We start from the raw sequence: 56,370 nt of genomic DNA on the forward strand, positions 1-56,370 counted from the left end.
TTCCGTCATCATCTTGCCGAGCATCGTCCCGAGGCCGATGCCGATGGCGATCGTGCCCAGCGTGCCTCCAAGACCGCCCGTCACCGACTTGATCAGCGCCTGGCCGTCCATGCCTGCCAGGAAGCCGAGCAGCAGCGCGGAGAGCAGCAGCGTGACAAAGGGGTTCCATTTGAACTTGGCGATCATGACGACCAAAAATACGATCGCGATCAATGCCCAAATAAGCAGCGTCGCGTTATGTCCGAAACCGAATACATTATCCAAGATCCAAAACCCCCGTTGACCGATTTGACGGATTCTTTTGCTAAAGATGGTATACCCCGCGTACACGTATACTAGTCGACAAGTTTGGACAAAAAGAAGAAGGCTTGCATCGGACGCTGCCCGCTCGCCCGCCAGCCTTGGGGAAGTTATTCGATCGATCAGGACCAGGCGCTTCGATCAATCAGGACCAGGCGCTTCGATCAATCAGGACCAAGCGCTTCGGAGCGTATCGCGCGAGTCGGCGAAATAGTCGCGGACGACCTTCGCAATCCGCGCTTCGTCCCCCGACGCGAGCGCGTCCGCGATCGCCTCATGCTTGGCGACGACACGCTCGAGCCGGTCCGCGCCGCCCGCGAAAACGTCCTCCGTCGTTAGCAGCATGACGGCGAGCACCACATGGCGAATGCTGTCCCACAAGCGCGCGATTCGGGCATGCCCGGCCGCCGCGATCAGACTGTCGTGGAACTGGAAGTCGAGCCAGGCGAACTCGGCGATGTTCGCATATTTGGCCGCCAAGCGCATGCTGTCGATGCGGTGGCGCAGCGCGGCGATCAGTTCCGCGGGACACGACGAAGCGAGGCGCTGCTGCGCGAAGCTCTCGATCAGATATCGAACGTCGTACAGCTCGCCGATATCCTCGGCCGAGAGGCCCAGAACGACCGCGCCCATCCGTTCGAGACGGATCAGGCCTTCGTTGGACAGCGCTTTCAGCGCTTCCCTGACGGGCGACCGGCTCGTGCCGAAGTCCGCCGCGATTTTATTTTCCGAGACGGTATCGCCCTGCTTCAAGGTCCCTTCAACGATTCGCAGCCTCAGCTCGCCTGCGATCGCTTCGCCCCGGGACTGTCCCTTCAGCCAGGCGGCAGGATATTGTCGCATCGATGTCCAACCCTTTCTCTGCGCTTCCAATGCACGTTGACTTGTCGACAAGTCGACCTGTTAATCTTAACTTGCACGATTGTTCCTGTAAATAGTCCCCTAAATAGTCCCCTAAACCGCGCCTGCCTCAGAGCACTCTTGAAAGCTTGCGGTATTCCCGCGGAGAGATGCCTTCTCCGGCTGTAAAGACGCGGCTGAAGTAATGCAGGTCCGGGTAGCCGATCTTCGCCCCGACGGTCTCGACCGACCAGTCCGTCTCCCTCAGCAGCCTGCGGGCCTCGCGAAGACGGATCGACTGGATCATGCGCCCCGGCGGCATGCCCGCCACCTGCTTGAACAGCCTGGACGCGTAGTCCTCGCTGACCTTGAGCTCACGCGCGATCCGCTCGGCGCTCCAGGAATCGCCCGGCTCTTTTTCCATCGCTTCGACCATCTTGCGGATTCGCTCGCGATGCACGGAATCGCCGCCGTCGGCGCCATCGTCTCCCGATCGCAGCAGCATCGCGAGTATGCCCAGCATGAGCGACTTGCAGGCGAGCTCGTAGCCGCTCCGGCGCATCGTGAACTCGCCGACGAGCCGATCCATCGATTGAAAGCACTCGGGGCCACACTTGTATACCGCTCGCGAGGAGAGCGCGTCCAGATCCGGCGTTACCGGTTCCTCTGCGAATTTATCCAAGTCCGGTTCGGCGTCCAGGTCCGTCGACACCATGTCTTGCTCCGTGGCGATCCGCAGCTTCCCGTCGAAGTCGAAGTGGATCCCGAGCAGCGTCGCGCCGTTCGCCGAGACGATCGCATTGCGATGCGGCACGCCGGACGGAAAAAAGACGGCCTCCCCTTCTCCGATCGTGTAGCGCGTGCCGCGCATGTCAGTCGCCAGCTTCCCCTTGCACACGCAGATGACCTCAAAATCGTAAATATACCGCTCGACAAGCGTGCCCGGCGGGAGCTTCTGATACTGCGCGTAGTGGACGGTGGGCGACCAATCCTTGGCCGGCAGCGCGCGGCGCAGCGGGAAACGGGAAAAATCCATCCTCAGGCACTCCCTTCGTCCTCCCATTTTAGCATAAGCCGCACTTTTATAACGGAATCGTGCAACTTTTAACTAACTTCTCTAAATGATCGAGCACACGCCTTCCTTATAATGAAGACAAATAAAACGCTTGCCCAAGGAGGACTATCCCGATGAAAAAAGGCATTAACATCTGGTCGTTCGGCGACGGCGTCTCGATCAAGGACGCGATCGCGACGGCCAAGGACGCAGGCTTCGACGGCATCGAGCTGTCGCTTAACGAGACCGGCGAGCTCGGCCTGGAAGCGACGGACAGCGAGCTGGCGAGCATCAAGCAGCAGCTGGCGGACACGGGGCTTGAGCTGGCCGGCCTGGCGACAGGGCTGTACTGGTCCTACGCGATGACGAGCGAGATCGAAGCGAACCGCCTGAAGGCGATCGACGTATGCAAAAAGCAAATCGAAACCGCAGCCAAGCTCGGCGCGGACGCGATCCTGGTCATTCCGGGCGCCGTCGGCGTGGACTTCATCCCGGGCAGCGAAGTCGTTCCTTACGACGTCGCCTACGACCGCGCGCTCGAGGCCATCTCGAAGCTCGCTCCGGAAGCCGAAGCCGCAGGCGTATCCATCGGCATCGAGAACGTGTGGAACAAGTTCCTCCTCTCGCCGCTCGAGATGCGCGGATTCATCGACGCCGTCGGCTCCAAGTACGTCGGTTCTTATTTCGACGTCGGCAATACGGTTTACAGCGGCTATCCCGAGCACTGGATCCGAATTCTGGGCGATCGCATCAAAAAGGTTCACTTCAAAGATTACCGCAGACAAGCGGGCGGCTTGCACGGCTTCGTCGATCTGCTGGCCGGCGACGTCGACTATCCGGCGGTCGTCGCGGCGCTGCAGGAGATTGGCTACGACGGCTACGTGACGGCGGAAATGATCCCGCAATATACGCACCACACCAAGCAAATCATCTACAATACATCCGGCGCCATGGACGCCATTCTCGGAAGGAAGGGCTAATTGCATGCTTAAAATCGGACTTATCGGCTTCGGCTTCATGGGAAGAATGCACTTCGACAACTACGCGCGCCTGGCTGCGGAAGGCCTGCCGGTCAAGGTCGTCGCGATCTGCGACGTCGCGATCGAAACGCTGAAAAACGCGAAGGCCGGCGGCAATATGGCGACCGCGCAGGAGACGTACGATCTGTCGGGCTATGCCCTGTACGACTCGATCGACAAGATGCTCGCGAGCGAAGAGCTCGATATGATCGATATCACGCTACCGACGACGCTGCACGCGGATCTGACCTGCGAGCTGCTCGAGAAGGGCTATCACGTTTTTTGCGAAAAGCCGATGGCGCGCAGCTCCGCAGAGGCGCGGCGCATGGTCGAGACGGCCGAGCGCACGGGCCGCAAGCTGCAAATCGGCCAATGCCTGCGCTTCTGGCCTGTATACGAGTACCTCAAAGCTTGCGTGGAAGACAAGCGCTACGGCGACGTGACCGGCGGATACTTCTACAGAGGCTCCCACGCGCCGGCCGGCTGGTTCCTTAAGGGCGAGCTGAGCGGCGGCGCGCTGCTCGACATGCACATTCACGACACGGACATCGTGAATTGGCTGTTCGGCAAACCCGAGCGCGTGTCCACGATCGGCCGCAACGTCATTCCCGGCAGCGGCTTCGACGCCGCCTCCACGCACTACGTTTATCCGGACGGCAAAGTGCTGAACGCCCAGGTCGACTGGACGCTCGAAGGCGACTTCGGCTTCGAGATGGGCTTCCGCGTCAACTTCGCGGGCGCCAACCTCATCCTCGGCAAGGACGGCCTCACCGTCAACCCGAACGACGCGCCGGGCTTCAAGCCGGAGCTGCCCGATCACGACGGCTACTACGGCGAGCTGCGCAGCTTCGCGAACGCAATCCTGAAGGACGAAGCGATCAAGGTCTGCGCGCCGGAGAGCACGCTTGCCTCGCTCGAGATCGTCGAAGCCGAGCAACTGTCCGCCGAGCGCGGCGGCGAGTGGGTCAAGCTGTAAGGACACATGTGCCGCGTGTAGCATAAGGTGAGCAATAAGCAAAAAATAGGCAAGTAGCATGAGGCCGCACAGCGATGTGCGGTCTTTTCGCGCGCTGCCGAGAAAGCGGCGGATTGCCTGGGTTGCTGCAAGCGAGATTACGACGCTTCAGCCTTGTTGCTTGCGCATTGGCGCGTAGATGACGGACCGAGGAGTCGCTATTTTTGTTCATATGCCTGTTTAGGACGCGCCGGCGGACTCAGGAGCCTTTATTGCGGAGTTCCAAGCCTTCTTTAGCCTTGAATCGGGTAAATAACGACTCTCCAGTCCGCAACGACTCCAATTTGACCGATTTTCGCGAAATAACGTCCCCTGAGTCCGGTGACTGAGGCCGGTGCTCGCTGCCGATATCCACTGACATTACCCGTTGCCAGTACCAGTTGCCAGGCGCCCTCTACCGGTATCCGCTTCCGTTGCCAGTGCTGCCGCCTCCTGCGGCAACGCGTTTTTAATTAAAGCCGTCCTTCCAGCCAATCGACGATCTCCTGCGCGGCCGCTTCAGGCGTCTGGCTGCCGGCGTCCACGCGAAAGTGATGCCGCTCGTAGATCGCCTGGCGCGACTCGTAGAGCGCTTGGATCTCCTCGTCCGTTTTGTTCTGCAGGATCGGCCGGCTGTCGCGGATGAGCGGCAGTCTCGTCTTCCATTGCTCCCAGGGGATGTCCATCAAGATGACGGCCGCGTTCGCCATGCACAGCTCGCGGGTGTCTTCCTTCAGAAAAGCGCCGCCTCCGAGCGACAGAACGGCGTCTTGCTTCTGAAGGCACAGCTCTCCGATATAATCTTTTTCCATCCGGCGAAACGCCTCTTCCCCGAACGTCCTGAAAATCTCGGTAACCGGCATCCCCCGCTCCGTCGATATGAGTTCGTCGACGTCGATGAATTCGCGGGACAGCTTGGCCGCAAGAACTTTGCCGATCGTCGTCTTGCCCGCGCCCATGAACCCGATGAGCACGATATTGCGTTCTCGGTAAGGCACGACTCCGTTTGCTTGCATAAAGATGATCACTCTTTTCCGTTATCGTTTATCTCCCAATTATAGCGATATGCCGGCGGCCCGCAAACGAAAAATGGAATACTTAAAAACCGTGTTGCATATATACTGTTTATATAATACACTGTATACACAATAAACAGTTAATGAAACGAGAGGAGCTTCCATCATGAAATTCGCGATCGAAGTCAAAGGTTTGCGGAAAAGCTTCGGCGACCAGCAGGTGCTGCGCGGCGTCGACATCGCCGTTCCCGAAGGACAGATTTACGCGCTGCTCGGCCCGAACGGCGCGGGCAAGACGACGCACATCATTATTCTGACGACGCTCGTGGCGGCGGATGGCGGCAGCGCCCGGATCGCAGGCTACGACGTCGCCGCCGAGAGCGGCAAGGTCAAGCAATCGATCAGCCTGACGGGACAGTTCGCCGCCGTCGACGAGATGCTGACTGCAGAGGAGAATCTGCAGATGATGTGCAGACTCTCGGGCATGAAGAGCGCCGAAGCCAAGAGGCGGACGGCCGAGCTGCTCCGGCAGTTCGACCTGACCGACGCGGCGCGCAAGCGGGTGAAAACTTATTCGGGCGGCATGCGCAGACGGGTCGACCTGGCGATCAGCCTCGTGGCCAGTCGCCCCGTGCTCTTCCTCGACGAGCCGACGACCGGGCTCGATACGGTCAGCCGGCGCGCGCTTTGGGACATCATCGAGCGGCTGAAGGCGTCAGGCATGACGATTTTCCTGACGACGCAGTATTTGGAGGAAGCGGACCAGCTCGCGGATCGGATCGGCGTCATCAACGGCGGGCGCCTCGTCGCCGAGGGCACGCCAACCGAATTAAAAGCCCGCATCGGCGGCGAAGTCATCGAGCTGACGAACGAGCGGGAGCAGTGGAGCCGCACGTTAGCGACGACCGGTTCCGCGCAGGATATCGGACGAATCCTGAACGGGCTCGCCGCCTCGCTGCCGCCCGATACCCAAGTAACCATACGCAGGCCCAGCATGGACGATGTATTTATCGCGCTCACCCATCAACCTTCGGAGGTGTCCGTATCGTGAATAAGTCTCTATCCCCGCTCGCCCCGCCCTCTTATGCCGCCACCAATGCCGTCTTCATCCGCCGCAGCCTGACGCTCAGCCTTCGCAACACCGAATCGCTGATGATGTCGATCATTTTGCCGGTGATGCTCATGCTGCTGTTCACCTACGTGTGCGGCGGCGCGATCGCGCCGGGAGGCGACTACGCCAACTACGTCGTGCCGGGCATTATCCTGCTGTGCGCGGGGTACGGAGCCGCGACGACGGCGGTCGACGTGTCCACCGACATGGCGAACGGCATCATCGACCGCATCCGCACGATGCCGATCCGCAGCCTCTTCGTCGTCACGGGACATGTCGCCGCGAGCCTCGCGCGCAACCTCGTCGCGTCCGGCGTCGTCATCGCCGTAGCGCTGCTCGTCGGCTTCCGGCCGAACGGCTCCTTCGTCGAATGGCTCGCCGCGCTCGGCGTCATCGTTCTGTTCATCCTTACGCTCACTTGGCTCTACGCCGCTATCGGCCTCGTCGCCGGCAGCCCTTCGGCCGCGAGCGGCTACGGCTTTATCCTGCTGTTCCTCCCCTACCTGTCCAGCGCGTTTGTGCCGATCGACACGATGCCGCACTGGCTGCGCGGCGTCGCGAGCCATCAGCCGATCACGCCGCTCATTGAGACAATCCGCGGGCTGCTCCTCGGCACGCCGATCGGAGACCACGCCTGGATCGGCGCCGCTTGGTGCGCGGGCCTCATTGCGATCGCGCTCGTCTGGTGCGGCTTCGCCTTCAAGAAGCGCGCAGGACGGAGATAATCGATCGTCTAACAACGCAAAGAGCATGACCGAGGTCCAAGCGACCCTGGTCATGCTCTTCTTTATTTATAAAGCATCCCTTCGCTACGTTCTCGCCCGGGACACATGCAGCTCGATGCCGTCGAGAATGCGCTCCAGTCCGAAGTCGAAGTCGTCCTGGGCTTCTCCTTTGTTGCCGTCATCCTCCGTGTAGACGCCTGCCGCTACGATCGGATATAAGGCGGGGTACGACTCGGGCGTAACCAGCTGCCTTAACGCCTCGCCGTACATCAGACCGGAAAAGCTGTCCGGATTCGCGCCCGCCTCGATCGCCCGGTCCATGTCCCGCATGATGACGCCGTAAAATCGGGAATAGCCGCTGATCAGCAGCACAGTGGACATTTTCTCGTATTCGCTGAGCGGCAGATCCCGTAAAATGCGCAGCGGCCAGTCCACCATCTTCAGGTTGTTCGGCGTGATCGGCACGCCCATGATCGGAATATCCGTGAACCACGGATGCGCGCGCATGAGCCGGATGCAGGCTTCCACGTATTCCCTGAGCTGCTCCCGCCACCCCTTCCCTTCGCTTTCCTCGGGAATTGGGATGTCGCAAACGGCCTCGGTCATGAGCATCAGAAGGTCGTCCTTGCTCTTGATATATCGGTACAAAGACATCGTCGTAAAACCGAGCGAGCTCGCCACCCGGCTCATCGACACCGCCGACAGCCCTTCCCGATCCGCGATGCCGACGGCCGCCTCCACGATCTTGCCGACGCTCAGCTCTCCCTTCGGGCCTCTCGTCGACGGCTTCACGAGTCCCCAGGCAAGCTGCGCACCGTGCGGCAAGCTGTTCAAGCTACCTTCGTCCCTCGTATCGTCGCCGCTCATCCTGTACGCCCCTTTTCCGAAAAAAATAATTGTATATGGTGCATACAGTATAGCATACGCCTGAGAGCGTAGCACGCGCGCAACCTCACGGACGGCTCCATCGTCGAATTTGTATGACCTTTCTTATTTATCCATCGGAAGGTAAAAAAACAGTGTAGTTTGCCCAAATTTTATAGGATTATGCTACAATGTACTTTCAATATCGGTATGGCCGAATGAAGAGGTGACCAACTGCAATGATGAATTCTTCCCCTCTGACGGACACGAGAGCGCAAGTCGGCAGCACGGAAAGAACCCCGAGGAGAGCGGCGAGAAGATCCGTCGTGCCGTTCGTTTGTTTATGGCTGCTGCTGATCGGCGCAGGCGTCGCCGGCACCGTCTGGTACACGGGACAGCAGCGGGAGCAAGTATCTGCGCAGCTGCAGCAGCAAACCGCCAGCCAGATCGCGGCGATGCAGCAGGATTACAGCGCCAGACTGGACAAGCTTGAGAGCGACTACGCCGCACAGATGGCGCAGCTGTCTTCGAAGGTCGAAGCGCTGAACGAGCTGCTCACCTTCACGCAGGACAACGCCAGCGACAAGACCGACAACAGCAACAAGCTGTATACGCAGATCAGCGAGCTGAAAAAACAGCTGGACCAGCTGAAAAAAGAACTGGACGTGCTCAAATGAGAACGGGCGTCCAGCAATTGAACCGAACCGTGCTGCTCGCCTGCGCGCCGTTTCTCGGCATGCTGATCTGGCTGTTGGCGGCAGGCGTCAATCCCGAGGCGCCGGACATCGGCCCGCCGCCGCAGACGCCGGAGCCGAAGCTCGCCGGCTACACGGAGCCTCAGATCGAATCGCTGGACCGGGCCGGCGCCATCGCCAAGGACATCTCGGCCTCCGTCAAGCGGGTATCCGAGTTGTATACGAAGACGAATAAGAGCATGAGTGCGATGATGTCCACCGCCAAGGCGCAGGTGCGGCGTCCGGCGGCCATCTACGACAGGCGCATCTCGATCAAGCTCGGTTACCCGCGCGACTCGGTGCAGTCGGACAATCTGACGGCACAGCTTTACACGATCCGCGCTCAGCACTTCAGCGGCTACGCGCTCAAGGTCAAGCTGAAGAGCGACAAAGCGATGTCGATGGCGCTCGCCGGCGGCAAGCCGGGCAGCTCGGAGACGCCGCTCGCCGCCGTCAAGCGGACCGGAGCGATCGCGGGCGTCAATGCCGGCGGCTTCGCGGACCAGGGCGGCAAGCGGTACCCGCTCAGCACGACCGTCGTCGGCGGAGAGTACGTCGGCGGCTTCGAGCCGAGCTTCAACGATCTGTTTTTCGTCGGCCTGAACGAGGAACTGAAGCTGATCGGCGGCAAATACAACAGCAAGTCCCAGCTCGACAAGGAAAAGCCGAAGTTCGGCGCCTCCTTCGTACCCGTACTCCGTAAAAACGGCGTCAATCTGCCGATTCCGGCCAAATGGCGGACAAGCCCGCTGCGCGCGCCGCGCACGGTCATCGCGAACTACAAGGACAATCAAATTCTGATGATGGTCATCGACGGACGGGGCGAGGACGGCAGCTCCGGCGCCACGCTCGAGGAGCTCCAGATTTTGCTCTCCCGCTTCGGAACGATCGACGGCTACAACCTGGACGGCGGCGGCTCATCCACCCTCGTGTTCAAAGGCAGAGTCGTCAACAGCCCGTCGGACGGGCAGCTTCGGCGCCTGGCGACGAATTTTCTTTTCTTCAAATAATAAGAGGCCGCGCAGGCCTCTTTATTTGCGTCACCCGTTTGGCGCGGCAACTCTTGATCAGGCGGTCGTCGTCCTGAAGTAGCGGTATACCTTCGCCAGCTTCTCCTTCTGCTTGCCCCGCGGACTTTCCATGCTGCCGAATTCGAAAAACTTCACCTTGCCGAAGCCGACGTACCGCAGCAGCGCCTTGTGCATGAGCGTCTTGTGCACATTGTAGAGCCAGAGCGGCATATACACCGCAGGCCCCTTCATCGTCGACACGCACACCGCAGTCTTGCCCTTCAGCAGACCTTCCGGCAGCAGCTTGCCGTTGTCCCGATAGGCGAACCCCGAAGCGAACATGCGGTCGATAAAACCGAGCAGCATCGCAGGCGGCCGCCCCCACCAGATCGGATAGACAAATGCCACCTTGTCGGCCCGCTTGATCAGCTCCCGATAGCGCGCGAGCTCGGGATCGGCATGCATGTCCCTTCTCCTTTTTTCCTCGTTGAACACGAGCACCGGGTCGAATCCCTCCGCATACAGATCGAGCACCTCGACCTCCTCGAACGCAGCGTTCTCTTCGCTCCCGCGTACGATCTCCTGTAAAAACGCATAGTTCAAGCTTCGATGATTCGGATGCGCATAAATGACGAGCAGCTTCATGGCAGGGCCCCCTATAATTATCATATGATAACTACAGAGTAACGCGCCGTCATTTAGTTGTCAAATGATCATTTTTATTTGATAACGATTTTGATATCGTTAAACGTACGAGGCGAGGTGATCGTATGGACAAGCAGGCTCTGTTTTTAAAATTTATCGATTTTGTAACGGCCGTCCATCAGACGACGCATGCGTTCACGAAAGGCGCGAAGCTCGAAGACGTGACGCCCGTTCAATATAAAATGCTGGAATACGTCGCGGTCAGTCAGCCCGTCACGCTCAGCAGCGTCGCCGACTGTACCCATATGTCCTTGCCGAATACGAGCCGCGAGCTCAAGAAGCTGATACAAAAGGGACTGTGCGAAAAGGTGGCGGACGCGGACGACAGGAGAAGGCAGCTCATTCGCCTCTCCGATAAGGGGCAGCAGCTGATGAACGGCATTTTCGGCCATATGCTGTCGCAGCTCGAAGGGCGCATCGGGACTTTGTCCGGAGAAAAGCTGAAGGAGATCGAGCAAGCGCTCGACCTCCTTCACGATCGGGTATTCCGTACGTAAACGTCATCTTCGAAGCGCGGGCGAAAGACTGCCTGCGCTTTTTGGCATGCGCTAGCTCTGCGGTTTGTTGTATCCGCGCTCCCCGTAGGGCTGCAGCTTTTCGATCCACAGCTCGGCGAGCGCGTCCACCTCTTCCTGATACTTTTTCAGCTCGGCGCGATCCGTAACTGTCTCCTCCTTCGGCTTGATTCGGTCCAGCTCCGAAAACTCAAACGCCTTGCCTCCGTAACGATCCCAATCGGCCTTCAGCTCGGGCAATGTGTTGTTGTTCATCTGCTTCATAAATTCAAAGCGGTTGCGGGCGCCGTCCAGATCCATCGAGGAACGCACCAGCACCTTCCCGTTTTCCGTGTTTCGAATCTGATATACGCCCATCGCCCGGAAGGACTGCGTATAGGCTTCCGCCAGCTGCTTTTTGCGTTGCTTATCCATGCTCAGTACCCCATCTCCTTCAAAATACGCGACAGCGTCGCGAGCCGCTCGCCGATCAGCTCGCCGTCCGCCTCGAGCGCGGCGCCGAACAGCTTGATGTCCTCGCCGATGCGCTCATTGTCCGTGCAGACCGCCACCGTCATCGCGTCCCCCTGCAGCCCGATCCGGTCGATCACCGGTTCGGCCGGATCGTACAGCGCCTCGTAACGATAGGCTTCGCGGAAATGACCGATGCCCCGCGCGACCAATATCGCAAGGTCAAGCACGCGGTGAAGCGGCAGCTCCTCCGATTGACGAGACCACTTCTCTCCCGTGTACCGCCATACCTTCGCCGAGATGTCGACCTTGCCGCGATCGTTCCATTGCGCCAGGCCGAGCGAAAGCCCCTTGGCGTCCGTATGCCCGGCGTAGCGCCCGTCCACGTTTTCGTAATTGTCGGATATGATGACAGGCTTGTGCTTCAGCGATGTCGGAATTTTCATGAAGATGTCCTCCAATTGGCGAATAGTTAAGTCGCTTAGTAATTTACTAAATTACTAATTCAGTGCTTCTACTATATCGAACGAATCCAGATCGGTCAATCCCGATGCACGCACATACGGCAGAGCGCGGCGTGCCTCGCGTCAGATCAGCGACAGTCAGCCGGACAAAAATAGTTGTCAAAAGGACGTTAATTCTCTTCGAATGGCCAGCGTCAGAAGAATAATGGTTAAAAGGCAGTTAATTCCTTGCAAAATCCGCAAAAGTACCGTTAACGCTCGAATTAAATGCCTTTTAACAACTATTTCTTATTAGCAGCTCAACACCGCCAGAATTAGTTGCTCTTCAGCAACTATCTCACTTTGTATCCCCAATCCCGCACGCGAAAAAGCATCGGCACGCGCGTCTCCGTCCCCGACGCTTTTACCGATGCTTATTGAATTCCAGGCAAAATACGCGAATCTCGATAAGCCGCCATCCTCGCTCAATGCCATTTATACTCCGGCTTCCAGTTCAGCGTCTGTTTGGCAAGCGCGTTGGCGAACAGCGGCGCCGTCCCGCTCAAGTCAGCGCGAATGTCCGTCACCTCCGGATAATGCTCGGCGATCAAGGCCGGCGTATCCCGCTCGCTCAGGACTTCGTCTCCCGTAATATTGAGCGCGACCGAACCGCCCTCGAGCCGCGCCGTCAATGCAGCCGCGCAGGCGCTCGCCGCGTCCCGAATGTCGATATAGCTCCATAAAATTTTGCGGAGCCGTTCGGGATGCCGCGCCTCTTCGGCCAAGCTCTCGTATTCCCCCGGCGCCGCAATCAGAGAGAAGCGCAGGTTCGCGATCTCAAGTCCGCTTCTGCGCGCGAACATATCGGATGCCAGCTCGCTCACGGTCTTGGATAGCCCGTACCCTTCCTGCGGGAGCTGCGGATGCGCTTCGTCCACGGGCAAGTATACCGGCGAAAAAGGCTTGGACGCCCAAGCGAATCCATAGCAGGACGTGCTCGATCCCATCACGACCCGCCGAATGCCGAGCAGGTCCGCGGCCTCCAGCACGTTGAAGCTCCCGAGGACGTTGTTCGCGAAAATCGTATGATGCGGATATCCGACAGGCGCGGGAATCGCCGCCAGGTGAACGACCGCATCCGCACCCTTCAGCCCGCCTGCCACTTGTCCGAGGTCGTTCATGTCCACATGGATCTGCTTGCAGGGAAGCCCTTCGGCGATACGGTGGTCGAGCGACACGACTTGGTAGCCTTGCCGGCGCAGCTCATCGATAACGTATCTGCCCAACTTGCCGCTGCCTCCGGTAACGGCGATCGTGCGCATGTCCATTCGCTCCTCTCTCATGGCCGAACGATCGTGCCGTCGGCTTTGCGGTCCAGCGGGTACGGCGAATGATAGCTGCGGCGCGACCAGCGCTCGCCCGTGAGCGCGGCGGCCAGCGTCTCGTCAATGTCGATGCCGAGTCCCGGCTTGGCCGACGGGTACAGATATCCGCCCGCACGCTCGATGTGTCCGGGAAATGCGGCCAGCTCCTCCGGCCGGAAGTGATTGACTTCTTGAATGCCGAAATTCCAGATCGTCATATCCAGGTGCACGGCGGCCGCCTGGTTGACGGGATCGTTCTCCCCGCCCTCCTGCCAGGCGGTGCGTACGCCGAACGCTTCGGCCAGCGCCGCGATCTTGCGGCAGGCGGTGATGCCGCCCGCCTTGGAGACGCGAACGCGGATGAAGTCGATGAGACGCTCCGAGATGAGCGGCACCCACTCCTGCGGATTCGTGAACAGCTCGCCTACGGCCTGCGGCGTCGCGCACTGCTGCCGGAGCTGCCGATACCAGCCGATCTGATCCGGCGGCAGGACGTCCTCCAGGAAAAACAGACCGTAGGGCTCGAGCCGCCTCGCCAGACGAACTGCGTGAATCGGCGACAAATGCTCGTGTACATCGTGCGTAAACTGGACATTGTCGCCGAATGCCACTCTAAGGGATTCGAACATGGCAGGAATCGCGTTTACGTATAAGTGCTCGTCGAATACGTGGCCGCGAGCATCGGCGCCCCGGGGAACGTTGGCGCGGTCCGCGCCGATGAAGCCGCCTCCGCCGTAGCCGCCCATTTGCACGCGCAGCACCGTATAGCCTTCCTCGATGAAACGGGCGACATCCTCCCGAAGCTCCGCGGCGTCCCTGCCTCCCGCGTGACCGTAGCAGGCGACGGCGGATCTCGCTGCCCCGCCGAGCAGCTGGTATACGGGCAATCCGGCTTCCTTGCCTTTAACATCCCAAAGCGCCATGTCGATGCCGCCGATCGCAGTGTTCAGCAGCGCGCCGCTGCGCCAATAGCCGCTATGGTGCATGAGCTGCCACAGATCCTCGATGTTGGCCGGATCCCGGCCGATCAAGAGCGGCCCCAGCAGCTGCTCGACGATCTGCACGACCGCTTCCGGATTATAGAGATCGGTCGCCGATCCCAAGCCGTACAAGCCATCCTGGTCCGTCGTCACCTTCACGATCGTCCATGTCCCGTTTTGCCTCGTCCGTATGCATTTGACGCCGGTGATTTTCGCCATTTGCGCGCTCGCCTCCTTACGCTAGCCTCATTCTACTTCACCTGTACGCCGCGCTTAATGAGACGATGACAAACTTAAGTCGGCGATCTTATCCGATTCGAGGCGATCGCAGCGCGTGGGAGCTACGTTGTGCGGACGGTCCCGCGTATGGTAGCACCTTAACGGTGCGATTGCGTGGGCGTGACATTGTGAGGCCAGCTTCGTGCACGGAAGCACCATATTAGTGCGATTGGAGCGCGAGCGTGACGTCGTGCGGCCAGCTTCGTGCATGGAAGCACCATAATGGGGCGATTGAAATGAAGGCGCGACGTCGTGCGGCCAGCTTCGCACATAGAAGCACCATAATGGTGCGATTGCCGCGTTAGCGTGAGGGCGAGTGGCCGGTCCCGTGCATGAAAGCACCATAATGGTGCAATCGCAGCTTCGCACGACATCGTGTAGCCTGGCCTCCGTCTTGGGATATCTCAAAACGCCTGCCTTGCCCAAAGCGTGTACAAGAAAGTTGACATAAACCAGAAATGCAAACGGGACGAAGCAAAATTTCCCTCTGCTTCATCCCGCTTGACGATTTAAGCTCTCTGCCTTCATCGTAATTGCCGTGCCGCACCCTACCCGATCGCGAGCCTCGCCTGCGCCTCCAGCAGCAGCAATTGCTCCCGCACCAGGACGACATCTCCGATCACGATCAACGCGGGGTTGCCGATCCGCATCGCCTCTGCGAGCCTGTGAATATGCGCAAGCTCCCCCGTCACGACGCGCTGCCGGTCGGTCGTTCCCCGTTCGATGAGGGCGACCGGCGTCGACGGCGGCTTGCCGTGGCGGAGCAGCTCTGCACGTATCTCCTCCAGCCGTCCGATGCCCATATACACGACGAGCGTATCGACGCCGTGCGCCAGCAGATCCCAACGAATCGGCGCGGCATCCTCGCGGCAGCGATTGCCCGTAACGACGGCGAACGAGGCGGCCAGGTCCCGATGCGTGAGCGGGATTCGGCTCGACGCCGCGGCGCCGAGCGCCGACGTGACGCCTGGCACGATCTCGCAAGGTATGCCGCGTTCCGCGAGCGCGAGCGCTTCCTCGCCGCCCCTGCCGAAGACGAGCGGATCGCCGCCCTTGAGCCGAACGACCGTCCGGCCGCCAAGCGCATGCTCGATCAGAAGCGCTTCGATCTGGCGCTGCGTCATCGCGTGCCGCCCGGGGCTTTTGCCGCAGTAGAGCAGCACGGCGTCGGGCTTGGCGTAGGTCAGCAGCTCCTCGTTGACCAAGCGGTCGTACAAGACGACGTCGGCTTCCCGAATGCAGCGGACCGCCTTCATCGTGATGAGCTCCGGGTCGCCCGGACCGGCGCCGACTAGGTAGACCTTCGCCTTCCGCGTTACCTCCGGCTTAACGAAATTCATGCGCTCATCTCCCCTGCCGCAAATTTGGTCTAAATCGTAATAAAGATCGCGCCGGCTGCGTCTACTTCCGTCTCGTACGACGTCACGCACCCATCGTCCGGTTCGTACACTTTTCCCGTCTTCAGGTCGATCTTCCAATCGTGCAGCGGACAGTGGATCGCGGTGCCGCACACCATGCCCTCCGACAGCTTGCCGCCTTTGTGCGGGCAGCGGTTCTCGACGGCGCGGATCTGTCCGTCGGACAATTTGAAGATGGCGATCTCAAGCTCTTTGTGACGGTATGTGCGCGCCCCTTTGGCATCGATATCCGCTACGTGAGCGACCAGCATTTTTGTCATGATCTCCGCCTCCAGTCCTTAGTTGAGCGGCGCGGGTACCGCGAGCGCTTCGAAGTTTTTGCGCAGCTCTTTGTCCTCGATGATCTCTTTCCAAGGATCTTTGATGTAGCTGAGCGAAGTCTTGATTCGTCCGTGAAGCGCTTTGCGTTCCTCCGGATCCTCCAGGACGGCCTTGATGGCTTCCACGCCGACGCGCTCCACCCATACGGAAGTCCGCTCGCCCCAAGTGGCGTTTTCTCTATAATATTGAAGGAACGCGCCGCCCCACTCGACGACCTCGTCCTCCGTCTTCACGACGCACAGCAGGTCGGTGGCCCGAACGTGGACGCCACCGTTGCCGCCGACGTGGAGCTCCCAGCCGCCGTCGATCGCGACGATGCCGTAATCCTTGATCGTCGCCTCGGCGCAGTTGCGGGGGCAGCCGGATACCGCGAATTTGACCTTGGCCGGCGCGTTCATCCGCTCGAACTCCTTCTCGAGCCGAATGCCCATTCCGATCGCGTCCTGCGTACCGAACCGGCAAAACGTATTGCCCACGCAAGTTTTAACCGTACGCAGCATTTTCCCGTAAGCGTGGCCCGACGGCATGTCGAGGTCCTCCCACATGCCCGGCAGGTCTTCCTTCTTGACGCCAAAAAGGTCGAGACGCTGTCCGCCCGTGAACTTGACCAGCGGAACATCGTACTTTTCCGCGACTTCCGCGATTTTCTTCAGCTCCGAAGGCGTGGTGACGCCGCCGTAAATCCGGGGCACGACCGAATAGGTGCCCTCTTTCTGAATGTTGGCATGATAGCGCTCGTGGGTGAAACGGGACACCCTCTCGTCCGGGCAGCGCTCGGCCCACAGCATGCCCATATAGTAATTGAGAGACGGCCGGCATTTCGTGCAGCCCTCCGGTTGCTTCCATTCGAGTGCGAGCATCGCTTCCTTGATCGTGGCCGGCTCCAGACGCTTCAGCTCGGCGACGATCTCGTCGCGGTCCAGCGACGTGCAGCCGCAGATGCCTTCTTTGACGGCTTCGCCCGCGCGCTCTCCCGCATAGAGTCCGAGCAAGCCTTCGACGAGCGGCTTGCAGCCGCCGCAGGAGCCGGTCGCCTTGTTACAGGCTTTGATCTCGCCGACCGTGGCGCAGCCCTTTGTCTCGATGGCTTCCTTGATCGCGCCCTTGGAGACGCCGTTGCAGCCGCAGACGATCTCGTCGTCGGCCATGCTTTCAAGCCGGCTTGCGGGAGAAGCGGCCTGGCCGCCGGGCGCGAAGCCGAGCAGCAGCTCCTTTTCCTTGCCCTTGATCGATTCGCCCTTTTTCATGATCGAGAACAGTGACGCGCCGTCGGACGTGTCGCCGAACAGCACGGCGCCGACGAGACGATCGTTCTCGATGACGATCTTTTTGTAGACGCCTTCCAATTCATCCTGATAGCGGAGCGCGCGCGTGCCCGGCGTCTCCTCGTACTGGCCTGCCGAGAATACGTCGACGCCCGACACCTTGAGCTTGGTGGAGGTCATCGATCCTTCGTAGCCTGCCGTGTCAACGCCGGCGAGCCGCTTCGCCAGCACCGCGCCCTGATCGTACAGCGGCGCGACAAGTCCGTAAGCGATCCCTCTGTGCTCCGCGCATTCCCCGACGGCAAATACGTTCGGCACGCTCGTCTCCATGTAGTCGTTGACGACGATGCCGCGATTGACCGCGAGCCCGGCGGACTTGGCCAGCGACACGTTCGGCTTGATGCCGACGGCCATGACGATCAGATCCGCCTCGACCTCGCTGCCGTCCGTGAACCGAAGTCCCTTCGCGCGCTTTTTACCGTAGATCAGCTCGGACTGCTTGCGAAGCAGGAACTTCATTCCTTGCGCTTCCAGTTCCTTTTGCAGCATTTTGGATGCCGGTTCGTCCAGCTGGCGGTTCATCAGGTTCGGGCTGATATGGACGACCGATACGTCCATGCCGAGGTTCAGCAAGCCGCGGGCCGCTTCGAGGCCGAGCAGGCCGCCGCCGATGACGACCGCGTTTTTGTACGATCGCGACGCTTCGAACATCGTCTCACAGTCCGCGATGTCGCGGAATCCGATGACGCCTTCTTTGTCGGCGCCCGGCAGCGGCAGCATGAACGGCCGCGAGCCCGTTGCCAGGATGAGCGTGTCGTAAGCGGCTTCGATGCCTTGATCCGAATAGACTTTGCGCGCCTCCGTATCGATACGGGTTACCGTGTGTCCCGCGTGCAGCGCGATACGGTTTTCCGAATACCAATCCCAGTCGTTAATGACGATATCCTTAAGCTCGGTGCCGCCGGCCAGAACGGAAGACAGCATGATGCGATTATAGTTCGGATAGGGCTCGGCGCCGAAAATCGTAATCTCGTACAACTCCGGGGCCAGCTTCAGCAGATGCTCCAACGCCCGCACGCCCGCCATCCCGTTGCCGATCATCACCAGTTTCTTTTTGTCCGCCATGTTCGCGTCTCCCCCGTTTCGGATATCTTGTTAGAAACTCAAAAAGCCTGCCTCGCAGCATGGGAAACGAAAATCTCCCATGTTACGAAAGCAGGCTCCATTGCCGCTTCATCCGAATACGCCGTTGTATTCGCGATCGATTAACCCGAATATATTACGAAATGACGATCATGTCAATATATATAACATGAAATAATGAATCATCTTTTCTCTCGACACTCCGCTTTCTTTTGTGTTATAAAAAGTAACGAAGAAAATGTGTCGCCTTCCATCGGGAATGGCGAACCGTCAGGAGAGGGGGGCGTCGATGCGTTCATTGCTCGTTGTTCACAACCATCAGACAGCCGCCGAACGGCTCGAATCCGCGGCTTCCAAGTCGCTGCTGCCCGAGTCCGTCATGCGCGCGGCCGGTTATTCCGTTGCGACGGCGCGGGGGGAAGAACAGGCGCGACAGCGAATCGCCGAAGCCGACGCCTTGATCCTCGATCTGCCCATTCCGGAAATTGAAGCTTGGAGCCGAAGCGTCCTCGACTGGAAAGTCGTGCCGATCCTGTGGTGGTGCAGCGAAGCGACCGCGACGCTGTCCGTCGAAGCCTGCGAGGATGGCGTGATGGCCGACGGCGTGCTCAGCGCATCCATGCAGCCGACGGACATTCACTGGACGCTGCAGTTCGGGGCTAAGCAGTGCTTCGAGCGTCAGCAGTGGCATCTCGAACGCCGGCAACTGCTCGCCAAGATCGAAGAGCGCAAGTGGATCGACATGGCCAAGGGTATCTTGTGCGAAGTGAAGAACATCACGGAGACCGAGGCCTACGACATCCTGCGCAAGCAGGCGATGAACGAACGCAAGCGGCTCGTCGACGTCGCGACCTCCATCGTTAATGTCTACAATCTGCTGCAAGAGCAAAAACAAGGGAGGACGAAGCGATGATCCAGCTGCTCAAGGAGGTCGCCCGCGGCAAGCGCGGCGCCCGCGATCTGACCTACGACGAAGCCGTTCTGGCGGCGGAAGCCATCCTGACGCAGGAAGCGACGCCGGCGCAGACCGGCGCCTTTTTTATCGCGGAGCGCATTAAAATGGAGAGCGTCGACGAGCTCGAGGCGTTCGTCCGAATCGCGCGCAAGTACGCCCGACGCGCAGAGGGACTCGGTATCGGACTCGATTGCGCAGGGCCGTACGACGGCCGCAAAACGTCGTTTTACGCGACGTTTCCGACCGCCTTCCTGCTCGCAGCGGCCGGTGTGCCGACCGCATTGCATGGGACGGCCTCCCTTCCGCCCAAATGGGGCATCACGCTGCAGGATATCGTCTCGTGCGTCGGCATCGGAGCCGCAGACTTGACGCCCGAGCGGACGCTGCTCGCTTTCGAGCGGTCCGGCGTATTTTTCGCGTCTACCGAAGCGTGGTGCCCGCCGCTCGGACGGCTGCGCCAGATCCGCGAGGAGCTCGGCATGCGTACGGTGCTGAACAGCGCGGAAAAGCTGCTGGATCTCGGCTCTTCGCCGCGGATCGTGTTCGGCGTGTACCATAACACCGTGTTCGACCGGCTCGCCAGACTGTTCATCAAGCTCGGCTACGAGCAAGCGCTCATCGTGCAGGGCGCGGAGGGCTCCGAGGACCTGCACATCAACCGCCCGACCAGAGCCTATCTGGTGGAAAACGGCGAGTTCCGCCTGCAAATCTTCGATCCCGAGACGTACGGCATCGAGGCCCAGCCACCGGAGCGGACATGGACGCCGGCGGATCAGCTAGCCGTGGCGGAGGCGGTGCTTCGCGGAGAAGCCGATCTGGCGTACACGAACCAGACGCTGTTCAACGGCGCGGTTCGGCTGCACCTGGCGGGCAAGGCCGAGTCGGTCGAGCAAGGACTGTACGCCTGCAAGGCGCTGCTCGACGGCGGCGAAGCGCACGCGGCTTATGAGAGCTGGCGGACGGCTCTGCTCGAGCCGATGAGCTCGGCGCCCGAGGCGACGGCTTCGCGCTGAGCGGCGCGGGGCAAAAAGAGACGCTCCTCTTTCCGGCATGTGCCGGGGAGGGAGCGTCTCTTTTTGTTTTTTGCGGCAGGCACCAGTTGCCCTGCGCGGGTGGGTCAGGGCTGATCGCCTCCTCTACGAGAGGCGATGGGCTTCGCGCGTGCACGATCGGGCGCATCGCCTGCTCTTCGAGAGGCGATGGGCTTTGCGCGTGCCCGATCGGGCGCATCGCATGCTCTACGAGAGGCGATGGGCTCGGCGCCTGCCCGATCGGGCGCATCGCCTGCTCTACGAGAGGCGATGGGCTTTGCGCGTGCCCGATCGGGCGCATCGCCTGCTCTACGAGAGGCGATGGGCTCGGCGCGTGCCCGATCGGGCGCATCGCCTGCTCTACGAGAGGCGATGGGCTTCGCGCGTGCCCGATCGGGCGAATCGCCTGCTCTACGAGAGGCGATGGGCTTCACGCGTGCCCGATTGGGCGAATCGCCTGCTCTACGAGAGGCGATGGGCTTCACGCGTGCCCGATCGGGCGGATCGCCTGCTCTTCGAGAGGCGATGCGCCACTTTTATTACCCGCGCTCGTAGACGCGGTACAACAGCACGGCCGCCTCAGCGCGGGTCAGCTGGCCCTGCGGGCGCAGCTTGCCGCCAGAGCCCTGCAAAAGGCCGGCGCCAACGAGCGCTGCCAGGTCCGGCTTTGCGTACGCGGCCGCTTCGGACGCGTCGGCGAACGCCGCGAGCGCCGCGGCGTCGCCTTCGGGCAGCCCCGCTTCGCCAGCGCTGCGCAGCGCGCGAGCGATCAGCGCCGCCGCTTCCTGGCGGCTGACCGCGTCGCCCGGCCGGAACCGGCCGTCGCCGGAGCCGCCGGCGATGCCGAGCGACGCACCCACGCGAACCGCGTCGGCATAATATGCGCCTGCCGCCACGTCGGCGAAGTCCGCGGCCGCGCCGCCCGCCTTTCCGTTCAGCTCGAGCATCCGCACGAGCAGCAGCAGGAAGTCGGCCCGGCTAACCGGCGCGCCCGGATCGTAGCTGCCGACTTCGCGCCCCTCCACGATGCCGCGGGCGGCCAGCGCCTCGACGGCTTCGCGCGCCCATTCGGCCCGGCCGAGATCGCCAAAGCCCCGGTCGACATAGACGACCGCATACGAACTGAAATGCGTCGTCCGGAACGTCACGACGCCATGCGCCGCGTCATATCTTCCGCTGACGACCGGATGCGCCTTCCCTTGCGCGTCGATGTAGCGGATCGTCAGCTTTTCGGGACGTGCGGCTTCGTTCGAGGCAGGCGAGTAAGGCACGGAGATAATGGCCGACGACTCGCCGTTGCTCCAGGCGATCGGCACGCCGCCGGACATCAGCGATACGTCGATTGCCGGACGTTCGCCGACTAGCGCCTGCAGTTCCCCGCTCCAAATCTTCCGATTGGCAGTCTGCACGATCAACGTTACTTTTCCTGCTACAACATGGGCCAATTCTGCATCGCCAAGCATATCGTCCATCACTACGACGGAGCCGAGCGGCGTAGACAATTCGATCCGCCGGTCGGCATCGCCGCCCGCCAGCGCGCTCGCAGGCAGCTCGACCGCATATCCGGTCGCCCCGGCCGCGCTGGGCAATACGATCTTAACTAGCTCAACGCCATCTTTGGCGTAGGCTTGGTCGAGCTCGCCTTCTCCGACCGATGCCCGCACGAGACCGCTGGCCGCATCAACCGAAGCAACAGGCGTAAGCGTAACCGTCCCGGCTGCCGGCGTCGGCGTAGGAGTAGGCGTTGGCGTAGACCCGTTCTGCACCGGCGGAGGCGTTGGAGTCGGCGCCGGTGTCGGTGTTGGCGTTGGCGATGTTGTCGGTTCTCCGCCTTCCTCCTCCAGCGCATCCAGCGCCGCCGTCAGCGCCGTCCGATCCGCGCCCTCCGGCAGCAGCGCCACGAAGCCTCGCGCCGCGTCGATCGCCGTATCGCTTTTCTCCACCTTCGCCGCAGCGACCGCCGCCTTGGCCGAAGCGAGCGACCATTGTTCAAAGCTGCCGTCCAGCAAATACAAGTCGCCGTACAGCGTGAAGTCCTTGCTCGCGCCGATGCCCTGGTTGTATTCCATGTAGCCCTCGCGCCCGCTGCCGTCGTTCTCGTTCATGAGCAGCGTGAACCCGAGCACATCGCGCGGATCGAATTCGTACCCCGCGCCGTGCAGCTGATCGAGCGGTATCGCGATCTCATAATGCGTTACACCCGCCTCCTCATCGCGCGTCACCGTTGCCTCGACGCCGGCGCCAAGCGCGCCAGTCTGCAAGCCTTCCGGCGCCTTCCACCGCCACTTGACGGCACTGCCGTCGTCGCGCAAAGCGAAGCCGAGCTCGCTCACCTGCTTGCTCGCCGCGCCGGCGCCGCGATTCAGGTCGATGCCGAGCTGGATGCTGTCGCCCTGCCAGATGTCGACGCCGCCATAGGACTGCTTGTGAACGTCGTCCCGCACCATTATGTCAAAATACAGCTTGTCGTCTTCCCAAGCGACGCCCGCATCGGCACTCAGATCCGCCGGACCGGAGCGTCCGCCCCCGGCGTACTCGTCCTGCGCGGACAGATCGATACGAGGCGCATCCGACGCCGCCCCCGCCAATGGCCCGGCAAACGTCTGCCCGAGCTTCACCGAGGACAAATACGTCCGACCGTCGTCCAGCGTTACCTTAAACTTCAGCGAGGCCGCCGCCAGGTAAGGCAGGTCGATCTTGACACTTTCTCCGTATGAAACACCCTTAAACCGAATCGGCTTCAGCAGTCCCGCATACGACGACGGCTGCACAAGCTCGACCTTGCCGGACAGCGCGGCCGGATCGGTCGCGTTGGACAGCACGAGCCGCGCGTTCGAACGCTCCTTGTGCGCCGGGTCGAGCGCCGTCTTCTCAAGCCGCAGCGCCACCGGCACGAGATTCGAGCCGCCGACCTTGACGCCGGCTTCGTTCACAAGCTGGAAGCCGCCCTTGAAAAGATTATTCGTAATCGTCATCCGCTCGATGTCGGGTCCAGCGTACACATGCGTCGTTCGCGGCTGCTGGAAGTACGAATCGTACAGCGCGACGTCGCCGCCGAGCGCGTTGATCCCCTTTTCCCCGACCGTCGTAAAGTTGCTCTGCTGCATCCGCAGCCGTCCCGAACGGATATCGACCGAGCGCGACGTATCGCCCCACATCGAGGTGTTGAAAAACCGCGCTTCAGCGTCAAATCCGTCCTCGAGGGTAATGTAAACTTTGTCCGTGGAGCTCATCGACACCAGCTCCGTGTTGACGAACGTCAGCCCCGCATCTCCCGCGCCTTCCAGGTAGACGCCCTTCTTGCTGCCGTCGGTGCCGTGACCGAGCACGGTCGCGACCGGACTGCCGCCGCTCTCCGCCGCGAAGTGGATGCCGTACTGCGAGCCGTAGACGAAGGTGTTGAAGATCGTCTCTCCCTCGACATGCCCGATGCGGAACGCGTCCAGATGCTCCTTTTGATAGCTCCACACCTTGTCGAAGTCCGCGTCCGTAGACGGGTGGTTCGGATAGTTGTTGCGCCCGTAATAGTGAGGATTGAACTGCACGTTGCGCATCATGCCGCCCTCGGCGCCGCCGCCGAGATAGATGCCTTCCATAAGCGGAGATCCGGCCACGTAATCGATGTAATGGCCGCTCGTATCGTAGGTGCCGAAGTCGATGCCCTGGTAGGAATTGATCAACGTCGTATCGATCGCGTAAACCCCGTGCCCTTTGCCGCGGATCGTCCAGGCGTACGGCTTGACGTTGTTCCAGTCCTGCTCGTCATAGTAGACGGACAACCCGCGCACGCCCGCCGAAGCCGCAAGCGTGATCAGCGCGGTTGCGCCCTCCGGCGCGCCCTGGCCGTAGCGGGTGAACAGCACCGTGCCGCCGCCGATCGTATGATGCGGCACGTCCCATGAGCCGCGCAGCTCGACGCCCGTCGGCACGGACAATGGCGAATCGACGCGGTAAATGCCCGCAGGCAAATACACGGTGCCGCCGCCTGCGTCGCCCGCTGCGTCCAGCGCCTGCTGGATCGCCGCCGAAGCGTCAACGACGCCGCCCCGGTCCGCCATATACGGCGCCGCGGTCGCATCGAACAGCTGCCGGCCAGCCGGTTTCGGCCTTACCGCGGCGTCCGTCGCGATCTCTTCCGGCAGCCGGTCCAGCACATACCTCGCATCCTGCGTGACGTTGACCTCCGCAGCCTGGCTCTCGTCCGTCACTTGCAGACTGCCGTCCAGGCCCGAATTCACCGCATTCAGCGACTGCGCGGCGCCCGTCAGCTTGACTTGCTTCGCCGCATTCGCAAAGCTTGACTGCCCGAGAATAAGCGATCCGCCGCCCAGCTCGATCGCATAACTACCGTTAGCATCGTCCCAACCCGCGAACGCCGCGTTTTCGAAAGACAGCACGCCGCTGCCTTCGCCGACGACCGCGCGGCCCCCGCTGCCGTCGACTTGCACGTCCTGGAACTGCGCGATCGAGTGGAAGCCCGCCGTCGCGTAGATCGCGGCCGGCGATTCGCCGACGCCCGCGGCGAAGCTGCTGCGCGTCACCAGCAGCCCGTAATCGTTGACGCCTTCAATCTTCAGTCCGATCCGGCTGTCGCTCACGTGAACGTCGTATACCTGCGCGTTCGCCGTCTCGGCGGAGCCGGTGCGCGTCGTCACCCGCATGCCGTTGTCGAAGCCCGACAGACGGATATCCGACATGTACTCCCAATCGGAACGGCCCATCACGATACCCTCTGCATGCGTCGTCGTATAGGCGCGCAGCTGTCCCGCGTCCGGCGCGCCGGCCAACCCGGACGTTGCCCAGTACGACGGCGCCAGTCGGATGCCTTCCAGCCTGCCGATATCGGTCGTAAAGTCGAGGAAAATGCCTGTATGAAGCACGGTGCCGTACAGATTTTTCACATAGTGAAGCTCGTTCCACTCCGGTCCGATCTTGATGCCGCCATAGCTGTTGACCAGCGTGATGTTCTCCATCGTCGCGCTGTCGCCCGGCAGCTGCTCGAACGTCCACGGATACGCAGACGGATCCGAGAGCGACTGCTCGGGATACCACACCGACAGATTCGTGGCGGCGCACCCCGGCTGCAGCGGGATAAACCTCTCGCCGTCCGCCTGCCCCCCCCCGCCGTACGACGCCAGAATAGTGCCCAACCCCTGCCCGCCCGTCTCGTCCGGGCAGATCCAGTCGCCGCGCAGCCTCACCCCGGTCGGCACGTTCAGATGGCCGTTCAGCCGGTAGGTGCCTGCCGGCGCGAACACGACGCCGCCTCCGTTGCCGCCGGCCGCATCGAGCGCGGCCTGAAACGCGGCGGTGTCATCGCTCGCGCCATCGGCCTTCGCGCCGAAGTCGCTCACGCTGAAGTCCGCGATGACGACGTCATCCGTCACAAATTGCGTATCGTACACCTTCGTCTGTGTCGCCGTCGACGTTCGCGCGACCTTTTTGACCGACACGCGCGCCACGGTCAGGTCCGGATTGTTGTCCGGGTTGCCGCCGCCGCTGATGCCGATGCGGAAGTCCGAGCCGTTCGTCCGGTTGGCGAATCTGGCGTCGATGAGCTTAAACGTCTTCGTCTTCCATTGCCCGCTGTTGCCGTACGTGAACAGCGGCGAGTCTTTAAATGCCGCCGACAGCGCATCGTATTGCAGCACAAAGCTGCCGCCGCCCTGGTCCAGATACTCCACGGTCACATAGACGTCCTTGTCCGCATTGTCGAACAAATAGGCGTCGTCCACGTTCATGTACAAGTAAAGCGTGCGGTCGCCCGGCGCGCCGCGATTCGTTTTCCAATAACCTTTGCCGTCCAGCGTGCCCTTCACGAGACCGGACTCGTTGTCCCCGCCTCGTCCCGCAATGCCATGCTCGACCGCCGTCTCGCCGAGCGCGATGCTCGCCTCGTCCGCAGCAGTCGCCTTCAGCGTCTTGGTCACGACGACCTTCGCGAGCTTCAGCTCTGCGTTCGTCTGCCAGCTCGCGCCGCCCCCTTCGATGCCGAGGCGGAAGTCCGAACCGCCTGTCCGGTTGGCGAAGTTCGCGTCGGTCAGCTTGAACGTATGCGATTTCCAGGCGCCCGTATCGCCGTAGCTGAATAGCGGCGCATCCTTGAAGCCGTTGCCCTCGCCCTGCGCATCATATTGCAGCACGAGCTTGCCGCCGCCAGCGTCGTAATAATCGACCGTCACTTCGACGTCGTACGCCGCCATGTTTACGGAATAGCCCTCGTCGACGTTCATGTAAAAATACAGGATTCGCTTGCTCTCGTCGTCCGCGGACCGGTTCGTTTGCCAGTATGCGCGGCCGCCCGCCTCGCCCGTGACGAGCCCTTCCGGCGCCCCGTCTCCTGGCCTGGCTACGATCCCGTGCGCCTCCGGCGCGGCTCCGAGTAATATGCTAACGCTTTCATTTCCTTCCGAAGTTCCCGCCGGATTTTCAGCCGGAATCTCCGCCGCGCTTGCCCGTTCTAGCGTCCGGCCCGGCGCGTCGCCCGGCCAGCTGCCGAGCAGCAGCAGTACCGCCAGCAAGCCCGATACCCACGCGCTAAAGCTTCTTTTCCTGAATGCACGCATCTCATTTCCCTCCTAAACCCTGTTTTGGACAAAAGAAAAGGAAGCCCCCCGCGAATCATCGACAGCTATGATGAGTTCGAGGCGGGCTCCCGCCGTTCATAAGCGTATTACTTCTTGGCTGCGAGGAAGGCGTCGACCTGCTTTTGCGTTTCCGCGATAATTTTGTCGAGGCCGTTTTTCTTTTGCTTTTCGATATAGTCGTCGACCGCTTTTTCCGGGTCCTTCACCGTACCGAATTCGATCGGCTTGTTGAATTCCTCGATTGCCTGGTCGCGCTTGGCCAGCTCGTTTTTCATCGGCTCCTCGGAGACGAACAGGCCGTCGAGCGGCGAGTTGACGTTGATCGGCTCGCTGGCGAACTCGGCTTCGTGCAGCCAGAAGTCCTTCGGGTAGGTCGACGTCGGACGCATGAACTGCGGCTTCCAGAACGCCCACTGGCCGCCCCACTCCATGTAGTTGCTCGTCGTCGTGCTCATGCCGTCGGGATAGACGGCCGTATCGCCGTCGAGCTTGTACGTCTTGCCCTCGATGCCGTACTGCACCAGATCGTACAGCGTGCGGTCCGTCTCGATCATGTCGAGGAAGCGCAGCACGCGGTCCGGATGCTTGGAGTTGCGGTTGATCGCGGCGACGTTGGCGAGCGGCGTGCGGTTCACCTGCTTTTTGTCCGGATAGATGAGCGACGACTCCAGCTTGAACGACGGATCGGAGAAGCCCGGATCGGCGTTGACCCATTCGTGCGAGGTGAGCGTGAACACCGACTTGCCGTTGCGCCACTCGGCCGCCCCGTCCGTCTTGTCGATCATCGCGTCGCGGTTGATCAGCTTCTCGTCGTACCACTGGCGCGCCTTGACCGCGGCTTCCTTGTAGAACGGCTGCTGCTCGATCGGCTGGATTTTCATCGCCGGATCGCTCAGGTAGTAGCCGAGGCCGTGCTGGTTCAGGTCGATCCACTCTTCCCGAATCTTGATGAGCGTCAGCGGGCCGGTGCGGTTCAGCTTCATGTTCGGATAGGCCTTGCGCAGCTCGCGCAGCAGGTTTTCCGTATCCTCGATCGTCTTGACCGAATCCTTGGTTACGTTGATGCCCGCCTTCTCGGTCAGATCCGAGCGCCAGGTGACGAATTGGCGCTGGTTCATCTTCATCGTCCACGGCAGGCCGACGATATTGCCGTCGATCGTCGCCGCGGAGAGCGTGCCCTGCTCCTCGTATTTCTTGTACAGATTCGGCGCATACTGCGGCAGCAGGTCGTTCAGCGCCATGTAGGAGCCTTTGGCCGCCATCTGGTTGTAGGACAGCCAGTCGCCGTCGAAATTCAGGTCCCAGTTGTCGCCGGAAGCCGCCATGACGAGCATCTTGTCCTTGAAGTCGTTAAACGGAATAAAGTTGATGTCGAACTTGACGTTCAGTCCTTTATCCTTGACATAGTCGCTAATCTTGGACCATACCTCGTCGGTGGCCGCCTTCTTGTCGCCGCCGAAGTAGAACTTGAGCGTGACCTCTTCCTCCGCCTTGGCCGTCGAACTTGGGCTTGCTGCGCCGCTGGCGCCTGCGCTTGCCCCTGCCGTCGCCGTGCCGGACGGACTTGCCGCGCCGTTGTTGTTATTGCCTCCGCAAGCCGACAGCATCGCGCCGAACAGCATGACGCCGGCGAGTACCGCGGTAGCCGATTTCCCCTTTCGCATGCGAAACCTCTCCCCTTAATTGTGAGATATATACTATCACGGCCGAAGCCGTTATAGTCAACCTTTGACTGCGCCTACCATGAGGCCCTTGACGAAATACCGCTGCACGAACGGATACAGGAAGATGATCGGCCCGATCGTAATGACGGTGAGCGCCATCTTGATCGACTCGGACGGGATCGTCGCCGAGATCTGCTGCATGGCCGCGGCATTGCTGGAGCTCTTAAGGAACTCGACGTTGGAGACGAGCGTCCGAAGCAGCAGCTGCAGCGGCTGAAGCTCCTGCTTGTCGATGAACATGAGGCCGAGGAACCAGTCGTTCCAGTAGCCCAGGGCGACGAACAGGCCGACGGTGGCGAGCACCGGCACGGACAGCGGGGCGATCAGGCGGAAGAAAATCCGGTATTCGCTGGCGCCGTCCATTTTCGCCGATTCGTACAGGTCCTCCGGGATCGCCATCATGAAGTTGCGGATGAGGAACATGTTGAAGGCGTTCGCGAGCGGCGGCAGGATCATCGCCCACAGCGTGTCCTTCAGATCAAGATAGCGGACGCAAATGATGTACCAGGGCACGAGCCCCCCGCTGAACAGCATCGTGATGATGACGTAGATGGACAGCACATTGCGGTATTTGAAAGATCGCCTCGCCATGACGTAGCCGCCCATGCCGTTCACGACGATGGACAGCACGGTGCCGATGACGGTGACGAGAATGCTGATGATGTAGGCGTCGACGATCCGGCTCGAGCCGAGCAGCAGGATCTTGTAGGAACTCAGCGTGACGTGGCGCGGAATGAGCGCGTAGCCGTAGTTGACAATGTCGTTCTCGGTGCTGAGCGAGCCGGAGACGACCATGATAAACGGGAACAGGCAGGCCAGGCTGAACAGCAGGACGATCGCGCCGATCACGGTCTGACTTAGCGAAAATCTTCTGGTGAGCATCGGGAGAAGCCTCCTTGCCGGGAAACGTAGTTAGGGAACGAGATGGATCAGAAAATCGCCGAGTCTCTGTCGATCCTGCGGGCGGCGTAATTGCTGGAAAGCACGAGCACGAAGGCGACGACGGACTGGAGGAAGCCGGCCGCGGAGGCCATGCCGATATCGCCGGATTGGCGAAGGCTGCGATACACGAGCGTGTCGATGACGTCGGTGGTGGGGAACAGCAGCGTCGCGTCGCCGACCATCGCGTAAAACATCCCGAAGTCCGCGTTCATGATCCGCCCGATCGCGAGCAGCGTCAGAATGACGACGGTGGGTCTGAGCATCGGCAGGCTGATGTACCGGATCTGCTGCCATCGCGAAGCGCCGTCGATCGAGGCGGCTTCATAATACGAGTTATCGATGGAGGTAAGGGCGGCCAGATAGATGATCGTGCCGTAGCCCGTCACCTTCCACCGGATCGCGATCGTCAGGATGATCGGCCACAGACCCGCCTCGCTGTAGAAGTCGACGGGTCCCGCACCGATCCACTCAAGGAACCGGTTGACCGCGCCTGTCTCGTAGTTGAGCAGGTTGTAGGTGAACACGCCGACGACGATCCAGGAGATAAAGAAAGGCAGGAACGTCAGCGATTGCGTCACCCGCTTGAAGTACTTGTTCCGCAGCTCGTTCAGCATGAGCGCGAAGCCGACTTCGAAGACGAGGCCGACGGCGATAAAAAGCACGTTGAGCAAAATCGTGTTCCGGACGGCGCGGAAGGCGGCGTCGGAGGACAGCAGGTAGTCAAAGTTGTTGAACAGCGGGTCCATCCAGTCGCTTCCGAAGATGCCCTTCTGGAAGTCGAAGTCCTTGAACGGGATGATCAGGCCAGACAGCGGCAGGTAGCAAAACAAAAACAGCAGCGTCGCGACGGGCAGGAACATGACGAGGAGCTGATGGTTTTGAGCGAGGTCGCGGACCAGTCCGTTTCGGCGTTTCATGCGCATGGTTCCTTTCTGTATTCGTGATATCTTCATGATAAAGGCGGGCCGTTTCCCGTTCCATGAGCGGATCTTATCCTTTGCGGTCCCTGATTGTCCTGTTCGTCCGGAAGCGTCCGCGCGCCTCCGATTGCGCAGGAAAACTGCCAGGGAAGGATCTCTAATCGCCCTGACGGCCCTTATCATTTAAATCGAAAGTCGAAAGTAAACTCGCTCGGAACGCAGCATGACAGCTCATCCGCTGGCATGACAACGCCGATCAAATAACGGTTGAAAAGCTGTTATTTCCCATGATCGCGTCGTCCTTGGGGCAAATAAGTGTTGTAGCGCAATTATTTTTTCGCATTTGAACGGTTCGAACCGATTCTGATCCAAATAATTGCGTTTGAACACTTATTCCCTCGAAGCCCGGATCAGTGCGCCGATTAACTGCTTTTCAACACTTATCTCCCACCTCTCAACGATCCAAAAGCAGCTCCGCACATCTCATAAACATTGCTTATATAGGTTCTGACAGTTCAAAAAAAAGAGCCGCCCTACTCGGGCCGGCTCTTGTCCTCTTCGTCCAATATCGGGTGCCGCAGCGCGATTTTCGTGCCGAATTCGGGTCCCGTCTCGATGCGCAGACGGTAGCCTTCGCCGAAGTACAGCTTCAGCCGGTTGTTGACGTTGCGCAGCCCGACGCCCTTCGCGCTCGCGGTGCTGCGGCCGCCGGGCGGCTCCTCCGTCTCGAGCTTCGCGAGCGCCTCGGCCGGTATACCGCCGCCGTTGTCGATGATGTCGATCGTGAGATCGCCGCCTTCGCGGCTGGCTGAGATCAGAATTTTCCCGCTCTCGAAGTCGTTGCGAATGCTGTGCTGAATCGCGTTCTCCACGAGCGGCTGGAGCAGCAGCCGAAGGAAGGGCAGCTCCTTGAGCTCGTCGTCCACGCCGTACAAGATCCGGATCGGTCGCCCCATGCGGGCCTGCTCGATCGCGACGTACGCTTTGACCTGCTCCAGCTCCCTGCCGAGCGTCGTGATCTCCTTGCCCTGGTTCAGGCTGAGCCGCAGCAGGTTGCCGAGCGCGGCGACCATTTGCGCGACTTCGCCCGCGCCGTGCTTCTCGGCTTTCCAACGGATCGACTCGAGCGTATTGTACAAAAAGTGCGGATTGATCTGATGGCTCAGCACTTGAAACTCCAGCTCTTTTTTGTCGCGCTCCGCGCGCGAGGCCTCGTTGATCAAGCCTTCGATCTTGCGGATGAGGCTGCCGAAGCCCCGGTACAGCCATCCGACCTCGTCCTGTCTGCGGGAAGGCGGGATCTGCTGCTGGTAGTCGCCCGACTCCAGCTTGCGCATATAACGGACTAAGCGGACGATGGGCTGGGTAAAGGAAGCCGTAATATACAGCACGACGCCGACGCAGCAAAGCAAATAGCCGATCAGAAAATAGACGGTCGCCCGGTTGATCTCGTCGATCGTGCCGGTCAGGTCCTTGAGCGGCGTCAGGCTGACGATCGCCCAGGGCTCGTTGTCCGTCCGGACGAAGCTCGCCAAGTACTTGCTTCCCCCGACCTCGATCGTTTTCTCCCCTTCGCTGTCCTTGCGGAACTGCTCCACGAAGCCGGACGAGGGGAACGCCGTGCCGGTCCAGCCGTTTTCGAACGAATCGTACAGCACGACGCCGTCGTCGTCCCGCAGCAGCAGCAGCCGCTGCTCGATCATCTGCCCGCTCGGCGAGAAAAAACGCTTGAGCTGGTCTTCGGACACGTCCGTAGCGATAATGCCCCGCGGCGTCTGGTCGTACAAACCCGAGAAACGCTTGACGTAAGAAAGGAGCGGACGCTCCAGCCTGCCCTTCTCCGGCAGCTTCAGGTACCAGGAAGGGCTGACTTGCGCGGCGGATTGGCGGAACCACGCCTGCGCGCCGACGTTCGGCTCGCCGATCGTGCTGAGGTAATCGGCATACCGGCCGGGATCGATGGGATACACGCTGACCCGGAAGGCGTCGACGGACGAGGTGCGCTGGTACAGCCAGGTCAGCAAATCGACCGTGAACGATTCCCCGTTGGCCGCGTCTCCGCCGGCCGGCTCGAGCAAATCCTGCAGGCGCTTGTCGCCGATCAAGTCGTTGACCTGATCGTTCAGCGCGCCCAGGTAGTTTTGAAAGTTGGTGCGCACCTGCAGCAAGTAGTTGTTGGCCATCGACAGATTCGCGTTCGAGATGCCCTCGATCGACTTGACGTGCGCGTAATAGGCGAACCATAAAAAAGGGACGACTATGATCATGAAGAAGATCAATATCATCCGGTTGCGGAGCGACGAGGCGAGCCGCAGCGAGATCCCTTTATTCATCCGCGATGCCCTGCAGCCTTCGGTATTCCTTCGGCGTCAGTCCCGTCTGTCTTTTGAACACTTTGGTGAAATGGACGGGATCCTTGTAGCCGACCTGCGCGGATATCTCGTAAATTTTATATTGCACGTCCGACAGCATCCGCTTCGCCTTCTCCATGCGAATGTCCGTCAAGTATTCGAGAAACGTTTTGTGCATTTCTTTTTTGAACAGCTTGCTCAGCCATACCGGCGTCACGTGCACCTCGGCCGCCACGCTCGGCAGCGTAAGGCTCTCCGCGTAGTGCGCGCGGATGAACTTGTCCGCCTCCTGGATGATCTGGCTCGGCGGCGCCGCATGGCTGCGGAAGTCGACCGCCATGGCGAGCAGGAATTGCTCGGACTGCTCGCGCAGCGACTCCAGCGTGTCGAACTGCTCGAGCCGCTCCCAGACGATCACCGGGTTGCGTTCCCAGGACCGGTCGGTCCAGCCGAGCGCGGCCGCCTTCTTGAACAGGCTCAGCAGCCATTCGAAAATCCGCTGCTGCGTATCGCGAATATGGCTCGCGCCCCAGCACCGCACCATCTCGACGAAGCGGTCCATCGCGGAGCGGATGTCCTCGTCCGTGCCGTACCGGACCAGGTCCAGCACTTCGTCCGTCTGCGCGATCGAAGGCACGTCCCGCTCCGCTTCGTTTTCCCAGCCGAGACTCGTCAACGCGCGGTTGCCGCCGTAGACGGCTTTTTGCATCAGAATGTCCTCCGCCTCCTGATACAGCGCATGCAGCCGCTTCGTATCGCCGCACCCGGAGCTGATCGCGACGCTCACGTTCACCTTGACGTATTGGTTGACGCGCCCGATCAACAGCCCGGCGAGCTCCTTGGCAACCTCGAGCCAGCCATTCTCCGGACATGCCAGTACGATCGCCCACCGGTTCTTCCGATCGGGGACGAGGACGAACGGATGCGGCAAGTCCTCCTCAAGCGTCTGCTTGGCGACGTTGCCGATGCCGAACAGGATGAGCTCCTTTTCCAGCTGCGAGCCTTCCCGCGTCTCGATCGACTTCAGGTCGTCCACTTCGACGAGCATAAGCGCCAGATGGCCGCCAAGCAGCCAATCCAGCTCCAGCGTTCGCAGCCTGTGCGCGATCCGCGTCTCCCGGTACGGATCGTACGGCACCTCGATCAGCTCGCGCACGACCTCGTCCCGCATCTTCGGCAGGGCGGAGGACAGATCGCTCTGCAGCCGGCTCTGGCGCTCGCGCTCCGTCCGCTCCTTGCGCAGCTGTCCGATCGTACGCGTGACGATCTCGCCGAGCTCCTCCGCGTTGATCGGCTTCAATATATAGTCCATCGCGCCCAGCTTCATGGCCGTTCGCACGATATCGAAATCGTCGTAACCGCTGATGACGATCCCCTTCCAGCCGGCGGGACGCTCGGCCGACAGGCGCTCGAGCAGCTCGAGTCCCGACATGCGGTTCATCCGGATATCCGTGACGACGAGGTCGGGCAAACGCGCCCTGGCGATCGCCAGCGCCGTGTCGCCGTCGTCCGCGACCGCCGTCTCCTCCACCCCGTAGTCGGCCCAGGGAATTTGCGTTCGAAGACCCTCTCTAATTTCAAGTTCGTCGTCCACGATCAGAGCCAGCATACGAGGCCCCCCCTTTCCCATGAACCCGCGATTGGCAAATGCGGACATTCGTCAGAAAAGCATACCCTCGGGGCTCGCAAATCGCAATGAGCATATCTTAGCTTTTTAGGGGAAATGCGATATTTATCGTTATCGTGCTAGCGCGCCCGTCTGCGTCATAGGTTGTACGAGGTAGACAAGTATAGCGCGCTGGAGGCGGAAATGATGAATGTGTTGATCAGTCATATGCTGCTGGGACTGTCGCTTGCCGCCCCGATCGGACCGATCAACGCGGCGCAGATGGAGCGGGGCATCCGAAGCGGGTTTCTGCATGCCTGGCTCATCGGACTGGGCGGCGTACTGGCGGATTGTATTTTTATGATTCTGGTTTACTTCGGCGTCATCCACTTCCTCGGCATCCCTTTTATGCAAACGTTTCTGTGGCTGTTCGGCTTCTTCGTGCTCACTTATATGGGCTTTGAAAGCATCGCAAACGCGAAAAAAACGGCCGCCCGGGCCGGAAGCGGCAAAGAAGCCGCGGTCAAATCGCTCGCGGCCGGTTTTTTTATGTCTTTGTTTAATCCGCTATCCATCCTGTTCTGGCTCGGCATTTACGGCTCCGTGCTCGCCGATATGGTCGCCAAGTACGAGGCTCGAGAGGTTTTGCTATACAGCGCGGCCGTCCTGGGCGGCATTATGCTGTGGGACGTGTTCATGGCGCTGCTCGCGAGCAGCTTCCGCCGGCTGCTAACGCCCCGGCTCCTTGCCGCGATATCGGTCGCGTCCGGCCTGTCGCTGATCGGCTTCGGCGTATACTTCGGGCTCGAAGCGTACGAAGCGCTGTTCGGATAGCTTGTTTTTGCCGCGCGCTTCCTGCCCGCCCTCCTCCTTGCGCCACTGTCGCCGCATGATCAGCGTCACGCCTCCGATGACTGCAACGAAGCCCAGACTGATAAAAAAGCCGGGACGGCTCACACCGTGAAACCAGGTGCCGGACACTGCGAGCGCGATCAAGCCGATGCCCGCCCATTGCTTGACCTTGCCCCAGATGCCCGTCTTCAGCAGCCGGCCGGACGTCGCCAGGATGAACAGCCAGTTGTACAGCAGCATCAGGCCGGCGGCGGTCGTCACGTATTCGTAGACGCTCTTCGGCATGAGCAGCGCGAACACGACCGACGCCGTCATCCCCGCGGCCGTGAGGCCGATCGCCGGCAGGCGGCCTTTCCTCCCTTTCTCCGCCCTGGCCGCGAACACAGGCGGCGCGTCCTTGTCTTTGGCGAGCGTGACGATCATCGCCGTGACGGCGAACATCGAGGCGGTCATCGTCGAAAAGCCGGCCACGATGAGAATCGCGTTGAACAAATGCGGGACGAACGGCAGCCGGTAATCGGCCAGCGCGATCACGAACGGACTTCTATCGCCGGTGAACGACTTCCACGGCTCGAGCACGAGCACGAAGGCGAGCGATGCGACGTAAAGAAAGGCAAGCAGCAGCAGCATGACCGTCCCCGCCTTGGGCGCTTCCTCGGGCTTTTTAAGCCGGACCGCCATCAATCCGACCACTTCAAGTCCGCCGAAGCTGTAAAAGGCAAAAATCAGCGCGGACCAGATGCCCATCGCGCCGACGGGGAACCAGCTGCCCGGCATCGCGGGTCCGTGCTTGTCCGTCGTCAGGACGCCGGAAAGCACAAGAATCGCGATGACAAGGAACATGACGACAGCCGCGAGCTTCATGACTGCGAACACGTTTTCCATCCGCTCGAAGCCCTTCGTCCCCCAGAAAACGATGAGCAGCCCTAACGCGCCGAACCCCGCGGCGAAGCACCACATCGGCACCTGCGGCAGCCAAAACCGCGAAAACAGCGAAAGCGCGGTCAGCTGGCTGCCCATGATCAACAGCTCCGACGACCAGTACATCCATCCGCTGCTGAAGCCCGCCCATCGGCCGTACGCCTTTTTGGCGTAAGAGCGGAACGAGCCCTCGAGCGCCGTCTGTGCCGTCATGCGAGCCAGCTTGTCGAAGACAAAATAGGCGCCGAGCGCGGCCAGCAGATAATCGAGCAGAATCGCCGGACCCCCGATCTCGATCGCGATTCTGGACGCCAAAAAGAAGCCCGTGCCCACCGTGCAGGCGACGCCCAGCAGGCTAAGCTGCCACCACTTCAGTTTGTCTTTTTCTTGCGAAGCCCCACTGTTTTCCGGCATGTTCGCGTTGCGCTCCCGTTCCGTAGCTGTTCTTTTCATCCAGCTTACATTTCCCGGGAGCGGCTATATTTATAAGCGGGCCGAGGGAGATGTCGAGGAATAATCGAAAGCACGGACAAACCCCGAAAATTCACGCTACCACACTACCATACAAGTATGGTAGGATGTTGATGAAAGCCCGAAAGGAGTCATGCTGCCATGTATACGAACGGACGCGCGCAAGAGCCCTCGGCGCGGGAGACGGTCTACGCGAAGCTGAAGGAGCAAATTCTGAATCTGGAGCTCGCTCCCGGCACCGCCCTGTCCGAGAAGGAATCGTCGCTCGTGCTGGGCGTCAGCCGTACGCCGGTGCGCGAGAGCTTCGTGCGGCTCGCCCAGGAAGGACTCGTTCAAGTGCTGCCGCAGCGGGGGACGTTCGTCTCGCTCATCGATCCTGCGCTGGTCGAGGAAGCCCGGTTTATGCGCGAGCATCTCGAACGAGCAGTCGTCCGGCTCGCTTGCGCGCATTTTCCCGACAGCCATCTGCATGCGCTTGAGGACAATCTCGCCTTGCAGCTGAAGAGCATCGAGCGCGAGGACGACCGCCGGTTGTTCGAGCTGGACGAAGCGTACCACCGGATCCTGTTCGAGGGCTGCGGGAAGCTCAATACGTGGCGCGCGATCGGGCAGATGAACGTCCATCTGAACCGCAGCCGGATGCTGCGGCTCGTGGCGGACCGCCATTGGCGGCATTTGTACGAGCAGCACGAGACGATTTTTAGGGCCGTCAAGGAAGGCGATGCCGACCGGGCGGAGCGCGTCATGCAGGAGCATCTGCTGCTCGGCGTTCGCGATCTGGCGCATCTGATGGACAAGTACCCGCAATATTTCATATCGGGAGGAGACGGCAAGCCATGAGAATGACGTTCCGCTGGTTCGGCACGGGCAACGATACGATCTCGCTCGCGCAAATCCGGCAGATCCCCGGTGTCGAAGGGATCGTATGGTCGCTGCACGACATGCCGGCAGGCGAAGAATGGCCGATGGAGAAAATTGTGGCGTTACGTGACGAGGCGCACGCGGCCGGATTGAACATCGACGTAGTTGAAAGCGTGAACATCCACGAGGACATCAAGCTGGGGCTTCCTAGCCGGGATGCCTACATCGAGAATTACAAGCGAACGCTGGAGAAGCTGGGCCAAGTCGGCGTCAAAGTCGTCTGCTACAATTTCATGCCTGTGTTCGACTGGCTGCGGACCGAGCTTCACAAGGAGATGGAGGACGGCTCCACCGCCCTTTTCTACGAAAAAAGCCGGATCGACAACATCGACCCGTTCGAGCTGGTTCGGCAGATCAACGAAAACTCGGAGCTTACGATGCCCGGCTGGGAGCCGGAGCGGCTCGAGCATCTCACCGCGTTATTCGAGGCTTACAAGGGCGTCACTGAAGAGGATCTCTGGGAAAACGTGCGCTACTTCCTGGACGAGATCATCCCCGTCGCGGCCCGGTGCGGCATCAAAATGGCGATTCATCCGGACGATCCGCCGTGGCCCATCTTCGGTCTCCCGCGCATCATGACGAGCCAGGCCAACTTCCGCCGGTTCCTCGCGCTGCACGACAGTCCGTACAACGGTATCACGCTGTGCAGCGGCTCGCTCGGCGCCAACCCGGTCAACGATATCGTGTCCATGATCCACGAGTTCGCAGACCGTATCCCGTTCGCGCATATTCGCAACGTCCGCGTATACGACAACGGCGACTTCATCGAAACGTCTCACCGAACGCAGGACGGCTCGGTCGACATCGCCGGCATCGTGAAGGCGTACCACGACGTCGGCTTCACGGGCTACGCGCGGCCGGATCACGGACGCCATCTTTGGGGCGAAGTGTGCCGTCCCGGCTACGGGCTGTACGATCGCGCGCTCGGCATCATGTACTTGTGGGGATTGTGGGACGCGGCCGTACGCGCGGCGGCGGATGCCAAGGCCAAGGAGGCGGCCGTATGAGCGCAAGTCTCCTCCCGATCCACGAATCGCTGGCGGGTAAAGTCGCCGTCATCACCGGCGGCTCCGGCGTCCTGTGCCGCGTGATGGCCAAGGAGCTCGGCCGCCAAGGCGTCAAGGTCGCCGTCCTGAACCGGACGGTCGAAAAAGGCGAACAGGTCGCAAGCGATATCCGCGCGGCGGGCGGCACGGCGATCGCGGTCGCCTGCGACGTCACGGATACGGACAGCGTACGCGCGGCCGAAGCCGTCGTCTCGCGTGAGCTGGGTCCGTGCGACATTCTGATCAACGGCGCGGGCGGCAATCATCCGAGCGCCAATACGACGGGCGAGATTTTCCGCCTCGAGGACCTCGGGCAAGAAGGCGTGACCACCTTCTTCGATCTGAGCGCCGCCGGCTTTAGAGGCGTGCTGGACCTCAACTTCATGGGGACGCTTATTCCGTCCCAAATCTTCAGCCGCTCGATGGCCGAGCGGGGCAGCGGCGTCATCGTCAACGTCTCCTCGATGAGCGCCCCCTCTCCGATGACCAAGGTGCCCGCCTACAGTGCGGCGAAGGCTGCCATCAACAACTGGACGCAATGGCTCGCCGTGCACCTCGCCGAATCGGGCATCCGCGTCAACGCGCTGGCGCCGGGATTTTTCCTGACCGAGCAGAACCGCGCGCTGCTCAAAAACGAGGACGGCTCGCTCACGGAGCGGTCCGGCAAAATTATCGCGCATACGCCGATGCGCAGGTTCGGCCAGCCTGAGGACCTCCTGGGCACGCTGCTCTGGCTCGTCGACGACGCGGCGTCCGGCTTCGTGACCGGCGCCTTCATCCCTGTGGACGGCGGATTCATGGCGTACTCGGGCGTGTGACGTCGAGGATAGTCGAGGCGGCATGACTGGGATTGTTCCCGGTCAGGAGTTGTTTCATCGGGAAGGCTGGCGCGGGGGTTCATTTGTTTCCAGTAGAGACTTCCTTGTTTAGTAGAGACGAGGCTAGATTCGATTGTTCCTGGTCAGGACTTCTTCGGCATGGAAGACTTGTCCGGCAGTGCACTCAAAAAAGCCCAGCCAGATACGGCGCCGAGTCGGAATGGTCCGCTCCGGCGCCGTATCTGTCGCTGGGCTTTTCATGTCGCTGCCTTTATTTCGTCGCGAGCAGCTCGCTTGCCGTCAAGAAAACGTAGCCTTCCTTTTTCAGCGTCTTCACGAGCGCTCGTACCGCCTCGACCGTCTGAGACCGGTCGCCGTGACCGTCGTGGAAAACGAGAATGCTCCCCGGCTCCGAGACGGCAAGCGAAGCGTTCAGAATGTGCTCGACTCCGGGCATGTCCCAATCGCGCGCCGCGCCGTTTACGCCGCCGATGACGGCATAGCCGAGCTCGCGCGCGATGCGTTCGACCTGCGCGTCCGTCGCCAGGTAGGGCGGTCGGAACGTGGAAGGCTGCACGCCGACCTTCCCGCGGATCAAGTCGCCGGTGCGGACCATCTCCGCGCGGACGGCTCCCTCGTCCAGTTCGGTCAGATTCGGGTGCGTGTAAGTATGATTGCCGATCTCATGGCCTTCGTTCTGCACGAGTCTCGCCGTATCGGGATACCGCTCGATCTGGTCGCCGGTCATATAGAACGTCGCCCGGCCTCCCTCCTCACGGAAAATATCGAGTATCTGCGGCGTGAATTCGGGGTTCGGACCGTCGTCGAAAGTGATGGCAACCGCCTTGACGGCGGTATCGTGAATCGAGATCATGTCGGATGAAGCGGCGGATCGGGCGTCGGCTTGGCTCATTCGGGCAACGTCTCCTTATGTACGAGATGAATGGTGTACCCATTCCACTTCAAACTTTAAACCACATTTGAAGTTTTTTCACTCTTTTCCTCCAGAAGTTGCAAAGATAAGCGCCTTGAGGGCACTATCCCGGCCGGATTGCACGACTTCGGAGCGACGATAAGTGCCTCAGGGCATTATCTCGGCCGGATTGCACGACTTGGAGGCGACGATATGTGCCTCAGGGCACTATCTCGGCCGGATGGCACGACTTGGAGGCGACGATATGTGCCTCAGGGCACTATCTCGGCCGGATGGCACGGCTTGGGAGCGACGATATGTGCCTCAGGGCACTATCTCTTTAAGCAGGCATAGCTCCCCCTTCATTCGCCGCGCCGCCCGGCTTGCGACGGCGGCGCGGCGGCATGTCGATTAATCATAGGGGTGGCGCCTGAGCGAGATGCGGCCGATAAGCGCGACGATTCCGTAGAGCGCCATCGAGAGCACCGCGAGCAGCGCGATGGCGACCATGACCATGTCCATCTGGAACACCTGGCCGCCGTAGATGATCATGTAGCCGAGCCCCGCCTTCGACGACAAAAATTCGCCCATGATGACGCCGACGAGCGTGAGCCCGACGTTGACCTTTAGCGTCGCGATGAGATTCGGCACGCTCGCGGGCAACAGCACCATCCGCAGCGTCTGCAGCTTGGTCGCGCCGAACGACGCCATCAGCTTCAGCTTCGTCTGCCCGATCTCCTTGAAGCCCGACTCGAGCATCATGATCGTGACGATGACCGAGATGGCGATCGCCATGCCGTACACCGAGTAGCGGTCGCCGAGCCAAATATAGAAGATCGGTCCGAGCGCCACCTTGGGCAGCGCGTTCAGCACGACCATATACGGATCGAGCACCTTGGACGCGTATGAGGACCACCAGAGCGCGACCGCGATCGCCGTGCCGATCGCCATCGACAGCGCCAGTCCGATGACGGTCTCCGTCGTCGTCACCCAGGCATGATGCCACAGCCTGCCTTCGAGCGCCAGGCTTCTGAACGAAGCGACCAGCTGCGAAGGGCGACTCGTCAGCATGGCGTCGACCCATTTTCGATCCGCTGCCAGCTCCCAAACGCCGAGGAAAGCCGCGAGCAGCGCAAACCTGGCGAGCCATACGGCCATGCGCAAGCGGCGCTGCGCGCGCAAATATTGTCTGTACGGAAGCGAAGCCGAAGCGGCGGAAGCCGTGGCCCGCGCATGCGGCGCCTCTTTATCCGGATTGGTCGACATGCCCCCCCAGCTCCCTCCAAATGGCGTTAAAATACGAATGGTAGCGCCCGGCTTGCCGCCTTTTCCAAGGAGACAGCCCTTCGCCTTCGTCGAAGCGAATGTCATAGACGCTGGCGATCGTGCCCGGCCGCTTGGACAGAACCATCACGCGGTCGGCCATGCCAATCGCCTCGGAGATGTCGTGTGTCACGAGCACCGCCGTCTTGCCTTGATCCTTGATGATATGAAAAACCTCGTCGGCAAGCGTCAGGCGCGTCTGGTAGTCGAGCGCGGAGAAGGGTTCGTCGAGCAGCAATATGTCCGGCTCGGCCACCAGCGTCCGAATGAGCGCCACGCGCTGCCGCATGCCGCCCGTCAGCTGGGCCGGATTGTGGTCCGCGAACCCGCCCAGCCCGTAGCGCTCGAGCAGCTCGAGCGCCTTGCGCTTCGCCTTCTTCAGGTCCATCCGCCGAATCTCTGCGCCGACGAGCAGGTTGCTCAGCAGATTCCGCCATTCGAACAGATGGTCGTGCTGAAGCATGTAGCCCACCTTCGGAGAGACGCCGCGCACCTCCATCCCGTCGATCAGCACCTTGCCCTTCGTCGGTTTCTGCATGCCGGAGATCAGCGAGAGCAAGGTACTTTTCCCGCAGCCGCTCGGCCCGACGACGCTGATGAATTCTCCGCGCTCGATCGAAGCGCGAATGTCGCTCAGCGCCTCGGTCTCCTGCTTCGGCGTAAAGTAACTCAGCCCGACGCCCTGCAGCTCGATTTGCGCCATGGGTTCATCCCGCCTCCCCGATCCGCTCGACGAAGGTCATGTCGACGATCGTGCTCATATCGGCGATCTTGTCTTCGGCCTTCAGCACACCGTTTTCGATCAGCACGGCTTGCAGCTTGTCGAACGCCGAGGGAGTCAGCACAGGCGATGCCGGCCAGGTATCCTGCTTCTGATACCGCCGCACCGATTCGACGATCCGTTCCTTCGGCGTCCCTTCGAAGTAAGGAGAGAGCGCCGTCGCGATCTCGTCGTCGGACGCGCTTGCCAGCCAGCGGGTCGCCTTGGCGACGGCGTTCGCGAAGCCTTGAACGATCTGCGGATGTTTGTCGATATAGTCCGAGGTCGCGACGAACGACGTCTCCGGGAAGTCGCCGAACGCCTCGCCGAGCGAAGCGACATAGTGGGCTTTGCCTTCCGCGATAAGCGTGGAAGCGACCGGCTCGAACAGCTGGATATAGTCGCCCTGCCCGCTCGCGAATGCGCCCGCCATCGCCGGCGCCGCGATGTTCGTGACGACGTTCGCCCCTTCCGTGCCCTGGGCTTTGAGCGTCGAAGCCATCACCATCTGAGGCGCGCTGCCTGGCCGCCAGCCGATGATTTTTTTGCCCGCGAGCGCATGCCAGTCGAAGGCGTCGACGGAGTCGCGGGACAGCAGGAACGAGCCGTCCTTCATCGTCAGCTGGTAGAAAACTTTAAGCTTTTTGTCGCCTTGCTGGTTGTAAATATAGATGGCGGTCTCGGGTCCGACGAGCGAGATGTCCGCCGTCCCCGCGATAAGCGCGGCCGCGCCTTTGTCTGAGCCCTGGGCGGTGTTCATGTCCAGCTTCAGGCCTTCTTCTTCGAAGTAGCCCCGGGAGATCGCGGCGTAATACGGCGCATAGAAGATCGAGCGGATGACTTCGGAAAATTTGATCGTCACGATCTCCTTCGGCGCGGCGGTCGGGCTCGGACTCAGGTCCGCCGCGGACGGCGAGGGGGAAACGGACGATCCGGCGTCTGTGGTCGGGCTCGCGGACGGCGCGTTCGCGCCGCCGCACGAGGCCGCGAACGCCAGCAGCAGCGCGGCGAGCAGCAGCAGAACAGTTCTTTGCGGCTTGAACATGGCGATAGCCTCCCTTTGATTTTGGAACGAGACGAGGATAGCGCAATTTTGCGCTATTCCATGGGCAACGTGGCGGCGATGGAGCGTGTGTTGGTCGCTCGCGGGCGAGGATAGCGCAATTTTGCGCTATTCCATGGGCAACGGGGCGGCGATGGAGCGTGCGTTGGTCGCTCGTGGACGAGGATAGCGCAATTTGGCGCTATTCCATGGGTAACGTAACGGCGATGGAGCGAGCGTTGGTCTCTCGCGGGCGAGGATAGCGCAATTTTGCGCTATTCCATGGGCAACGTGGCAGCGATGGAGCGTGCGTTGGTCGCTCGTGGGCGAGGATAGCGCAATTTTGCGCTATTCCATGGGCAACGTGGCGGCGATGGAGCGTGTGTTGGTCGCTCGTGGGCGGGAATAGCGCAATTTTGCGCTATTCCATGGGCAACGTGGCAGCGATGGAGCGTGCGTTGGTTGCTCGCGGGCAAGGATAGCGCAGTTTTGCGCTATCCCATGGGCAGCGTGACGGCGATGGAGCGTGTGTTGGTCGCCCGTGGGCGAGGATAGCGCAATGTTGCGCTATCCCATGTGCAGCGTGACGGCGATGGAGCGTGCGTTGGTCTCTCGCGGGCAAGGATAGCGCAATTTTGCGCGATTCGTGTAGTGGCTCGCAACCTCCTCCTCAGACGCTGCGAGCTTAGGTCAAGCTCCGTGCGCAGCATCGCATAGTCCGAATGCACGATGGATTGCATTATATGCCGGGTGGGCTTATCTCGCCCCCGGTCCAAGCCGGAAGGACGTTCGACCGGTCGCACGAATGCCGCTGAACGGCATCAAAAAAGCCGATCGAGGCATACGAAAACCATCGAACGATGATCTCCATATGCCTCGATCGGCTCACAAAACGGCATTTTCGTCTCTGTGCTTAACGAGGCTCGCCTTCCAAGAGCGACCGAATCGCCTCCTGCACGCCTTCCCAGTGCGCCTTCATTTCCTCGCGAGCAGCGGGGCCGGACAGCTTCTCTTGATGAATGCTGATCGTGGCGCCTTGCTTGGCCGGAAGCACCCGGATTTGCAGCGTCGACGGCGCCTCCCAATCGCTCTTCATCCATTGCAGCCGCATGTGGGACAAGGGTTTCACGACCGTAAACCTTCCCGAGTCCCCTTCCCGCGTCGCGAAGTTCTCCCCCTCGCGCACGACGGCGCCTTCGGCTTCCCCTAGCCAGACGCGAAGGCCTTCGGCGCCGGTCAAAAATCGCCAGGCCGCCTCCACCGTTACCGGTACCGTCCTGCGCACGCCGATCTGGTAGCCGGCGTCTTTTGTTTTGCCGACCGCGCTTGCCGTTTCATGACTCGCCGTCTTTTCCATTTTCCCGTCACTCCTCCACTTGGCATCATGAGGCGTCAACGCCTTCGCGAACAGGTCCGCGCTCGATTCGACGACGTCCGCCATCGATACCTCGGACAGCGGATCGCCGCCGTACAATCGGGAGACGAACGCGCCGAAATGCATCCACATAAACGTCATCGCCTGCATTTGCGTATCCGTCTCGACGAGCTTGCCCGCAAGCCGCATCTCGTTCAAGTAGCCGGTCAGCAGCTCGAGCAGCTTCTTCGGATGGCGCTGCGCCTTCTCCCGCACGCCGGCTAGCGTGTCGTCCTTTAACACGATCCGGTACAGCTTGCGGTTACGCGCCATGATCTCGTGATAGATCCGCCCGATCGACCTCAGATCCTGGCCGAGATCCCAGACGATTTTCTGCTCGAACGCGCTTGTCATCTCGTCGGCATAATGGTACCGCTCCACCGCGTGCTCGAGCAGCGTCAGCTTCGTGCCGAAGCGCCGGAACAAAGTCATCTCGCTGACGCCGGCCGCCGCTGCGATTTCCTTGGTCGATACGCCTTTGAAGCCCCTGTCGGCCATCAGGTCGATGGCGGCCTGCATCAGCTTTTCTCTGCTGTCGGTCTCGTCGTATGCGATGTAATTGTCCTCCCTTGTTCGTGTTAGTTAGTGACCACTAACATCCCCCTTCTTTTAAACTACCGCTTTTTCTTTTATTTTGCAACCCCTCATGGAAACGCACGATAAAGAAGCACGTTCCCGGGAACGTGCTTCTCTCTTATACGCTACTCGGGCCTCATGCCGGCGCGAATCGGGACATCATTTTACCTGATGCGCTTTTCCTCCGTCGTGCTTGAAAGGTCGACCCTAAGTACTCGAACGACACGTTCGGATAGCTGCCTTTGCGCGTTCCGTCCTTGCAATAGACGATTTTCGTTTTGTCCGGGTGAGCGGACAAGCCATGGGCCTTCAATTGGCGACGGATTTGCTGGAGCAGCGCTTTGGCTTCCGCCTCGGTTTTACAATGGCAGACGATGTCGTCGGTGTATCGTTCGAAAGGTACGTTCGGACGATTTTTCTGCATCCACTTGTCAAAAATGCCATGCAAATAAAAATTGCCGAGCAAAAAGTTCAATTTGTTGCCTTGCGCGAGCCCTTTCTTCTTTTGAATCAATGCGCCGGACTTCGTTTTTTCGGGCGATTTGATCGTGCGCTGCGTGTACAGCAACACCCAGGGATTGCGAATATGCCGCTTAAGCATGTTCATGAGCAGCCGGTGATCGACGCTGTCACCGAAGCTTCTAACGTCGAGCACGACCGCCCAATCGTGACTTAGACATCTTTTGCCAGCGGTGCGGATCGCTTCCTCACGCGCCTGCTGCTTCTGCCGATGACCGTACGAGTTTCGATGAAAAAGGCCCTCCAGCCGGGGATAAAGCTCGTTTTTCAGCATCGTCTGCACGATAAAATCTTTGACCGTCGGAATGCCGATCGCTCGCCATCCGCCCTTGCGCTTCGGGATGAATACCCTCCGTACCGGCGAGGGCCGATACGCCCCCGAATTCAATTGATCGCGTTGTTCGCGCAAGTGCTTCGTTAAGTTGCGTTTGTAATCGCCGATCGTTTGGCCGTCTACGCCGACGACTTTCGTTTTTTTGGACTGCCTGAACGCTTCTCGAATCAAACGGGGCGATATTTGAAACCGTGCGGCGCGCTTCACGCGAATCCCCCTCCGGATGGATGCGATCGAATCCCTACTGTATATGTCATTGCTTATCTTTTGATTGTGCGGTATCCCAGGCGCGCGATTTCAGACGACGCGAGGTTGACGACGAACCGATTGTTGGCTAAACTAAAATAGTTAAATGGTATTAACCTTTCGTTAATGAATCATTAAACGATTTGAATGATAACCGAAATTCGAGGTGATCGGATGGACAAGCAGGAGACGCTGTCTACGTTGTTCGCGGATCAGATGCTGACCGTCGTTGCCAGCTACGCCAAGCTTCTGGAGAGCGAGATAACGGCACCCCAATATTACATGCTCCAGACGCTGGCCCGGGAGGACCGGATAACCGTATCGCAATTCGCGAGCCTGCTGGGCGTATCGCTTCCGGCCGTAACGAATCTGAGCGGCAAGCTGGTGAGCAAAGGGTATGCCGAGCGGGAGGTGTCCGAGGCGGACCGCAGGCAAGTATTTCTGAGGATCACCGAAGCGGGCCGGGCGTTCGAGAAGCGCATGCTGGACAAGTACAAGGAACTGACGAGCGGGATGTGGGACGGCTTCTCGGATACGGAAATGGATCTGCTAATCGAGGCATACCGCAAGATGTCGGCGCATTTGCAAACGAAAATATAACGGGAGGTTATCGATCATGGGAAGATTGGAAAACAAGGTCGCGATCATAACGGGAGCCGCGGGCGGCATGGGAAAGGCTGACGCGCTGCTGTTCGCGCAGGAAGGCGCGAAGGTCGCGATCACGGACCTGCAGGAGGAGAAGCTTCAGGAGGTCGTCAAGGAGATCGAAGCGGCCGGCGGCGTCGCGCTCGGCTTCAAGCATAACGTCGCATCCGAGGAGGATTGGATCCGAATCGTGGCGGAGGTCGTCGAAGCATTCGGCAAAATCGACATTTTGGTCAACAACGCGGGCATTTCCAACGCGACGCCCTTCCTGGAGATGACGGCCGAGAGTTGGGACAAGACGATGTCGATCAACGTATCGAGCGTCTTTTACGGCCAGAAGCACGTCATCCCGCACATGATCGAAGCCGGCGGCGGCTCGATCGTCAACATCTCGTCGATCGCCGGCCTCACGGGCGGCAGCGGTACCGGCCCTTACACCGCAAGCAAGGGCGCGGTGCGCATGCTTACGAAGGCGACGGCCGTCGACTACGCGCAGTTCGGCATTCGGGCGAACTCCGTGCATCCCGGCTATATCGAGACGCCGATGACCGCCGGCCTTTTCAACGACGACCGCATGACCCAATGGGCGCTCTCCCAGACGCCGCTCCAGCGGCTCGGCAAACCCGAGGACATCGCGCGCGGCGTCCTGTTCCTGGCGTCGGACGAATCGTCGTATATTACCGGCGTCGAGCTGCCGATCGACGGCGGCTACTACGCGAAATAAATTTCGCGCAAAAAAAGCATCGATGTCAGCGCCCCTCTCTACGGCACTGGCGTCGATGCTTTTTTAATATCGCAGAAATCACCCTTTTACCGCAGAATTGGTCAAGCCTTGAATGATGAAGCGCTGGCCGATGACGAAGACGGCGATCATCGGAAGGATGCCGGCCGACGCCGCAGCCATCATGCCGTTGTAGTCGACCGTGTTTTCCAAAATGAAGTTTTGCAGGCCAAGCGGGACCGTGTACAGCTTCTCGTCGATCAGGAACACGAGCGCGTTCTCGTAGTCGTTCCACTGCCAGGAGAAGTCGATAATGGCGAGCGTCGCGAGCGCGGGCTTGGCCAGCGGCAGAACGAGCCGGAAAAAGATACGGAAGTGGCCGGCCCCGTCGAGGAACGCCGATTCGGAAATCTCGTGCGGGATCGACAGGAAAAACTGGCGCAGCATGAATACGCCGAAGATCGTGAACAAGCCCGGCAAAATAAGCGCCAGATGCGTATTGTAGATACCCGCCCACTCGAACATGATGAACTTCGGCACGAACAGCACCTGCGGCGGCACCATCATCATCGACAGGTAGATCATGAACAGCGCGTTGCGCCCCTTGAACTCGATTCGGGCGAAGCCGTAAGCCGCGAACGCCGACAGGAACGTCGCGCCGAGCATGCCGATGATTGAGATTTTGAGCGAATTGAGATAATACGTGCCGAAGCTCTTGGGCCCGGTCCACACTTTGTGATGGTGCGCCCAAGTCGGATGCGAAGGGATCCATTCGATCGGATACTTGAATACTTCGGCCGGCGTCTTGAGCGACGTGCTGATCATCCACAGAAAAGGAATGACCATGACGATCGCCAGCGCCAGCATGATAACCGTGACGAGCAGCCTGCCGGCCGTGCCGGACGTCAAACTTCGTTTGAGCTCCATCTCCGATGCCCTCCCCGTGGCTTAATAGTGAACCCATCGTTTTTGACCCAGCCACTGCAGGAGGGTGATGAGCAAGATGATCGCGAACAGCGCCCAGGAGATCGTGGCGGCATAGCCCATCTCGTAGTAACGGAACGCGTTCTGGTACACGTAAAGCGACAGAATCGTCGTGCTGTTGCCCGGGCCGCCCTGTGTCGTCGCCTGGATGATGCCGAACGTCTTGATCGTCATGATAAGGCCGGTGATGAGCAGCAGGAACGTCGTAGGGCTGACGAGCGGCCAGATGATTTTGCGCAATATTTGTGTAGGCCTCGCGCCGTCGATCTTGGCGGCTTCGAGCAGCTCGGACGATACCTCCTGCAGAGCGGCCAGGTAAATAATCATGTTGTAGCCGAGCAAAAACCACACCCAGATGATGTCGATCGCGTACATGGAGGACGTCGTCGTCGACAGCCAGCCCGGCGGATGCTCGATGCCGACGCTGCGCAGGAAACCGTTGATCGGCCCCTGCTTCGGCTGGAACAGCAGCATCCAGACGAACGCGACCGCGACCCCGCTCGTGATGTAAGGCATGAAGTATAAGCCCCGCAGCAGCTTTTTCAAATAAATCTTCTGGTTCAAAATGACCGCGACGACGAAGCCGAGCGCAATCGAGACCGGCACCGCAAGCAGGAAAACGACCGTGTTGCGCAGCGATAGATAGAACAGGTCGTCGTGCAGCATGCGGACGATGTTGTCTGCGCCGACGAATTCGACGTTCGGGCTCATAAATTTGTAATTCGTGAACATGAGGCCAAACGAATAGACGGCCGGGATCAGGAAAAACACCAGCACCCCGAGCATGCTGGGGCCGATGAACACGTAGCCGAGCAGGCGCTGCCTTCTCATCCAGTTGTTGTACATGCGCATTAACCTCGCTTCTCGAATGAATAGCTCCAGTCTACCAACCGCGCGCCGATCCCATAAGGAACAAAACCATCGTTTTCATCGCACATATCCATGCAAAAAAAGCCGCCCGGGGGCGGCTTCGAGAAGTGGAAAGCATCAAAATGTTCTATTCGGGGAGGATGCTGCTTGAGCATGAGCAGCCGTTCAGCGACGCGCCTGCACCGTCCGCGCATATTCCGACGGAGACATCCCCGTCTCGTGACGGAAGTGCCGGGAAAAGTTGTGCACGGTCGGATAATGAAGCATCGCGGCAATCTCGGTAAACGTATGCAATTGCTCGCGGATGAGCGCCCTCGCGCGTTCGATCTTGAGCTGGCGATAGTACCGCATGATGCTAAGCCCCTTGCACTTCTTGAACAGGGCGAGCGCATGCGTCTTGCTCATATGAAAGTGACGGCAGATCAGCTCGAGGCGAACTTGCCCTTCGATATGCGCTTCGAGATAAGCGACCATCCGCGAAGCGAGATCCGCCTCGCTGCGAATCGTGACGGCGCTGGACACCCGCTGCTCGCGCGCGGGCTCGCAGCCGGCCTGGTACAAGTCGATAAGCAGCAGCTCCAGGTAGAGCTTGATCGACTGCTCCGCTCCGAAGGGCGCGTCAGGTCTGCGCAGCAGCGTATGGTCGAGCGGATCGTCGTAAGGCGGAAGAAAGGCGGCAAACCCGCTGCGGATCAACTGCGCAAGCAGCTCCTTTTGCCGATCGTTCAGCGATAAGATCCGGTTGTTAAAGTGAGCGATGGAGGGCGACGGACATTCGAACGAGACGATGATGACGTTGGGGGATCGAACGCCGTTCGCCCAGACGCCGTGGAACTCGCCCGGCTTGTGGAAGATAACGTCGCCCTGCCTCAGCAAGTAGCCTTCCGTGTCCGCGAATACTTCAAGCTCCCCTTTGTCCACGTAGACGAACTCCCAGAAATCATGCTTCTCGCCCTCGAACTTGAAGTCGGGCGCGAATTCGAAGTAATGGAAGGACACAAGCCTGCGGACGGAAAATTCGATCTGCAGCTTCGTTCGCGGGTAGGCGATACCAGACGCGTGCTCGATCGCTGCGTTAGGCCCCGCGGCTTCGACAACCAACTCCGCCAGTTCGCCTCGCGCCGATTCGGCTCCCGCCTTCCGCTTTCCTGCATGTTCAGCGGCTTCCATCCCTTCACCTCCGCGCTCCGAATCCCTCTCATTTCCACCCATTATAGCATCCTGCAAGTGCGTCGCGCAGTTCCGGCATAAATGCTACAAACCGCGCTCTTTTTGATAAATCGCCGGACGCGCCTCGCCGTTACAATGAAGGCGAATGAAATTGCGATGAGCCAATAGCCAATAGGAGCTGATACCACATGAACGTGTTGGCCGTAGGCTGCCACCCCGACGATCTGGAGATCGGATGCGGCGGGACGCTTGCCAAGCTTGCGAAACAGGGGCACCGCGTAACGATGGCGCATGTCGCGAACGGGAACAAAGGGCATCGTACGATACCGCCGGAAACGCTTCGCGATATTCGTAAGGAGGAAGCTCGCCAGGCAGGCGCTTTGATCGGTGCGGAGGTCGTAAGCCTCGACATCCCCGACTTGTCGGTGAAGGCGGACCAGGACGAATTGATCGTCGGACTCGTCAACCTCATTCGCCGAGTGCGCCCGGATTATATCATTACGCATCCGCCCGAGGATTATATGAAGGATCATATGGAAGTTTCGCGCGCCGTATTCGATGCCAGCTTCGCCGCCTCCATCTCGCACTATGCGCCGGATTCCGAGTTTCCTTTTCACGACAAAGTGCCGCCGATCTACTATATGGACACGCTCGCTGGCGTCGGCTTCCTGCCCACGGAGTATGTGGACATCACCGGCGAGATCGAGGTGAAGATCGCCATGAACGACAGCCATCAGAGCCAGATCAAGTGGCTGTACGAGCATGACGGGATCGATTTTCTCGACTTCGTGAGGACCGTCTCCAAGTTCCGCGGCTTGCAGTGCGGCGCCGGTTATGCGGAGGGCTTCAAAGCCTGCCAGGCATGGCCCCGCATTCCGACGCAGCGGTTGCTGCCTTGATGACGACAAGCACGAACGCTTGAAAACGAACCCTTAACACCACTTAAAAGGAGCTGCTCGAATGGATCTCATGACGACGTTAAAAGTCTCGCTGCTGGAAAATTTTTATCCCGAAGGCTGGGATTTGGCCCGGATCGACGCCTGCTGCGCCAACGCTCCCGAGTCGATCGGCGAGCGCCAGCCGTTCTGGCATCCCGCATTTGCGCCTGTGGGCTGCGCGGATGTCGGGGAACTCGACGTTAAGCTGGGACATGCCATCGCCTTGGAGATCCGCACGGCAAAGGAGCAAGGACGGCAGCTCGCGATGATATTGCCGGCCGGCCCGATGGGCATGTACAAATGGACCGCCTACTTCCTGCGGCAATGGGGTACGGACTGCGGGCACCTCCATACGTTTAACATGGACGAATGGAGCGACGCCGAAGGCCGGACGCTGCCGTCCGACAATCCCGGCTCGTTCCAGTATGCAATGGAGCAGGCGCTCTTCCTCCCGCTCGGCGAGCTCACCGTGCCGGAGAGCCAGCGCAACTTCGCCACGGCCGACAACCTGCCGACTTATGCCGGCAAGATCGCGGCGCTCAAGGCGGACGGCGCCGAGCTCATCACCGTGTTCGGCATCGGCCGCGCGATGCATATCGCCTTCTGGGAGCCGCACTTCGGCGGCGAATACGCGGACGATGCGGCTTGGTCCGCCGCGACGCATCGGATCGCCGCCCAGCTTCACCCACTGACGATCGAGCAGAACGCGATCACCAGCTTCAAAAGCCGCACGACGCTCGTCCCGGGCCGCGCCAACACGATCGGCCCGGGCCTTTTCCTGCAGTCCGACCGCATTCTCGGCGGCTGCGACGGCGCCCTCGGCCGCGGCATGCAGTGGCAGGGCCTCTCGCTGTGGACCACGCTTCGCCACGGCCCCGACCGCTGGCTGCCGTCCACCTTTATGCCGACGCTGCCGGGCACGCTGTTCTACCTGGAGGAGCTGGCGGGACCGCTCGGCGCGGAGATTAACTGAATCTGTCTCGCAGACCGCTCAAATGAAAAAGGGATAAAGCAACATTTCACGGTGCTTTATCCCTTTTTGTCCTTTTAACCGTCGCTCCGATGGGTGACGAACCACGCCAACGCATCCTGCAGCATCGTCTCCGTGAACGTATGGCCGGCACCTTCGTACTCGGTCACGACGAAACGCTCCGGACAAGACGCGTACGCTTCCGTCAACGCCGCACGAAATCGTCTGGCGCCGTCAGGCGGCACATGACCGTCCTGCGCGCCGTTCAGGAAGCGAATCGCCGGCGCATGGGCGTACAGCGAGGCATTCGTTAGCGGATTGCACCGCCGGTAGCAATTCCAGGCATACGTATCGGGCTCGCTCGGCGCCTCGTCCGAGCCGGGGCGAAGCCAGTCCGGCGTGGAAATGCAGGCCGCCACCGCCCGGATGCGGCGGTCAAGGCCCGCTGCCGTCACCGCGATGTCGCCGCCCATCGAGATCCCGCCCGCCAGGACGGCGCCGTCCAGACCGAACCGCTCGAACGCCCAGTCGATGACGCGCGGGTATTCTTCGGCCGTGAGGGCAATCATCGGCCAAAAGTATCGCCGCTTGTTTGCGCCGAGCTTTTGCCGGAACGCCTCCGGCGTCTCGCGCATACGATCCCCGTGCTCGTAAGGATCGTAGGAAACGGCCGTAAATCCTGCGTCCGCAAACAGACGCAGATGCTCGCGCAGCGTGTCCTTGCTCCCGGTCAGTCCCGGCAGCCACACGACCAAATCCCGGCCTGCGCCGGACACCGGACGCTCCCAGATCAAAGGGATATGATCCACGGTCCCGCTGCCGCTTGCGCTCGAATCTTTCTTATTGCCAACGTGCATGCTCCCTCTCCTCCGATCGATGTTGAACGGCTTGTCCTCATACACTTCCCTCTCGCTCGGCGAATTCCTGCCTGCGCCGGCCGTTCAATCCGAAGGACTTCTTGCGAGCGTGTCACGTCGATCGTCGTACGACGCCCGTGAGGCTCTCCTTTGCCGCCGGCTCGACGTACACCTGGGTCACGGCGCCGTCCACGATCTCCAGCGCGTTCAACTGATAGCCGTACGAGCAGCCGCCGTCGATGCCGATCTTGTCTCCCCCGAACCACACGTCGGGCGTATCGTGCAGCTCGATCGTCTTCGTATGACCGAAGACGACCGTCTTGCCGGCCTTGACAGGATGCTTGTAGAACGCTTCGCGGATGAACAGGTAGTCCATCACGCTCTGCTGACGCCAATCCCGAATATCCGGGTTCAGACCGGCGTGCACGTATATGAAGCGGTCGTCTTCGTAGTAGTACTGCAGGCGATCCAGAAATCGAATATGCTCTTCGCAGCAAGAGAGAATACGCGCGCGATATTCGTCGACGCGCTCAGGCACGATTTTCGACCTGTATCCCTTGCCTAGATAGCTGCCGATCGCCTCGGCGCCTCCCTTTTCGAAAAAATTGCGAAGCTCCGCCGGATGCGCCCGGCCCTGCATCACCCGAACGAAACGCCGATCGTGATTGCCCTGCAGCGCGATCGCGCCGGACTCTCGGACGAGCCGCCTTACGAGGGCGACGGCTTGCCTGCTCCCGGGGCCGCGGTCCACGTAGTCGCCAAGCAGGACGAGCTGGTCGCGCTCCCCGTCGAAGCCGCACCTGTCGAGCAGTCGCCTTAACTGCTCCGCGCAGCCGTGGATGTCGCTGATTGCGAGTGTACGTGTCTTCTTCATGACGGCCGCACCTCCTCTAACGGGATCCGCTCGCATCCGAAGCGCCTGCAAGGCGAACCGCCGTTTGTTGGTCCATATGCCCTTCTTTACCCGCGAAGGCGCGATTCGCAATGCATGGGCGGCCTGCAGCATCGCCTGCCATTCGTCGAAGGGCGCCGGAGATCGGCATCCGATAGCAAACGCGGCAAAGCGGCCGCTCGCGCATTGCGAGACGGCCGCTTCGACCGGCTGCCGATGATTTCCCGAAGGTAAGGTAGGCCTATTTCAAATAAGGACCTTCCGTTCCGATCTTGCCGGGCGCCGGATTGCCCGGCAGATCCAGCACGTACACCCGCAGGTTGCCCTTGCCGGATAGCGACACCGATAGCGTGCCGTTCGTTACGGTCTTGGCATCGCCCGTGATCGCATCCTTGTAGGTACCGTTAGGGATGCCTGTATAGCTCGCGGAACCGCTGATCGTCACGAGCGCGAAGCTGTCGACGCCGTTCGCGCTGTCTGTGAACCTGCGCTTGAACGCCATGCCGCCCGAGATGCCGTCGGTCGAATATTGTCCCTTCTGCAGCGCCGGAATCTGGCGGCGGATCATGTTAAGCCGCTGCAGATGCTTGACGAGCGGCTGCTGCAGCGTCGTTGCGACTTGGCCCGTCGCGGAGGCAACCTGGCCGAAGCCGGAGGCGACGACGGTGCCTGCGAGATGGTCGCCGAAGTAGGCGCGACGCGTCGTCGCGAGCGGGCAGGAGGAGCCGCAATCGATCGTCTTGCCGGCCTGGAACTCGATCTCGTCGCCGTACATGATCGTCGGGATGCCGCGGAATGTCCACATCAGGCTCATATTTTCCGCCCATGCGTCCGTGCCGCCATTGTATGCCGTGCTCGACTTGTTCGGTCCATAGTCGTGGCTGCTCACGTATACGACGTTGTAGGTCGCGTCGTTGTATGAGTCGTCCGAGTCCTTGCCGTTAGTGAACGCATTGTACGCATCGCTGAAATTCATGTGCATGCGCATGTCAATGACGTTCATGCCCGATGCCTGGCTGTGGTCCGGCGCATGATAGTTGTTGCCCTGCAGGAACGCGTTGTTCGAGGTCGGCTGGTTCGCCGTGCCCTGCTGCTGCTCGTAGTTGTACATCTCGAGCGACGCGGTCGCGTCGTCCGCGCTGTACGTCTGACGCTCCTTCCACGTATAGAACTGGGCGGAATGGTTCACCGAGCCGCGGTTCCATTTGTCGTTGACGAAGGCCGCCACCTCGCCGAACATGAAGAAATTCTGGCCGGTCGCGCCGAACTTCGTCGCCGAATGGCTCTGCGCCGCCGGCAGGAAGCGCCTGTTCCACGTCGTACGCGGTATGTGCACCGCCGTATCGAGCCGGAAGCCGTCGACCCCCATGTCGATAAAGTTGTTGTAGGCGCCAATCAGATAATTCTGCACCTGCGCGTTCTCGGTGATGTAGTCGGCCAGGTGCTCGAGCAGCCAGCAGCTGCGCGCGTCTTCGCCCTCCCAGTTACCGATCCCGCACTG

Annotated in this window: 49 protein-coding genes; 17 read left to right on the forward strand and 32 right to left on the reverse strand. The window is 60.6% G+C overall.

Annotated elements, in window-relative coordinates; all coding sequences use genetic code 11:
- From KVT38_RS25685 to KVT38_RS25695, 3 genes are all read right to left on the reverse strand, one after another.
- The coding region (locus tag KVT38_RS25685) for a GntP family permease (RefSeq protein ID WP_217596604.1) at window positions 1-264 on the reverse strand (264 nt) is incomplete at its 3' end.
- Window positions 265-468: 204 nt separating this feature from the next.
- On the reverse strand, window positions 469-1,143 hold the full coding sequence (locus KVT38_RS25690) for a GntR family transcriptional regulator (protein ID WP_217596605.1): 675 nt from the start codon (window positions 1,141-1,143) through the stop codon (window positions 469-471).
- A gap of 127 nt (window positions 1,144-1,270) precedes the next feature.
- Window positions 1,271-2,176: an AraC family transcriptional regulator gene (locus KVT38_RS25695; protein ID WP_217596606.1), complete on the reverse strand. Its 906-nt coding sequence runs from the start codon at window positions 2,174-2,176 to the stop codon at window positions 1,271-1,273.
- A 152-nt stretch (window positions 2,177-2,328) separates the two neighbouring features.
- On the opposite strand from KVT38_RS25695, the gene KVT38_RS25700 reads away from it, so the two are divergent.
- Both KVT38_RS25700 and KVT38_RS25705 read left to right on the forward strand, forming a co-directional pair.
- The gene (locus KVT38_RS25700) at window positions 2,329-3,174 is read left to right on the forward strand and encodes a sugar phosphate isomerase/epimerase family protein (protein WP_217596607.1); all 846 of its coding nucleotides are present in this window, start codon (window positions 2,329-2,331) and stop codon (window positions 3,172-3,174) included.
- Between the two features lie 4 nt (window positions 3,175-3,178).
- Window positions 3,179-4,189 (forward strand): Gfo/Idh/MocA family protein, encoded by a 1,011-nt coding sequence (locus tag KVT38_RS25705; protein ID WP_217596608.1) that lies wholly within the window; start codon window positions 3,179-3,181, stop codon window positions 4,187-4,189.
- Window positions 4,190-4,680: 491 nt separating this feature from the next.
- Here KVT38_RS25705 and KVT38_RS25710 read toward each other — a convergent pair whose 3' ends face one another.
- Window positions 4,681-5,223 carry a shikimate kinase gene (locus KVT38_RS25710; RefSeq protein ID WP_217596609.1) on the reverse strand — a complete coding sequence of 181 codons (543 nt, stop codon included), beginning with the start codon at window positions 5,221-5,223 and terminating at the stop codon, window positions 4,681-4,683.
- Between the two features lie 163 nt (window positions 5,224-5,386).
- Here KVT38_RS25710 and KVT38_RS25715 point away from each other — a divergent pair, with 163 nt between their 5' ends.
- Window positions 5,387-6,274 carry an ATP-binding cassette domain-containing protein gene (locus KVT38_RS25715; RefSeq protein WP_217596645.1) on the forward strand — a complete coding sequence of 296 codons (888 nt, stop codon included), beginning with the start codon at window positions 5,387-5,389 and terminating at the stop codon, window positions 6,272-6,274.
- Window positions 6,271-7,059 (forward strand): ABC transporter permease, encoded by a 789-nt coding sequence (locus KVT38_RS25720; protein WP_217596610.1) that lies wholly within the window; start codon window positions 6,271-6,273, stop codon window positions 7,057-7,059. The genes KVT38_RS25715 and KVT38_RS25720 overlap by 4 nt, the downstream gene beginning before the upstream one ends.
- Before the next feature lie 84 nt (window positions 7,060-7,143).
- Here the strand turns inward: KVT38_RS25720 and KVT38_RS25725 are convergent, their stop codons facing one another.
- Entirely contained in the window at window positions 7,144-7,926 is a 783-nt protein-coding gene (locus tag KVT38_RS25725; RefSeq protein WP_217596611.1) for a TetR/AcrR family transcriptional regulator, read from the reverse strand.
- Between the two features lie 236 nt (window positions 7,927-8,162).
- Between KVT38_RS25725 and KVT38_RS25730 the strand changes: the two genes are divergently transcribed.
- Entirely contained in the window at window positions 8,163-8,600 is a 438-nt protein-coding gene (locus KVT38_RS25730) for a hypothetical protein (protein WP_254639558.1), read from the forward strand.
- A complete protein-coding gene (locus KVT38_RS25735; RefSeq protein WP_217596612.1) occupies window positions 8,597-9,667 on the forward strand; it encodes a phosphodiester glycosidase family protein in 1,071 nt (356 codons plus the stop codon). The genes KVT38_RS25730 and KVT38_RS25735 overlap by 4 nt, the downstream gene beginning before the upstream one ends.
- A gap of 57 nt (window positions 9,668-9,724) precedes the next feature.
- On the opposite strand, the gene KVT38_RS25740 is transcribed toward KVT38_RS25735, so the two are convergent.
- A complete protein-coding gene (locus KVT38_RS25740) occupies window positions 9,725-10,312 on the reverse strand; it encodes an NAD(P)H-dependent oxidoreductase (protein ID WP_217596613.1) in 588 nt (195 codons plus the stop codon).
- A gap of 125 nt (window positions 10,313-10,437) precedes the next feature.
- Between KVT38_RS25740 and KVT38_RS25745 the strand changes: the two genes are divergently transcribed.
- Entirely contained in the window at window positions 10,438-10,869 is a 432-nt protein-coding gene (locus KVT38_RS25745; protein WP_217596614.1) for a MarR family winged helix-turn-helix transcriptional regulator, read from the forward strand.
- Between the two features lie 51 nt (window positions 10,870-10,920).
- On the opposite strand, the gene KVT38_RS25750 is transcribed toward KVT38_RS25745, so the two are convergent.
- The 7 genes from KVT38_RS25750 to nirB all read right to left on the reverse strand — a co-directional run bounded on the left by KVT38_RS25750 (window position 10,921) and on the right by nirB (window position 18,532).
- A complete protein-coding gene (locus tag KVT38_RS25750) occupies window positions 10,921-11,301 on the reverse strand; it encodes a GIY-YIG nuclease family protein (protein WP_254639559.1) in 381 nt (126 codons plus the stop codon).
- A gap of 2 nt (window positions 11,302-11,303) precedes the next feature.
- Window positions 11,304-11,783, reverse strand: coding sequence for a DUF6530 family protein (locus KVT38_RS25755; RefSeq protein WP_217596615.1), 480 nt, complete (start codon window positions 11,781-11,783; stop codon window positions 11,304-11,306).
- Window positions 11,784-12,265: 482 nt separating this feature from the next.
- Entirely contained in the window at window positions 12,266-13,102 is an 837-nt protein-coding gene (locus KVT38_RS25760; protein WP_217596616.1) for an NAD-dependent epimerase/dehydratase family protein, read from the reverse strand.
- A gap of 17 nt (window positions 13,103-13,119) precedes the next feature.
- Window positions 13,120-14,343 (reverse strand): enolase C-terminal domain-like protein, encoded by a 1,224-nt coding sequence (locus tag KVT38_RS25765; RefSeq protein WP_217596617.1) that lies wholly within the window; start codon window positions 14,341-14,343, stop codon window positions 13,120-13,122.
- 608 nt (window positions 14,344-14,951) lie between these two features.
- Window positions 14,952-15,743 carry a uroporphyrinogen-III C-methyltransferase gene (cobA, locus tag KVT38_RS25770; RefSeq protein ID WP_217596618.1) on the reverse strand — a complete coding sequence of 264 codons (792 nt, stop codon included), beginning with the start codon at window positions 15,741-15,743 and terminating at the stop codon, window positions 14,952-14,954.
- A gap of 29 nt (window positions 15,744-15,772) precedes the next feature.
- Window positions 15,773-16,081: a nitrite reductase small subunit NirD gene (gene nirD, locus KVT38_RS25775; protein WP_217596619.1), complete on the reverse strand. Its 309-nt coding sequence runs from the start codon at window positions 16,079-16,081 to the stop codon at window positions 15,773-15,775.
- 18 nt (window positions 16,082-16,099) lie between these two features.
- Window positions 16,100-18,532 (reverse strand): nitrite reductase large subunit NirB, encoded by a 2,433-nt coding sequence (nirB, locus tag KVT38_RS25780; RefSeq protein ID WP_217596620.1) that lies wholly within the window; start codon window positions 18,530-18,532, stop codon window positions 16,100-16,102.
- A 307-nt stretch (window positions 18,533-18,839) separates the two neighbouring features.
- Between nirB and KVT38_RS25785 the strand changes: the two genes are divergently transcribed.
- Both KVT38_RS25785 and KVT38_RS25790 read left to right on the forward strand, forming a co-directional pair.
- The gene (locus KVT38_RS25785) at window positions 18,840-19,463 is read left to right on the forward strand and encodes an ANTAR domain-containing response regulator (RefSeq protein ID WP_217596621.1); all 624 of its coding nucleotides are present in this window, start codon (window positions 18,840-18,842) and stop codon (window positions 19,461-19,463) included.
- Window positions 19,460-20,518: an anthranilate phosphoribosyltransferase gene (locus KVT38_RS25790; RefSeq protein WP_217596622.1), complete on the forward strand. Its 1,059-nt coding sequence runs from the start codon at window positions 19,460-19,462 to the stop codon at window positions 20,516-20,518. The genes KVT38_RS25785 and KVT38_RS25790 overlap by 4 nt, the downstream gene beginning before the upstream one ends.
- A gap of 557 nt (window positions 20,519-21,075) precedes the next feature.
- Here KVT38_RS25790 and KVT38_RS25795 read toward each other — a convergent pair.
- The 6 genes from KVT38_RS25795 to KVT38_RS25820 form a co-directional block, all read right to left on the reverse strand.
- Window positions 21,076-27,102 (reverse strand): S-layer homology domain-containing protein, encoded by a 6,027-nt coding sequence (locus tag KVT38_RS25795; protein WP_217596623.1) that lies wholly within the window; start codon window positions 27,100-27,102, stop codon window positions 21,076-21,078.
- Window positions 27,103-27,209: 107 nt separating this feature from the next.
- The gene (locus KVT38_RS25800) at window positions 27,210-28,787 is read right to left on the reverse strand and encodes an extracellular solute-binding protein (RefSeq protein ID WP_217596624.1); all 1,578 of its coding nucleotides are present in this window, start codon (window positions 28,785-28,787) and stop codon (window positions 27,210-27,212) included.
- Window positions 28,788-28,844: 57 nt separating this feature from the next.
- Complete coding sequence (locus KVT38_RS25805) at window positions 28,845-29,729, reverse strand: carbohydrate ABC transporter permease (RefSeq protein WP_217596625.1); 885 nt, start codon at window positions 29,727-29,729, stop codon at window positions 28,845-28,847.
- Between the two features lie 47 nt (window positions 29,730-29,776).
- Complete coding sequence (locus tag KVT38_RS25810) at window positions 29,777-30,706, reverse strand: ABC transporter permease (RefSeq protein ID WP_254639560.1); 930 nt, start codon at window positions 30,704-30,706, stop codon at window positions 29,777-29,779.
- Between the two features lie 536 nt (window positions 30,707-31,242).
- The gene (locus KVT38_RS25815; protein ID WP_217596627.1) at window positions 31,243-33,042 is read right to left on the reverse strand and encodes a cache domain-containing sensor histidine kinase; all 1,800 of its coding nucleotides are present in this window, start codon (window positions 33,040-33,042) and stop codon (window positions 31,243-31,245) included.
- Window positions 33,035-34,669, reverse strand: coding sequence for a response regulator (locus KVT38_RS25820; protein WP_217596628.1), 1,635 nt, complete (start codon window positions 34,667-34,669; stop codon window positions 33,035-33,037). The genes KVT38_RS25815 and KVT38_RS25820 overlap by 8 nt, the downstream gene beginning before the upstream one ends.
- 204 nt (window positions 34,670-34,873) lie before the next feature.
- Here KVT38_RS25820 and KVT38_RS25825 point away from each other — a divergent pair, with 204 nt between their 5' ends.
- Window positions 34,874-35,500, forward strand: coding sequence for a LysE family transporter (locus KVT38_RS25825; protein ID WP_217596629.1), 627 nt, complete (start codon window positions 34,874-34,876; stop codon window positions 35,498-35,500).
- On the opposite strand, the gene KVT38_RS25830 is transcribed toward KVT38_RS25825, so the two are convergent.
- Entirely contained in the window at window positions 35,396-36,853 is a 1,458-nt protein-coding gene (locus tag KVT38_RS25830) for an amino acid permease (RefSeq protein WP_217596648.1), read from the reverse strand. The two genes, KVT38_RS25825 and KVT38_RS25830, sit on opposite strands and share 105 nt — an antisense overlap.
- A 198-nt stretch (window positions 36,854-37,051) precedes the next feature.
- Here KVT38_RS25830 and KVT38_RS25835 point away from each other — a divergent pair, with 198 nt between their 5' ends.
- Genes KVT38_RS25835 through KVT38_RS25845 form a run of 3 tightly spaced genes read left to right on the forward strand, consistent with a single transcriptional unit; the run spans window position 37,052 to window position 39,695 of the window.
- The gene (locus tag KVT38_RS25835) at window positions 37,052-37,750 is read left to right on the forward strand and encodes a GntR family transcriptional regulator (RefSeq protein ID WP_217596630.1); all 699 of its coding nucleotides are present in this window, start codon (window positions 37,052-37,054) and stop codon (window positions 37,748-37,750) included.
- Complete coding sequence (gene uxuA / locus KVT38_RS25840; RefSeq protein ID WP_217596631.1) at window positions 37,747-38,838, forward strand: mannonate dehydratase; 1,092 nt, start codon at window positions 37,747-37,749, stop codon at window positions 38,836-38,838. The genes KVT38_RS25835 and uxuA overlap by 4 nt, the downstream gene beginning before the upstream one ends.
- Window positions 38,835-39,695, forward strand: coding sequence for an SDR family oxidoreductase (locus KVT38_RS25845; RefSeq protein WP_217596632.1), 861 nt, complete (start codon window positions 38,835-38,837; stop codon window positions 39,693-39,695). Before uxuA ends, KVT38_RS25845 begins: the two co-directional genes overlap by 4 nt.
- Window positions 39,696-39,966: 271 nt before the next feature.
- On the opposite strand, the gene KVT38_RS25850 is transcribed toward KVT38_RS25845, so the two are convergent.
- The 6 genes from KVT38_RS25850 to KVT38_RS25880 all read right to left on the reverse strand — a co-directional run bounded on the left by KVT38_RS25850 (window position 39,967) and on the right by KVT38_RS25880 (window position 46,783).
- Window positions 39,967-40,608, reverse strand: coding sequence for a polysaccharide deacetylase family protein (locus tag KVT38_RS25850; RefSeq protein WP_254639561.1), 642 nt, complete (start codon window positions 40,606-40,608; stop codon window positions 39,967-39,969).
- A gap of 411 nt (window positions 40,609-41,019) precedes the next feature.
- Window positions 41,020-41,874: an ABC transporter permease gene (locus tag KVT38_RS25855; RefSeq protein WP_217596633.1), complete on the reverse strand. Its 855-nt coding sequence runs from the start codon at window positions 41,872-41,874 to the stop codon at window positions 41,020-41,022.
- Window positions 41,855-42,634 carry an ABC transporter ATP-binding protein gene (locus tag KVT38_RS25860; protein ID WP_217596634.1) on the reverse strand — a complete coding sequence of 260 codons (780 nt, stop codon included), beginning with the start codon at window positions 42,632-42,634 and terminating at the stop codon, window positions 41,855-41,857. The genes KVT38_RS25855 and KVT38_RS25860 overlap by 20 nt, the downstream gene beginning before the upstream one ends.
- 4 nt (window positions 42,635-42,638) lie before the next feature.
- Complete coding sequence (locus KVT38_RS25865) at window positions 42,639-43,736, reverse strand: ABC transporter substrate-binding protein (RefSeq protein WP_217596635.1); 1,098 nt, start codon at window positions 43,734-43,736, stop codon at window positions 42,639-42,641.
- A 910-nt stretch (window positions 43,737-44,646) separates the two neighbouring features.
- Window positions 44,647-45,666, reverse strand: a complete 1,020-nt coding sequence (locus KVT38_RS35445) for a TetR family transcriptional regulator (RefSeq protein ID WP_306795362.1) — start codon at window positions 45,664-45,666, stop codon at window positions 44,647-44,649.
- Between the two features lie 193 nt (window positions 45,667-45,859).
- Window positions 45,860-46,783, reverse strand: coding sequence for a reverse transcriptase domain-containing protein (locus tag KVT38_RS25880; protein WP_217596636.1), 924 nt, complete (start codon window positions 46,781-46,783; stop codon window positions 45,860-45,862).
- Window positions 46,784-46,996: 213 nt separating this feature from the next.
- Between KVT38_RS25880 and KVT38_RS25885 the strand changes: the two genes are divergently transcribed.
- Together KVT38_RS25885 and KVT38_RS25890 are read left to right on the forward strand one after the other, a co-directional pair.
- The gene (locus tag KVT38_RS25885; protein ID WP_254639562.1) at window positions 46,997-47,422 is read left to right on the forward strand and encodes a MarR family transcriptional regulator; all 426 of its coding nucleotides are present in this window, start codon (window positions 46,997-46,999) and stop codon (window positions 47,420-47,422) included.
- Window positions 47,423-47,438: 16 nt separating this feature from the next.
- Entirely contained in the window at window positions 47,439-48,191 is a 753-nt protein-coding gene (locus KVT38_RS25890) for an SDR family NAD(P)-dependent oxidoreductase (RefSeq protein ID WP_217596637.1), read from the forward strand.
- A 78-nt stretch (window positions 48,192-48,269) separates the two neighbouring features.
- Here the strand turns inward: KVT38_RS25890 and KVT38_RS25895 are convergent, their stop codons facing one another.
- The 3 genes from KVT38_RS25895 to KVT38_RS25905 all read right to left on the reverse strand — a co-directional run bounded on the left by KVT38_RS25895 (window position 48,270) and on the right by KVT38_RS25905 (window position 51,212).
- The gene (locus KVT38_RS25895; protein WP_217596638.1) at window positions 48,270-49,115 is read right to left on the reverse strand and encodes a carbohydrate ABC transporter permease; all 846 of its coding nucleotides are present in this window, start codon (window positions 49,113-49,115) and stop codon (window positions 48,270-48,272) included.
- 21 nt (window positions 49,116-49,136) lie between these two features.
- Window positions 49,137-50,018: a carbohydrate ABC transporter permease gene (locus KVT38_RS25900; protein WP_217596639.1), complete on the reverse strand. Its 882-nt coding sequence runs from the start codon at window positions 50,016-50,018 to the stop codon at window positions 49,137-49,139.
- A gap of 189 nt (window positions 50,019-50,207) precedes the next feature.
- Window positions 50,208-51,212: an AraC family transcriptional regulator gene (locus KVT38_RS25905; protein WP_217596640.1), complete on the reverse strand. Its 1,005-nt coding sequence runs from the start codon at window positions 51,210-51,212 to the stop codon at window positions 50,208-50,210.
- Window positions 51,213-51,400: 188 nt separating this feature from the next.
- On the opposite strand from KVT38_RS25905, the gene KVT38_RS25910 reads away from it, so the two are divergent.
- Both KVT38_RS25910 and KVT38_RS25915 read left to right on the forward strand, forming a co-directional pair.
- Complete coding sequence (locus KVT38_RS25910; RefSeq protein ID WP_217596641.1) at window positions 51,401-52,111, forward strand: PIG-L deacetylase family protein; 711 nt, start codon at window positions 51,401-51,403, stop codon at window positions 52,109-52,111.
- Between the two features lie 61 nt (window positions 52,112-52,172).
- A complete protein-coding gene (locus KVT38_RS25915) occupies window positions 52,173-53,123 on the forward strand; it encodes a sugar phosphate isomerase family (protein ID WP_217596642.1) in 951 nt (316 codons plus the stop codon).
- A gap of 74 nt (window positions 53,124-53,197) precedes the next feature.
- Here the strand turns inward: KVT38_RS25915 and KVT38_RS25920 are convergent, their stop codons facing one another.
- The 3 genes from KVT38_RS25920 to KVT38_RS25930 all read right to left on the reverse strand — a co-directional run.
- On the reverse strand, window positions 53,198-53,977 hold the full coding sequence (locus KVT38_RS25920; RefSeq protein WP_217596643.1) for a dienelactone hydrolase family protein: 780 nt from the start codon (window positions 53,975-53,977) through the stop codon (window positions 53,198-53,200).
- Between the two features lie 112 nt (window positions 53,978-54,089).
- Window positions 54,090-54,851, reverse strand: a complete 762-nt coding sequence (locus tag KVT38_RS25925; RefSeq protein WP_217596644.1) for a metallophosphoesterase — start codon at window positions 54,849-54,851, stop codon at window positions 54,090-54,092.
- A 259-nt stretch (window positions 54,852-55,110) separates the two neighbouring features.
- On the reverse strand, window positions 55,111-56,370 hold a 1,260-nt coding region (locus KVT38_RS25930), incomplete at its 5' end, for an alpha-amylase family glycosyl hydrolase (RefSeq protein ID WP_254639563.1).

It is taken from the genome of Cohnella sp. GbtcB17, assembly GCF_019091135.1.
Taxonomy (GTDB): domain Bacteria; phylum Bacillota; class Bacilli; order Paenibacillales; family Paenibacillaceae; genus Cohnella.

Coding starts and splice junctions, on each gene's coding strand:
- KVT38_RS25690 (WP_217596605.1), bottom strand. CDS start 1,143: ATGCGACAATATCCTGCCGCCTGGCTGAAGGGACAGTCCCGGGGCGAA.
- KVT38_RS25695 (WP_217596606.1), bottom strand. CDS start 2,176: ATGGATTTTTCCCGTTTCCCGCTGCGCCGCGCGCTGCCGGCCAAGGAT.
- KVT38_RS25700 (WP_217596607.1), top strand. CDS start 2,329: ATGAAAAAAGGCATTAACATCTGGTCGTTCGGCGACGGCGTCTCGATC.
- KVT38_RS25705 (WP_217596608.1), top strand. CDS start 3,179: ATGCTTAAAATCGGACTTATCGGCTTCGGCTTCATGGGAAGAATGCAC.
- KVT38_RS25710 (WP_217596609.1), bottom strand. CDS start 5,223: ATGCAAGCAAACGGAGTCGTGCCTTACCGAGAACGCAATATCGTGCTC.
- KVT38_RS25725 (WP_217596611.1), bottom strand. CDS start 7,926: ATGAGCGGCGACGATACGAGGGACGAAGGTAGCTTGAACAGCTTGCCG.
- KVT38_RS25730 (WP_254639558.1), top strand. CDS start 8,163: ATGATGAATTCTTCCCCTCTGACGGACACGAGAGCGCAAGTCGGCAGC.
- KVT38_RS25735 (WP_217596612.1), top strand. CDS start 8,597: ATGAGAACGGGCGTCCAGCAATTGAACCGAACCGTGCTGCTCGCCTGC.
- KVT38_RS25740 (WP_217596613.1), bottom strand. CDS start 10,312: ATGAAGCTGCTCGTCATTTATGCGCATCCGAATCATCGAAGCTTGAAC.
- KVT38_RS25745 (WP_217596614.1), top strand. CDS start 10,438: ATGGACAAGCAGGCTCTGTTTTTAAAATTTATCGATTTTGTAACGGCC.
- KVT38_RS25750 (WP_254639559.1), bottom strand. CDS start 11,301: ATGGATAAGCAACGCAAAAAGCAGCTGGCGGAAGCCTATACGCAGTCC.
- KVT38_RS25755 (WP_217596615.1), bottom strand. CDS start 11,783: ATGAAAATTCCGACATCGCTGAAGCACAAGCCTGTCATCATATCCGAC.
- KVT38_RS25760 (WP_217596616.1), bottom strand. CDS start 13,102: ATGCGCACGATCGCCGTTACCGGAGGCAGCGGCAAGTTGGGCAGATAC.
- KVT38_RS25765 (WP_217596617.1), bottom strand. CDS start 14,343: ATGGCGAAAATCACCGGCGTCAAATGCATACGGACGAGGCAAAACGGG.
- cobA (WP_217596618.1), bottom strand. CDS start 15,743: ATGAATTTCGTTAAGCCGGAGGTAACGCGGAAGGCGAAGGTCTACCTA.
- nirD (WP_217596619.1), bottom strand. CDS start 16,081: ATGACAAAAATGCTGGTCGCTCACGTAGCGGATATCGATGCCAAAGGG.
- nirB (WP_217596620.1), bottom strand. CDS start 18,532: ATGGCGGACAAAAAGAAACTGGTGATGATCGGCAACGGGATGGCGGGC.
- KVT38_RS25785 (WP_217596621.1), top strand. CDS start 18,840: ATGCGTTCATTGCTCGTTGTTCACAACCATCAGACAGCCGCCGAACGG.
- KVT38_RS25790 (WP_217596622.1), top strand. CDS start 19,460: ATGATCCAGCTGCTCAAGGAGGTCGCCCGCGGCAAGCGCGGCGCCCGC.
- KVT38_RS25795 (WP_217596623.1), bottom strand. CDS start 27,102: ATGCGTGCATTCAGGAAAAGAAGCTTTAGCGCGTGGGTATCGGGCTTG.
- KVT38_RS25800 (WP_217596624.1), bottom strand. CDS start 28,787: ATGCGAAAGGGGAAATCGGCTACCGCGGTACTCGCCGGCGTCATGCTG.
- KVT38_RS25805 (WP_217596625.1), bottom strand. CDS start 29,729: ATGCTCACCAGAAGATTTTCGCTAAGTCAGACCGTGATCGGCGCGATC.
- KVT38_RS25810 (WP_254639560.1), bottom strand. CDS start 30,706: ATGAAACGCCGAAACGGACTGGTCCGCGACCTCGCTCAAAACCATCAG.
- KVT38_RS25815 (WP_217596627.1), bottom strand. CDS start 33,042: ATGAATAAAGGGATCTCGCTGCGGCTCGCCTCGTCGCTCCGCAACCGG.
- KVT38_RS25820 (WP_217596628.1), bottom strand. CDS start 34,669: ATGCTGGCTCTGATCGTGGACGACGAACTTGAAATTAGAGAGGGTCTT.
- KVT38_RS25825 (WP_217596629.1), top strand. CDS start 34,874: ATGAATGTGTTGATCAGTCATATGCTGCTGGGACTGTCGCTTGCCGCC.
- KVT38_RS25830 (WP_217596648.1), bottom strand. CDS start 36,853: ATGCCGGAAAACAGTGGGGCTTCGCAAGAAAAAGACAAACTGAAGTGG.
- KVT38_RS25835 (WP_217596630.1), top strand. CDS start 37,052: ATGTATACGAACGGACGCGCGCAAGAGCCCTCGGCGCGGGAGACGGTC.
- uxuA (WP_217596631.1), top strand. CDS start 37,747: ATGAGAATGACGTTCCGCTGGTTCGGCACGGGCAACGATACGATCTCG.
- KVT38_RS25845 (WP_217596632.1), top strand. CDS start 38,835: ATGAGCGCAAGTCTCCTCCCGATCCACGAATCGCTGGCGGGTAAAGTC.
- KVT38_RS25850 (WP_254639561.1), bottom strand. CDS start 40,608: ATGAGCCAAGCCGACGCCCGATCCGCCGCTTCATCCGACATGATCTCG.
- KVT38_RS25855 (WP_217596633.1), bottom strand. CDS start 41,874: ATGTCGACCAATCCGGATAAAGAGGCGCCGCATGCGCGGGCCACGGCT.
- KVT38_RS25860 (WP_217596634.1), bottom strand. CDS start 42,634: ATGGCGCAAATCGAGCTGCAGGGCGTCGGGCTGAGTTACTTTACGCCG.
- KVT38_RS25865 (WP_217596635.1), bottom strand. CDS start 43,736: ATGTTCAAGCCGCAAAGAACTGTTCTGCTGCTGCTCGCCGCGCTGCTG.
- KVT38_RS35445 (WP_306795362.1), bottom strand. CDS start 45,666: ATGCAGGCCGCCATCGACCTGATGGCCGACAGGGGCTTCAAAGGCGTA.
- KVT38_RS25885 (WP_254639562.1), top strand. CDS start 46,997: ATGGACAAGCAGGAGACGCTGTCTACGTTGTTCGCGGATCAGATGCTG.
- KVT38_RS25890 (WP_217596637.1), top strand. CDS start 47,439: ATGGGAAGATTGGAAAACAAGGTCGCGATCATAACGGGAGCCGCGGGC.
- KVT38_RS25895 (WP_217596638.1), bottom strand. CDS start 49,115: ATGGAGCTCAAACGAAGTTTGACGTCCGGCACGGCCGGCAGGCTGCTC.
- KVT38_RS25900 (WP_217596639.1), bottom strand. CDS start 50,018: ATGTACAACAACTGGATGAGAAGGCAGCGCCTGCTCGGCTACGTGTTC.
- KVT38_RS25905 (WP_217596640.1), bottom strand. CDS start 51,212: ATGGAAGCCGCTGAACATGCAGGAAAGCGGAAGGCGGGAGCCGAATCG.
- KVT38_RS25910 (WP_217596641.1), top strand. CDS start 51,401: ATGAACGTGTTGGCCGTAGGCTGCCACCCCGACGATCTGGAGATCGGA.
- KVT38_RS25915 (WP_217596642.1), top strand. CDS start 52,173: ATGGATCTCATGACGACGTTAAAAGTCTCGCTGCTGGAAAATTTTTAT.
- KVT38_RS25920 (WP_217596643.1), bottom strand. CDS start 53,977: ATGCACGTTGGCAATAAGAAAGATTCGAGCGCAAGCGGCAGCGGGACC.
- KVT38_RS25925 (WP_217596644.1), bottom strand. CDS start 54,851: ATGAAGAAGACACGTACACTCGCAATCAGCGACATCCACGGCTGCGCG.